The sequence below is a fragment of the Cytobacillus sp. BC1816 genome (genome assembly GCF_051353635.1).
Lineage (GTDB): Bacteria > Bacillota > Bacilli > Bacillales > Cytobacillaceae > Cytobacillus > Cytobacillus oceanisediminis_C.
The window spans coordinates 4166594-4224264 of the sequence record NZ_CP195611.1 but is presented as its reverse complement, the minus strand read 5'-3'; the positions used below and the strand labels follow the sequence as shown (position 1 = coordinate 4224264).

The window sequence follows — 57671 nt, the reverse complement described above, 5'->3', positions numbered from 1 at the left end:
GATATCACGAATACGAAGCCGATTACCGTTTATTATCTGGGCGGGGATGAAGAAAACTATTATTACGTGCCTGTCACCAAGCGTGTCAGCAATGATATCGACAATAAAGTTGAAGCGGTTGTATCCGAACTGATAAAAGGGCCGAACTATGCTTCCAATCTGGTGACAGACTTCCTTCCGGATGTAGAGCTGCTTGACGCTCCAAAAGTTGAAGAAGGAAAAGTCACATTAAACTTCAATGAAAATGTTTTCAGCAGCTTCGAAGAGAAAATGATTTCCAAGCACTTGCTGAATGCACTTGTCCTTTCACTGACAGAACAAAAGGGCATCGAAAGCGTGGCTGTCACAGTCGATGGCAAAGCAGAGATTGTCAATGAGGATGGCCAAAAACTATCTGAGCCTGTAACCCGCCCTGAAAATGTGAATACAGGAAGTTTTTAATAGTGCAGATTTTGTTATACTATATAGTAACAGGAAAAAGAGGTTGGCATTTAATGCCGCCTCTTCTTTGTTGGTAAAATGAAGGCATGCCAATGTACCTGGACAAAAACATACTTAGGGCGATGCCCTGGCTAAATAATTTTTTTAACATAAGCAAAAGAAGGGGGAATCAGCTTATGCGTGCAGATGGACGTGAACCGAAGCAGCTTAGGCCTATACATATTGAAACAGATTACTTAAAGCATCCTGAGGGCTCTGTCCTTATAACTGTGGGAGACACGAAGGTGATTTGCACAGCAAGTATCGATGAGAGGGTCCCTCCTTTTATGAGGGGACAGGGGAAAGGCTGGATAACAGCTGAATATTCCATGCTTCCAAGAGCAACCGAACAGAGAAATATCAGGGAATCTGCAAAAGGGAAAATCTCAGGGAGAACAATGGAAATCCAGCGTCTGATCGGCCGTGCTCTCCGTGCAGTGGTGGATCTTGAAGCACTTGGCGAAAGAACGGTTTGGCTTGATTGCGACGTAATCCAGGCGGATGGAGGGACCCGGACAGCATCCATTACAGGAGCCTTTGTCGCTATGTCACAGGCGATGGATAAACTTTACAGCAGCAAGAAGCTTACTCACTACCCAATCAATGATTTTCTTGCTGCCACAAGTGTGGGAATTCTTAAAAACAAGCAGACTGCAGTGGATTTGAATTATATTGAAGACTCCTCAGCGGAAGTAGATATGAATATCGTTATGACTGGCAGCGGTGAGTTTGTGGAGCTTCAGGGAACGGGTGAAGAAGCGACTTTTTCTTATACCCAGCTGCAGGAAATGCTGGGTGCTGCACAGGAAGGCATATCAGAGCTGTTTGAGTTTCAAAAGGCTGCGCTTGGAGTGAATATCACAGAAAGCATTCAAAGCAAAAGAGAAAAGCTGGAGGGGAGGTCATAGCATGCAGGAAGTGATTATCGCTACCAAAAATGCAGGCAAAGCCAGAGAGTTTGAACGGATGTTCAAACCTCTTGGGTATGAAGTTAAAACGCTGCTGGATTATCCTGATTTTCACGATGTAGAGGAAACAGGAAGCACGTTTGAAGAGAATGCCATTCTGAAAGCGGAAGCCGTTTCTGAAGCTTTTGGGAGAATGGTAATTGCCGATGATTCTGGATTGATCATTGATGCTCTAGGTGGAAAGCCAGGCATCTATTCCGCCCGCTATGCAGGAGAAGAAAAAAACGACCAGAAAAACATGGAAAAGGTTCTCGATGAGCTCGAAAGCACTCCGGATCATCAGCGGCAGGCGCGGTTCTATTGCGCTCTTGCAATCGCTGCACCCGGAAAAACTACTGTAACAGTTGCAGGGACTTGTGAAGGCCATATCTTAAGAGAAAAGAGAGGGACTAATGGATTCGGCTATGATCCTATTTTCTTTGCGGAAGAAAAAGATAAAGCAATGGCTGAATTAATGGCGGAGGAAAAAAGCCAGATCAGTCATAGGGCGAATGCTCTAAAACAGCTGGAGGCGCTGCTTCCCTCTTTCGTGGCCGGAGCTGAGTACTCATGAAGGTTCTGATAGTCAGTGATAGCCATGGGTTAACCTCTGAACTCAGCCAAATCCGCGAAATGCATCCTGATATGGATCTGATGATTCATTGCGGAGATTCTGAGCTTCAGGCAGATCATGAATCATTAAGAGGCTACGCTGCTGTAAGAGGAAATTGTGACTTTGAGGCAGCATTCCCGGAGGATAGAATAGAAGAAGCTGGAGAACTCCGCTTTTTTGTCACACACGGCCACAGATATTCAGTTAAGTCTACCTTAATGAATCTGTCATACAAAGCACGTGAAATGGAAGCAGATATCGTATGTTTTGGCCATTCACATGGTCTGGGAGCTGAAATGTCTAATGGGATATTATTTATTAACCCTGGGAGCATACGGCTGCCGAGAGGAAGAAAGGAAAAAACCTATGTCATACTGGAAGCCAGGGGAAAGGCTGTTACACTGGATGTGTATGACTTATCTAATGGGAAAATTCCTGAACTGACACAAAATTTTTCTCTGGTAAAAAGCGATTAATTTGAATATAATAACTGAGGGAAGCCAGTCTTCCCTCAATAATAAAAAAATATCTTACAAAGTGTTGACTTCTTAACATTTGTCTAATATAATAAATCTTGTCGTTGAGTTAATTAATCTCAATCAAGAAAAAATATTCAATACGTCCCAGTAGCTCAGCAGGATAGAGCAACGGCCTTCTAAGCCGTCGGTCGGGAGTTCGAATCTCTCCTGGGACGCCATTTACACATCTGGCAGCACTACATATCTTACCGAATTCTTACTCACCTTTTTGGTGAGTTTTTTTATTTTTAATTTAGTTTTAATGGCAGAAGTCTGCCAGCAGAGCCTTCAGTACTTAAATATTTTAGAATTTCTTAAATTTTCAAACCGCATTTCAGGTGTTATTTCCCTTAATAAAAAAATTATCTAAAATTTTTTTGTCCCAGAGAATGTGAATATATCAACAATGTAAGCGGATACACGAAAACAGACTAATCGAAATTATCAAATAATTCATAAAAAGGGTGTTGACGGCTGATAAAAATGGGCGTAAGATAGTCCTCAATATAAGAAATTCACACCTTTAAGTTAAATAGAATTATAACCTTCATCTCAGTGAAATCATTCTTGTAATAAGTATTTTGGGTTTTTTTTATTTAATAATTCAATGATTTAAAGCGTTAGTGTAATGAGATCAAAATCTCAGAATAGGAAAAGCGTAGAAGAGGATAAGTAGTTTTATGACAGGCATTCACAGAGAGCCGGACCTGCTGAAAACCGGTAATGCCCTCTTAAAATGAACTCACCTCTGAGCGCAGTCCTGAAAGATGTTCGATTAGGGGCTGCCGGGTGTTCTTCACCCGTTATCAAAACGGACAGCATGTGGCTGTTCATGAGTGCACGCACTATAAGCGTGAATCAGGGTGGTACCGTGGAACAGGTTATCAAAGCCTTTTCATCCCTTATACCTACAATCGATAGGTGTCTTTAGGGGTGGAAGGGCTTTTTATATTGGAGTAAAAAACATGAGGAGGTTATCAACAAATGCTGCAGGAAGCTGCCTTAACAGAAACAAAAACGGAGACACATCCTGTCACCGGTGCTGATCTGTTATTAAGAGCCTTGGAGAAAGAAAATGTTGAAGTGATTTTTGGTTATCCTGGAGGAGCTGTTCTTCCACTCTACGACAAACTGTATCATTCAAAGATTCTTCATGTGCTGCCGCGTCATGAACAGGGAGGAATTCATGCTGCTGAAGGGTATGCCCGTATATCTGGAAAGCCGGGTGTTGTAATTGCCACTTCAGGACCAGGAGCCACTAATATTGTTACCGGGCTTGCAGACGCAATGATGGATTCACTTCCGCTGATTGTTTTTACAGGCCAGGTGGCAACGGGAGTCATTGGATCAGACGCCTTTCAGGAGGCAGATATCCTGGGGATAACCACTCCAATTACAAAATACAATTATCAGGTCCGCAGCATTGAAGATATCCCGAGAATTATTAAAGAAGCTTTTTATATAGCTTCAACCGGCAGGCCAGGACCGGTACTGATCGATATCCCTAAAGACATTGCTGCGGGAGTTTCAGATCAGCCTGAGGAAGAAAAGGAAGTGAATCTGCCGGGATATCAGCCGACATTAAAACCAAATTACCTGCAAATAAGGAAATTAACTGAAGCGGTCAGCAGATCGAAAAAGCCTGTCATCCTGGCTGGTGCTGGCGTGCTTCATGGAAGAGCATCCAAAGAATTAAAAGAGTACGCAGAGCAGCAGCAGGTTCCTGTTATTCACACACTCCTGGGCCTCGGCGGGTTCCCCGCAGATCATCCATTATTTATCGGAATGGCAGGGATGCATGGCTGTTATACAGCCAATATGGGACTCACAGAATGTGACTTGCTGATAAATATTGGAGCCCGATTTGATGACAGACTAACAGGAAACTTACAGCATTTTGCACCACATGCAACAGTCGCCCATATTGATATTGATCCTGCTGAAATCGGCAAGAACGTTCCAACGTCCATTCCGATTGTGGCAGATGCAAAAGAAGCTCTTGAGCAGCTGATTCTGCAGGATGGAAAACCCCCGGCCCATAAAGAATGGATGGAAACCATCCTGAGGTGGCAGGAGGAATATCCATATTTCTATGATAAAGAATCTGGACGATTAAAGCCTCAGAAAGTCATGGAAATGCTCCATTCAAAAACGGAAGGGAATGCCATCGTCGTAACAGACGTAGGACAGCATCAAATGTGGGCAGCCCAATACTACCGCTTTAATAAGGCAGACAGATGGGTGACATCAGGAGGGCTTGGTACAATGGGGTTTGGTTTCCCCGCCAGCATCGGAGCTCAGCTGGCCGACCCGGAAGCATGCGTACTCGCTATTTGCGGAGACGGAGGGTTCCAGATGTCAACACAGGAGCTTGCCATTATACAGGAAATGAACCTGCCGGTGAAAATTATAATTTTTAATAATATGGCCCTTGGCATGGTTCGGCAATGGCAGGAGATATTTTATGAATCCCGTTTCTCTCACAGCAAAATTCCAGTACAGCCATCTTTCGTAAAATTGGCAGAAGCTTACGGAATAAAAGGATATGTCATTCAATCTGAAGAAGAAGCTGAAGAATTATTGGATGAAGTGCTTCATAACCGCGAACCAGTACTTATCGACTTCCGGGTGGATCCGGATGAAAACGTGTATCCGATGATTGCACCTGGAAAAGGACTTCATGAAATGGCAGGTGTAAAACCATGAAAAGAGTCATATGCCTGACTGTGATGAATCGGCCGGGTGTTCTAAACAGAATCACAAATTTATTTTCCAAAAGAAACTTTAATATTGAGAGCATTTCAGTTGGCCTGTCTGAACATGAAGGGATGTCGCGCATCACTTGTGTGGTCCATGTTGAGGACTCCAGTGCCAGTGAACAAATTACTAAACAGCTAAACAAGCAAATCGATGTGATAAAAGTGACTGATATCACGGATCAATCGATAGTGGCAAGGGAGCTCGCCCTCATTAAAGTTCAGGCGGTCCCTTATACAAGGAATGAAATATACTCCTTGATTGAACCCTTCAGAGCCTCTGTTATTGATGTCAGCAAGGATAGCATGACCGTTCAGATTACAGGTGAATCTGATAAAGTAGAAGCTTTCATTGAACTCATTAAACCTTATGGAATCAAAGAGCTTGCCCGGACGGGAACAACGGCATTCCCTAGAGGAACACAGCGTACTTCACAGCAGTCCAAATCATATTCCATTGTTTAATAAATCTAATACTAAAATATTATTTTAATCGGAGAGGGAGATAAAACATGGCAAAAATGTATTATAACGGAGATGCAAATGCAGCTTATTTAAACGGAAAGAAAGTAGCGGTCATCGGATACGGTTCTCAGGGACATGCGCATGCGTTAAACATGAGGGACAGCGGAGTTGAAGTTGTAATCGGTCTTAGAAAAGGAAAATCTTGGGAAAAAGCAGAAGAAGACGGCTTCCAGGTATATTCGGTCGCTGAGGCTGCTGCACAGTCTGATGTAGTGATGATCTTATTGCCGGATGAACTCCAGCCAAAAGTATACAAGGAAGAAATCGAACCAAATCTATCAACCCAGGCATTAATGTTTGCACATGGATTTAATATCCATTTTAATCAGATTGTGCCTCCAAAAGAGTGTGATGTACTGCTTGTAGCACCTAAAGGACCAGGCCATTTGGTCAGAAGAACATATGAACAGGATGCAGGTGTCCCAGCACTGTTTGCAGTCCATCAGGACGTAACGGGGGAAGCGAAGGAACTGGCCCTTGCTTACGCTAAAGCCATTGGATCTCTTCGCGCAGGTGCATTGGAAACAACGTTTAAAGAAGAAACCGAGACAGATCTGTTTGGCGAACAGGCAGTGCTATGCGGCGGGTTGACCTCTTTGGTGAAAGCAGGATTTGAAACTCTTACTGAAGCTGGCTATCAGCCGGAACTGGCATACTTCGAATGTCTTCATGAGCTAAAACTCATCGTTGACCTTATGTATGAAGGCGGTCTGGAAGGAATGCGCTATTCCATCTCAGATACTGCTCAATGGGGAGATTTTGTCAGCGGCCCGCGGGTGGTAGATGCAAGAGTGAAAGAAGAAATGAAGGCAGTTTTGAAAGATATCCAGGAAGGCAATTTTGCTAAAGGCTGGATTCTGGAAAACCAGGCAAATAGACCGGTATTCAATGCCGTAAATCAAAGAGAAAATGAGCATCCGATCGAACAGGTTGGAAGAGAGCTTCGCAAAATGATGCCGTTTGTCAATAGCAGCAAGAAGAAAGAAGTGGTCGTAAGTGCGAACAATTAAGATATTTGACACAACCTTAAGAGATGGGGAACAATCGGCCGGTGTAAACCTTAACTTCTCCGAAAAGTTAGAAATCGCAAGGCAGCTGGAGCGCTTGAATGTTGATATTATTGAAGCTGGTTTTCCTGCAGCGTCAAAAGGTGATTTTGCTTCTGTACAGAAAATTGCCCAGACGATTAAAAATTGCTCGGTCACAGGCCTGGCAAGAGCAGTTATCTCTGATATAGATGCCGCATGGGGAGCATTGAAGGACGGGGCTGAGCCAAGGATACATACATTCCTGGCAACCTCTCCGATTCACAGACAATATAAGTTAAAGAAAACGAAAGAAGAAGTGGTTGAAACAGCAGTGGAAACAGTTAAGTATGCTGCTTCAAAGTTCCCGATCGTCCAATGGTCTGCGGAGGATGCTACCAGGACGGAATTGCCTTTTCTTGCTGAAATAATCGAAAAGGTAATCCAGGCTGGGGCGAGGATCATTAATATACCGGATACTGTTGGATACACAACACCGCAGGAATATGGAGAGATTTTTCAATATTTAAGAAATCATGTTCCTTCTATTGATAAAGTATCCTTATCTGCTCATTGCCATGATGACTTGGGAATGGCCATAGCTAATTCCCTTTCAGCTATAGAAAATGGAGCAACGCAGATTGAGGGCACTATTAACGGGATTGGTGAAAGAGCAGGAAATGCGGCATTGGAGGAGCTGGCGGTAGCCCTTTATATCCGAAATAATCATTATCAGGCTTCCACCCGTCTGAATCTTCAGGAAATCAGCAGAACGAGCAGCCTGATCAGCAAGCTGACAGGCATGGTGGTACCAGCCAATAAAGCGATTGTCGGAAGAAATGCTTTTGCACATGAATCAGGAATACACCAGGATGGGGTACTGAAGGAAAAAACAACTTATGAAATTATATCCCCTGATCTAGTCGGATTCCAATCCAATTCCATGGTGCTTGGAAAACATTCAGGACGCCATGCCTTTAAAAACCGCCTGAGTGAACTGGGACTTGAAGTAGCAGATGAAGAAGCAAACCGGCTATTCACAGTTTTCAAAGATTTGGCCGACCGCAAAAAAGAGATGACAGACGACGACCTTGCGGCCATCGTACTTGAAGAGAAGCTCTCCAAGGAACAGCGATTCTATGATTTGATCGGAATCCAAATTCAGTATGGCACGAACTCTGTTCCAACAGCAACTGTTACCCTGTCAGGATCAAACAACGAAGTGATCCAGGAAGCCGGTACTGGAGCAGGAAGCATAGAGGCGCTTTATAACACATTGGAAAAATGCCTGAATGGATCAGCTAACCTTCTTGATTACCGCATTCAATCCGTAGGGGCAGGAAGAGACGCTTTAGCCCAGGTTTATGTGAAGCTGAACTACGAAGGAATGGAAACCAGCGGCCGCGGATTGGCCCAGGATGTGCTCGAAGCATCCTCAAAGGCTTACTTGAACGCTGTTAATAGAGTGATATATATGAAAGAAAAAGCACAGGCGCAAGCGGTAGAGGCGAATTAATAGAAGCTCCCTTTCCTCCCCGCGGGTTCGCTTTAGTGCCCCGTGCTGACATCACTATAACCAAAACAATAATCTATAAAAATAAACAAAAAAACAGACGGAGGGATTAAAAATGAAAAAACGTATCGCAGTACTTCCAGGAGATGGGATCGGCAAAGAAGTGGTGAAGGGAGCAATTGAAGTCCTGCAGGCTGTTGGAGAACGGTTCGGACATCAATTCCAATTTTCATATGGCAAAATTGGCGGTTCTGCTATTGATACAGCCGGAACCCCGCTGCCTGATGAAACACTGGAGCTTTGCAAAGATAGCGATGCGGTCATGCTTGGAGCGGTTGGAGGGCCTAAATGGGACCAGCAGCCTCCCCACCTTCGTCCTGAAAAGGGTCTCTTGAAGATCCGCAAGGAATTGAATCTCTATGCAAATCTGCGGCCAACTCAATATTATTCCAGCCTTTCTGATACTTCCCCATTAAAAAATGAAGTAATTGAGGGTGTGGATATGCTGATGGTCAGGGAATTAACTGGCGGCCTGTATTTCGGCAAGCCAAGCGAGAGGACCCAGCAAAACGGAAAAGATGCTGTGGTAGATACATTGTTTTATCAAAAAGAAGAAATGCGGCGTGTCATTAAACTGGCCTTTGAACTTGCCGGAAGCCGCCGTGGCAAGGTGACTTCTGTTGACAAGGCCAATGTTTTGGAATCAAGCCGAATGTGGAGAGAGGTAGCGGACGAAATTGCAAAGCAATATCCGGAAGTGGCATTGGAGCATATGCTTGTTGACAATGCAGCGATGCAAATGATTAAAAATCCGAAGCAATTCGATGTTGTAGTAACGGAAAATATGTTTGGTGATATTTTGAGCGATGAAGCGTCTGTATTGACTGGCTCTTTAGGGATGCTTCCTTCCGCCAGTATTTCGGAAAACGGGCCTTATTTATATGAACCAATCCATGGTTCAGCACCGGATATTCAAGGTAAGAATGCAGCCAATCCTATTGCCATGATTTTATCAGCAGCCATGATGCTTCGATTATCTTTCGGAATGGAAGAGGAAGCTGAAGCGGTTGAAAATGCTGTTAATCAAGTACTTGAAGCTGGCTATCGTACAAGAGATATTGTTTCATTTGGAAAAAAGGTGGTTACTACTTCTGAAATGATTGAAGAGGTAAAGGCTACCCTTTTGGATAACGAAGCTATTCTTAATATCATGGGGGCTTATGCATAAAGCTGAAATGATGGCTGGACACAGTTTCAGCTGATTTTTAAAAACTGAGACACGGCCTTCATCGGCCGTGTTTCTTTTAAAAAGGGAGTGGAACGGAATGGGAAAATCAATAATAGATAAGATTTGGGAAAAGCATGTAGTCCACAGGGAAGAGGGGAAGCCGGATTTGGTGTACATAGACCTCCACTTAGTGCACGAAGTTACATCCCCTCAGGCTTTTTCAGGTTTAAGAATGAAAAACAGAAAAGTCAGAAGGCCTGATAAAACGTTTGCTACAGTTGACCACAATATTCCTACTGATAACCGAAAAGTCATCAATGATCCTGTTGCACTAAACCAAATGACTACATTGGAAAAAAACTGTCTGGAATTCGGCATCCCTCTTGCCGGGCTGGATAGTCCTGAACAGGGGATAGTCCATGTTATCGGGCCGGAGCTGGGTCTTACCCAGCCAGGCATGACAATTGTTTGCGGTGATAGCCATACATCGACTCATGGAGCTTTTGGATCAATAGCATTTGGCATTGGAACAAGTGAAGTGGAGCATGTCATGGCTACCCAGACTTTATGGCAAAGCAAGCCTAAAACATTAAAGCTGGAGATAAATGGCGATCTGAAAAAAGGTGTTACCGCTAAAGATGTAATACTTTATATAATTGCCAAAAACGGAATTGGCTTTGGTACGGGCCATATTATTGAGTATTGCGGTGATGCCATTGCGAAAATGTCAATGGAAGAAAGAATGACGATTTGCAATATGTCCATTGAAGGAGGAGCAAGGGCGGGGCTTGTCAGTCCTGATGAAACGACGTTTGCGTATCTGCAAGGACGGAAGTATGCACCAGAAGGAGCTGAATTTGCACAGGCGGTCGAGAATTGGAAAGAGCTTGTATCCGATCCTGATGCGGCATACGATAAAACCATTCAAATTGATGCAGCAGATATTGCGCCTATGGTCAGCTGGGGGACGAATCCTTCTATGACTTCCAAGGTGAATGAAAAACTTCCAAAACTTGAGGAATGCAAAAACGAGCTTGAACAAAAATCACTTTCTAGAGCTTTAGATTATATGGGGCTGCAGGAAGGGCAGAAAATTGAAGACATCCAGATTCAGCATGTTTTCATCGGGTCCTGTACAAATTCCCGGCTGGAAGACTTAAAACAGGCCGCAGAAATAATTAGAGGGAAGAAAGTTCATCCTCAAGTCCGTGCACTGGTTGTTCCAGGGTCACAGCAGGTCAAAAAGCAGGCGGAGGCTGAAGGGCTGGATCTTATCTTTAAGCAGGCTGGTTTTGAATGGAGGGAATCAGGCTGCAGCATGTGTTTGAGCATGAATAATGATATTGTGCCAAGCGGAGAGCATTGTGCATCAACATCCAACCGAAATTTTGAAGGACGCCAGGGGTCAGGAGCCAGAACACATCTTGTCAGTCCATTAATGGCGGCTGCAGCAGCTTTGTACGGACATTTTGTGGACGTAGGTGCTTTGCTTAGCGCAGAAACAGTTCAATAAAAAGGAGGAGAACAAGATGAGCGGATTTAAAACACTGCAAGGGAAAGCTGCTGCTTTAGATAGAGCAAATGTGGATACTGATCAGATTATCCCAAAGCAATTTCTTAAAAGAATTGAGAAAACGGGGTTTGGACAGTATCTGTTCTATGACTGGAGATTTACAAAAGATGGTCTGCCTAACCCTGAGTTTGAGTTGAATAAGGAAGAAAACCTGGGTGCCCCTATACTTATTGCAAATGAAAACTTCGGCTGCGGTTCTTCAAGGGAGCATGCCCCATGGGCTTTGGGGGATTATGGATTTAAAGTCATCATTGCCCCTTCATTTGCTGATATTTTTCATCAAAATTGCTTAAAAAATGGACTTTTGCCAATTACTCTTCCGGCTGAAACAGTCGAATATCTGCTCAAGTGTGCTAAAAGCCAGCCATACGAATTGAAGGTTGATTTGCAGAATCAAGTAATTGAAGATGAACATAGTTTTTCAGTATCATTCTCTATTAATGATTACTGGAAGAAAATGCTGATTAATGGCTGGGATGAAATAGAGATTACCCTTCAATTAGAAAGTAGCATTTCAAATTTTGAAGAAAAACTGTTAGCGGTACAGTAAGAATGTATGAAAGATTCATGGCGGGAAACCATGAATCTTTTTGTTTTTCTGCTGATTCATGCTACACTAACTTCAAAAATATAAATTGAGGCGGTATTAGCATGGGAAAGCGGGAACGGAAAAAACAATACAATAAAATCATTCTATTTCCCGGCCTTGAGAAAAGACTGCTGGAAAAGGGGCTTGAGTCCTTTCAGCAGAAAAGGTATCAGGAATCGATCCAGTTCTTTGAAGAAGCAATGGAGATGGAGCCTGAGAATACCGATGTCCATATCGGGCTTGTTCTGGCATATTATGAAGCGGGAGCGTTGGAAAAAGCGAAAGAACTGGCTAATAAAATGCTCCAAACAGGCATTGGGGATTACATACAAGTAATGGACCTTTATTTAATGATCCTTGTGCAGCTGCACCAATACAGCGAGATTGCAGCAATGATTGAAGTTCTCCTTGAAGAGAGGGAGATCCCGAAGGAGAAGTTTGAGCATTTCAGCAGAATGCTTGAGTTCAGCAGAAAGATGGCTGCTTCACCTTCTGAAGCCGAGACTGGTGCACCTGATATGGAGGAATTCAAAAATAGGAAGCTCAATTTGTTCTCCTACCAGGATCAGCATGACCAAATGCAGATCGCTGCACAGCTGGCAGAACATAATATCAGGCCATATATAGAAGATATTAAAGCATATCTTGAAGCGCATGACGGTAATCCTTTCTTTAAAACAATGCTGTTAAATGTGCTTACCGAGCATGGTTATGATAAATATGTACCGATTCGAAAATTTGATAAGAGTGTTCGCGTTATTCCTGCTGAACTCCCCCCGGTACATCAGCAGCCGATGCTGTTAAAAATAGTCAACAAACTGGAGATTCAGCTCGAGCAGGAAGATCCAGTATTATATGAAAATACAAAGAGCCTTGCAGAAAGGCACTTTTTCCTATTATATCCGCTTGAGGCCTCACCGGATAACGCTGCGTCCTGGGCGGCGGCATACCATATGCTTTCATATGAGTACCATGGCTTAACCAGTTCTTTCAGCAAACTGGGAGATATTTATGAAGCTCCAGAAGAAGAGATTGAACAGGCTCTTGCCTTTATAAGAAAGATAGAAGAAATTTCTTATCCCAATATTTAGCCTTCAATGTTGAAAGACAGAGAGTGTATGTTATAATATAATGGTTGTATTATGTGTATATATACATTTTTATTTAATGGATATGGCTTGAAAAACAAGAGATATTCATAACATTCTGTGTTGAATGAAATGATAATAGATTTTTGGAGGGAAATGATTGTATGTCTGCTAAATTTGAAAAGTTAGAAGGGAACCGCGGGGTTCTTACAATTGAAGTAGATGCAGAGAAAGTGAATGAAGGCTTAGACGCTGCATTTAAAAAAGTAGTTAAGCAAGTAAACGTTCCAGGATTCCGTAAAGGAAAAATGCCTCGCGGAATGTTTGAAAAGCGTTTCGGAGTTGAATCTTTATACCAGGATGCAGTAGATTATCTTCTTCCAGAAGCTTATGCTAATGCAATTGATGAAACAGGCATTGAGCCGGTAGATCGTCCTGAAATCGATGTTGAGCAAATCGAAAAAGGAAAAAACCTAATCTTCAAAGCTACAGTTACTGTTAAGCCTGAAGTAAAGCTTGGCGAATACAAAGGCCTTGAAGTCAAGCCGCTTGAAACAAACGTTACGGATGAAGATGTTAACAGCGAGCTAACTTCACTTCAGGAAAGACAAGCTGAACTTGCCGTTAAAGAAGAAGGAAAAGCTGAAACTGGCGATACAGTTGTTATGGACTTTGAAGGATTCGTTGATGGCGAAGCTTTCGAAGGCGGAAAAGCTGAGAACTACTCACTTGAACTTGGTTCAGGACAGTTCATCCCTGGCTTTGAAGATCAATTGGCTGGAACAGCGGCTGGAGAATCTAAGGAAGTTGAAGTTACTTTCCCAGAGGAATACCATGCAGCCGAGCTAGCTGGAAAGCCTGCAACATTCAAAGTAACTGTACATGAAATCAAAACAAAACAGCTTCCTGAGCTTGATGATGAGTTTGCTAAAGATGCAGACGAAGAAGTTGAAACTTTGGATGCATTAAAAGAAAAAATCAAATCTCGCTTAGAAGAAAGCAAGAAGCATGAAGCTGAGCACCATGTCCGCGATACAGTTGTTGAAGCAGCAGCAGCAAATGCAGAAATGGAAATTCCAGCTGCAATGGTTGACACAGAAGTTAACCGCATGATGCAGGAGTTCGAACAGCGTCTGCAAACGCAGGGCATGAACCTTGAACTATACTTCCAGTTCTCCGGACAGGATGAAGCTGCACTGCGCGAGCAAATGAAAGAGGAAGCTGAAAAGCGCGTACGCGTTAACCTTACTCTTGAAGCGATCGCAAAGGCAGAAAACATCGAAGTAAGCGATGAAGAAGTTACAGAAGAACTTAACAAAATGGCAGAAATGTACAATATGTCTGCTGACCAGATCACACAAGCTCTTGGAAGCCTTGAAGGCCTAAAAGCAGATCTTCAAATTAAAAAAGCAGTAGATTTCCTTGTGGAAAATAGTAAGACTGTTGCATAATAAAAGAAAAGTGGAGCCGACTGCATTGCCCCGACAAGCATAAGACGAATTACGGAGGAGGTGTTGAACCTCAGTTGTAATTTGGCTTATGACCACGAGGAGCAAGGAGGCGGAATTAGACAGCAGTCTAACTTCGACAGCAGAAATTTTCTCCCTTTTAATAAGAAACAAGGCGCGAGTATATCGTGCCTTGTTTTATACCATCAAGACAATCATAATTAAAATCTCCCTTGTATCTTTTGCCTGGTGAAAAGTTTTACGGCATATTGAACATGGACAGGAATACAAATACATATATAGATATTTTAATTATCGGTCCAAGGGGCCGACTTAATTTAGCCATTTTTGGTTAAGCTTATGAAAGTACATATAAAATTCAGCCTGTTTTTTCTTTGCGAAATCCCATCACATGCATGCATACATAATTGAAATGTTTTAAGAGTTATCATTTCCTGTCCACTGTAAAAATGTGTTACAATGCAATACATAACTGCTGAAGGTTTTGATTTTTAAGAAAGTGTGAATTATTAAAGAGGGCATGTTTGCACGTATATTACACAGAGTCCATTATAATTCCCAACCTTTCTAGGCTGAATAAAGAACTATTTGCATGTGATCTCGCAATCTTAATATATCGTTTTGAAGTTTTTTCAAGGGGTGAAGGATTTGTTTAAATTTAATGATGAAAAAGGGCAATTGAAATGTTCTTTCTGTGGCAAGACACAGGATCAGGTCCGCAAACTTGTTGCCGGGCCAGGAGTATATATATGTGATGAATGCATCGAACTTTGCACTGAAATTGTGGAAGAAGAGCTGGGTACAGAAGAAGAAGTGGAATTCAAAGATGTGCCAAAGCCAGCTGAAATCCGCGATATTCTGGATGAGTACGTAATTGGCCAGGATCAGGCGAAAAAATCGTTATCTGTTGCGGTATACAATCACTATAAGCGCATCAATTCCAACAGCAAGATAGATGAAGTTGAACTATCAAAAAGTAACATTGCCATGATCGGTCCGACTGGAAGCGGTAAAACCTTGCTTGCTCAGACATTGGCCCGTATTCTTAATGTTCCGTTTGCAATTGCAGACGCAACATCATTGACTGAAGCCGGATATGTAGGGGAAGATGTTGAAAATATCCTCCTAAAGCTTATTCAGGCAGCAGATTATGATGTAGAAAAGGCAGAAAAAGGAATCATTTATATTGATGAGATTGATAAAGTTGCACGTAAGTCGGAAAATCCGTCAATTACTCGTGATGTATCGGGTGAAGGTGTGCAGCAGGCTCTATTGAAAATTCTGGAAGGGACAGTTGCGAGCGTACCGCCACAAGGCGGCCGCAAACATCCTCATCAGGAATTTATCCAGATTGACACGACCAATATCCTGTTTATTTGCGGCGGTGCATTTGATGGCATTGAGCAAATTATTAAACGCCGTTTAGGCCAAAAGGTTATTGGCTTTGGATCTGACCAGAATCAAAAAGAAATCGAGCCAAAGGATCTTCTTGCAAAAGTGCTTCCTGAAGACCTGCTGAAATTCGGTTTAATTCCTGAATTTATTGGACGTCTTCCAGTTATTGCAAGCCTTTCCCAGCTTGATGAAGCTGCATTGATTGAGATTTTAACTAAACCTAAAAATGCACTTGTCAAACAATATCAGAAAATGCTTGAACTTGATGATGTTGAGCTTGATTTTGAAGAAGGCGCACTTGAAGAAATTGCTAAAAAAGCAATTGAAAGAAAAACAGGTGCCCGCGGACTGCGCTCCATTATTGAAGGAATCATGCTGGATGTAATGTTTGATCTTCCATCACGCGAAGATATTAAAAAATGCATTATTACCAAAGAAACGGTTATTGAAAATGGTTCGCCAAAACTTGTTTTGGAGGACGGAACAGTCGTAGAAGAAGAGCGCAAGACGTCAGCATAATAAAAAGTGGCCAGCCTTGGGGCATGGCCATTTTTTATGCTTTTCTGAATTTATGCTTGATGCCCTCAAGGAAGGGGGTTCATTCAAACATTGCCACAGGACAGGAAAAGCTACGGTAGCGATACATCGCACGACCGAAAGCGGCAGCTTTTGGGAGGACGTGGGGCTTTAATCTGAGTTCCTTCGTGGTCAAGGCGCTTCCGCTTTCCGTGCTTACTTTTAAATGAATTCCTTGTTTATTCCAACTCAGTCAGGGAGATACTAGCATTATCAACGAGACAAATAATGCAGGAGGGAACACAATGAGTTGGACGGGGATCGCTTTATTTATCCAATTGTTTTTTGGAATTGTCATTGGGCTTTACTTTTGGAATTTGCTTAGGAGCCAGCGGACACAAAAGGTTTCTATCGACCGTGAATCAAGGAAGGAAATGGATGTATTGAAAAAGATGCGTTCCATTTCATTAACAGAACCTTTATCAGAAAAAGTTCGTCCAGCCAGTTTTGCAGACATTGTGGGGCAGGAGGATGGAATTAAATCTCTGAAAGCGGCATTATGCGGACCCAATCCTCAACATGTAATTATTTATGGTCCACCCGGCGTGGGAAAAACGGCTGCGGCCAGATTGGTACTGGAAGAAGCCAAGAAAAATGCAAAGTCCCCCTTTGAGGCAGCTTCTGTTTTTATAGAACTGGATGCTACTACCGCGAGATTCGATGAGAGGGGCATTGCAGATCCTCTGATAGGTTCTGTTCATGATCCAATTTATCAGGGAGCCGGGGCAATGGGCCAGGCAGGAATTCCGCAGCCTAAACAGGGTGCTGTTACAAATGCACATGGAGGCGTGCTTTTTATTGACGAAATCGGTGAGCTTCACCCCATTCAGATGAACAAGCTTCTGAAAGTGCTTGAAGATCGGAAAGTATTTCTGGAGAGTGCTTATTATAATGAAGAAAATACTCAAATACCAACCCATATTCATGATATCTTTAAAAATGGCCTGCCGGCAGACTTCCGCTTGATTGGAGCAACCACCAGGACTCCGAATGAAATACCGCCTGCCATTCGTTCCAGATGCATGGAGGTTTTTTTCAGAGAGTTAGCAGAAGAAGAAATTTCCGCTGTAGCCAAAAAGGCTTCGGAAAAGGTCAATCTCACCATTAGTGAAAAGGCGCTAGGAATTCTCGCCAATTATGCAAGAAATGGACGAGAGGCGGTTAATATGATTCAAATTTCTGCAGGGTTAGCGATTACAGAAGATCGTGATTACATAAAAGATGAAGATATTGAATGGGTTGTGCAATCGAGTCAGCTTTCACCTAGAATGGAAAGGAAAATCAATTCCCATTCCGCTGTTGGTCTTGTAAATGGGCTAGCTGTATATGGACCGAACACAGGTGCTTTGCTTGACATTGAAGTTACTGTGATTCCTGCAAAAGAAAAGGGCAGTATTAATATAACAGGCATAGTAGAAGAAGAAAGCATTGGCGGCCAAGGAAAATCAATCCGCAGAAAAAGTATGGCCAAGGGTTCAATTGAAAATGTTATTACTGTTTTGAGATCAATGGGCGTACCGGCTGACGAATATGATATTCATGTCAACTTCCCCGGCGGGGTTCCAATTGACGGCCCTTCTGCAGGCATTGCCATGGCGACAGGGATTTATTCTGCTATTTATAAACGGCCAGTGGACAATACTGTAGCTATGACCGGGGAAATCAGCATTCACGGGTATGTCAAGCCAATTGGAGGCGTATATCCAAAGGTGAAAGCTGCTAAAAAAGCAGGAGCACAGACAGTAATTATCCCAAAAGAAAATATGCAATCCATCTTAAATGAGATAACAGGCATTAAGATTATTCCTGTATCCCATTTGAACGAAGTATTTGATGCGGCGCTGCAAAAAGAGTATCTCAAAGAGCAGGCCATAACCGCTTCAATCGAATTAAAGAAAAAAGAGAGCATATGATGTGTGGCCCAGTAATCCATTCAGGGTTTGTCAGTTATTGAAAACTCGCTGTACAAACGCCTCCCGCTAATCGCGGTCAGAAGCTTCGGTTTGCAGTTTAGGCTACAAACCGAAGTTTTATTTGCGTAAAGAAGGATAAAGTGTAATTATAAATGAATATCTTTTTAATACAGGCTTTCAGCAATTTCTCTTTAATAGACACTGCTATTTAAATACGATAGAATTGTACAAAGAAATTATTAGCAATAATAGGGTTTAAAAAGATGCATTTTGGAGGTGCAAAGGAATGGCGAAAAAGAAAGAAATCATCGTCCCCCTCCTGCCGCTTCGGGGCTTGCTTGTTTATCCGACCATGGTTCTGCATTTGGATGTAGGCCGTGAGAAATCGGTTCAGGCCCTTGAAAAAGCAATGGTAGATGACCATTTAATTTTCTTAACAACACAAAAGGATATATCTATAGATGAACCATCAGAAGATGATCTATATGGAATGGGCACGCTAACTCGTGTAAAGCAGATGCTCAAGCTTCCAAACGGTACAATCCGAGTTCTTGTTGAAGGGCTTAAGAGAGCGGAAATCATTGATTTTCAGGAAGAAGCCGAACATTATTCCGTTAGTGTAAAGGTTTTTGAGGATCCTGAGACCAAGGACGTAGAAGATCAGGCATTGATGAGGACCATGCTTGAATATTTTGAGCAATACATAAAGGTATCGAAGAAGATTTCAGCCGAAACGTACTCCTCTGTAGCAGATATAGAGGAGCCTGGGCGCATGGCAGATATCATTTCTTCCCATTTGCCTTTAAAGCTTAAAGAAAAACAGGAAATTCTTGAAACCATAGATGTAAAAGAGCGCATGAACCAGGTTATTGAAATCATCCATAATGAAAAAGAAGTTCTGAACCTTGAAAAAAAGATTGGCCAGCGTGTGAAAAAATCAATGGAGCGAACGCAAAAGGAGTATTATTTGCGTGAACAGATGAAGGCAATCCAAAAAGAGCTGGGTGATAAGGAAGGCAAGACGGGAGAAATAGCTGAGCTGACGGAAAAGATTGAAAATGCCGGCATGCCTGAGCATGTCGAGCTGACAGCTTTAAAAGAACTGGACCGATATGAAAAAGTTCCATCCAGTTCAGCTGAAAGTGCAGTTATCCGCAACTATATCGAATGGCTTGTCACATTGCCATGGTCAAAGGCAACAGATGATGACCTGGATATCCTGAAGGCGGAAAGAATTCTAAATGAAGACCATCATGGCCTGGAAAAAGTGAAGGAGCGGGTTCTGGAGTATCTTGCGGTGCAAAAGCTGACGAATTCTCTTAAGGGGCCGATTCTTTGTCTTGCAGGGCCTCCTGGTGTCGGTAAAACAAGCCTTGCACGTTCCATCGCGACATCCCTTAACCGCAATTTCGTCCGTGTATCCCTCGGCGGAGTCCGGGATGAGTCTGAGATTCGCGGACATAGAAGAACCTATGTAGGTGCCATGCCTGGCCGTATCATTCAGGGCATGAAAAAAGCAGGGACGATTAACCCTGTGTTCCTGCTTGATGAAATCGACAAAATGTCTTCTGATTTCCGCGGGGATCCTTCATCTGCGATGCTTGAGGTTTTAGACCCTGAGCAGAACCATAATTTTAGTGATCATTACATTGAAGAAACATATGATCTTTCAAAGGTCATGTTTATAGCCACAGCCAACAATCTCGGAACGATCCCTGGTCCGCTGCTGGACAGAATGGAAGTTATCACGATTGCAGGCTATACAGAGCAGGAGAAGATTCATATAGCGAAAGACCACCTGCTGCCTAAGCAAATTAAAGAACATGGACTTTCCAAATCACAGCTTCAGATTCGTGAAGATGGCCTGCAGAAGGTAGTCCGCTATTATACTCGTGAGGCAGGAGTCCGGGGCTTGGAACGTCAGCTGGCTACTATTTGCAGGAAAACGGCTAAAATTATCGTATCCGGCGAAAAGAAGAAAGTGATTGTGAATGGTAAAAATACTGAAGAGTTTCTTGGAAAGCCAAAATACCGCTACGGTCAGGCTGAGCTCGAAGACCAGGTTGGCGTTGCTACAGGGCTGGCCTATACAACAGTTGGCGGCGACACCCTTCAGATAGAAGTATCCCTTTCTCCTGGAAAAGGGAAGCTTGTTCTGACAGGCAAACTTGGGGATGTCATGAAAGAGTCTGCTCAAGCGGCATTCAGTTATGTTCGTTCTAAAGCAAAGGAACTGGGCATTGATGAGAATTTCCATGAAAAGCATGACATTCACATCCATGTTCCAGAAGGTGCTGTTCCAAAAGATGGTCCATCTGCAGGGATTACCATTACAACCGCCCTGGTTTCTGCCCTGTCTGGAAAGCCAATCCGTAAAGAAGTGGGAATGACAGGGGAAATCACTTTAAGAGGCCGAGTGCTTCCTATTGGCGGTTTGAAAGAAAAGTCTTTGAGCGCCCATCGTGCAGGATTGACTAAAATCATCCTCCCTAAAGATAATGAAAAGGACATTGAAGATATCCCTGAAAGCATTAGGGAAGAGCTTGATTTTGTATTGGTATCACATGTGGACGAAGTCTTAAAACATGCCCTGAATGGCGGTGCTCAAGCATGAAGGTAACCAGCTCAGAAATCGTCATCAGTGCTGTTAAGCCTGATCAATACCCTGAAAGTGATTTGCCGGAATTCGCCCTTGCCGGCCGTTCCAACGTCGGCAAATCTTCATTCATTAATAAAATGCTTAATCGAAGGGGACTTGCCAGAATATCCTCTAAACCGGGGAAGACACAAACCCTGAATTTTTACCTTATTAACGAAATTCTTCACTTTGTTGATGTTCCAGGCTATGGATATGCTAAGGTATCCAAAAAGGAACGTGAAGCTTGGGGGAAGATGATAGAAACATACTTAACCAGCAGAGAGCAGTTAAAAGCAGTTGTGCTGATAGTTGATTTGCGCCATCCCCCTTCAAGTGACGATGTCATGATGTACGACTTTTTAAAGCATTATGATATTCCTTGTGTAGTTATTGCTACAAAAGCGGATAAAATACCTAAGTCCAAGTGGCAAAAACATATGAAAATCACGAAAGAAACACTGGATATCGATCCAAATGACCAGATCATTATGTTTTCCTCCGAAACGGGTTATGGAAAAGACAAGGCCTGGTCTGCATTGAAAAGCTTTATGTAATTCAAAATATCCCGCTGCATTGTGCAGCGGGATATTTTGTTATTTCTGCCTTTAGGTCATTAGTCCTGGAGATCTTTCATTTCGATATTCCGCAGGAGAGTAAAAACAATGGAATAAAAAGGAAAATATATTTGTCGAAGGGTGAGGAATTTGCAGAATACTGGAGGATATGGAGTCATATTGGAGTTCAAAGAGGGTCAGTTAATGAGAACAGCTTAAATTCTTTAATATCATTAATTATCATAAAATATGAATTTTGAGAATATTTTAAAATCATGATAGAGTTAAGAGGCATTTATAAAAGAGAGATACTGAAGGGGGAATTTAGACTAGTGAGACATTGGTTAAAAGGAATTATAGCAGCTGCTTTTTTATTGGTCCTCGCGGCATGCGGATCAGAGGAAGCGTCTAAAAGCGGAATGGATTTAGTAGAAAATGACAAATTTACGTACGCGGCTTCGGGAGAGTTCAAACCTTTTAGTTATACAAATGATGATGGAAGCATGAGCGGCTTTGATATTGATGTGGCTGAAGCTGTAGCAAAAGAACTCGGTCTCGAGCCGGTACAGAATAAATTTAAGTTTGGCGGTATTGTCGAAGGTGTGAAATCCGGCCGCTTTGATGCAGCGGTAGCCAGCCACACCATTACGGAAGAACGTTTGAAGGCCGTCAATTTTTCGACGCCATATTACTATTCTGGCCCGCAAATTTATGTGCGTCCAGATAGCAGTGTTGAAACGCTTGCCGACCTCGAAGGCATGGAAATAGCAGTATCGAAGGGGTCTACATACACTTCAAATGCAGAGGAGGCTACAGATAACATCCAGTTCTACGATAGTGATGTTGTCGCCCTGGAGGCCTTGAGCAAGGGGAAACATGATGCAGTCATCACTGACTTCGTAACAGGTAAAGAAGCGATTGGCGCCGGAATGAAGATCGAAGGCAAAGAGCTGCTGGGCCGCAGTGAGCAGGCAATTGCTGTTGCAAAGGACAATAAAGAACTGCTCGAAAAAGTGAATGAAGCTCTTGAAACTCTTCGAGAGAATGGAACACTCACAGAAATCAGCAAAAAATATATCGGTGAAGATATAACAGTTGATCCTGAGAAGGAATAACATTGCGGGCGGATGTGTGACAAACATTCGCCTGTTTTGTTTTTACACAAACTGAAATAGCCATCTGAAGGGGGATTTTTGTGGATTTGCTTACAAAGTTTATTGATACATATCCCGTATTTTTAAAGGGAATGCTCTTAACCTTTCAATTAACCATTGTAGCCGTGTTTATTGCTATTTTTATAGGATTGTTTTTTGCCTTTTTAAAGATTTCGAGAATTAAAATTCTGGAATGGATTGCGGACATCTATATTTTCCTTGTAAGGGGAACGCCGCTTGTTGTCCAGATTTTCATCTTCTATTTCGGATTGACAGCATTGGATATTTCACAGTTTTGGTCGGTTATCCTTGGTCTTGCTTTTCACAATGGTGCCTATATAGCCGAAATTTTCAGGGGCTCCATTCAATCCATCGACAAAGGACAAATGGAAGCAGGGCGTTCGCTTGGTATGACTGCTGGCCTTGCAATGAGAAGGATCATTCTGCCTCAGGCTTTCCGCCGGGCTATGCCGCCTCTTGGCAATCAATTTATCATTGCTTTGAAGGATTCATCACTTGCTTCCTTTATCGGCATGTACGAGCTCTTTAATGTGGCAACGACATACGGTTCCAATGAATATGACTACATGAGCTATCTGCTGATCGTAGCTGTTTACTATTTAGTACTTGTACTTATTTTCTCCATCCTTGTAAATATGATTGAGAAAAGAATGGCAAGCAGTGATTAAAGGGGGAATGAAGGCATGAGTGAATCGTATATGATTAAGGTAGAAAAATTGAACAAATCATTCGGGGATCTGCATGTACTAAAGGACATTGATATAACAGTGAAAGAAAGTGATGTTGTTTGTCTGATTGGTGCAAGCGGGTCTGGAAAAAGCACACTTCTCCGCTGCTTAAACTTTCTTGAATTAAAGGACAGCGGCAATATCATTTTTGAGGGCGAAAAGGTTGAAAAAGAAACACATGATCTAAATAAAGTGAGAGAAAAAGTAGGAATGGTTTTTCAGCATTTTTATTTATTTCCTCATATGACTGTTCTCGAAAATGTGATGGAAGCACCTTTACATGTGAAAAAGCGTCCAAAGGATCAAGTGAAGAAAGATGCCCAGGAATTATTAAATAAAGTAGGGCTTTCTGACAAGGAGAATGTATATCCATCAAAACTTTCGGGCGGACAAAAACAGCGTGTAGCCATTGCAAGGGCGCTGGCGATGAAGCCCGATATCATGCTTTTTGATGAGCCGACATCTGCACTTGATCCGGAGCTTGTGGGGGAAGTGCTTTCCACAATGAAAGAGCTCGCCCTTGAAGGGATGACTATGGTCGTCGTCACTCATGAAATGGGCTTTGCAAGAGAAGTGGCAGACTGGGCTGTCTATATGCATGACGGAAGAATTGTAGAAGTGGGGCATCCGGAGGATCTGTTTAACAATCCAAAAGAACAAAGAACCAAAAATTTTCTCGATTCAGTACTCTAAACAGTTTGAATATAAAAAGACAGGGAAAAGTTTAATATCCCTGTCTTTTTTTGTATAGCTCCATCGCCTGCCCCCTCGAGGTGCCGGGGGTGAGCACAAAGTATATGCATCATTGAATACTTCTTCGCAGGAACGAGCGCTTGCGCTTTATTTTTTCTTCACTAATAAAAAATATAATCCAATTAACATTAAAAGAATCGGCCATAACTGCCAAACATCAGCAACACCATTTTCCAGCAGTCCCATCCACTCTGCAACCCTGTCATAAAAAAGAAGCAATGCGGCAAGAATTAAAAATAAGATGCCCTGGAACAATCCTGCCCCAGTTTTCTGATGCCGAAGGAGGAAGCCGAGAGCAATTATCAGAATGAATGTTCCGATATGATCCGGCCAAATTTCCAGGCGGTTCACCACATGAAAGTGCAGGCCAAATCCTGTCAAAATGACACCTGGCAATATGGAATCATAATCCCTTGCTCCATATCCCTGAATTAAAAAGGCTGCTCCGACGATAATGAGAAGAGTAGGCCAGGAATAGAAAGGCTGTAAGGCAGTAAATCCGCTCTGCTGAAGGAAAAAGTAGGCTCCAAATCCGAGTAAAATAATTCCTGGGAAAATACGCTGATTTTTCATAAAAAACACCACTTCCAATAAGGTATACTTGAATCCGGCAAGTTTTTTTGTTACTGTACATAAGGGAGTATTTGTCTATTTAAGATCAGGCTCCTGTTTAAAATATAGTACCATATGAGTTCAATATCTGTTCACATTTAAGCGTTAATTGAAAAATTAGAAATGATATAATTAATATTAATGAACTAGGCAATAATTCTGGGGGTGTCAATTTCAATGCATATCTTGGTCGTCGGTCTAAACTATAAAACTGCCCCTGTTGAAATCCGTGAACGTCTAACCTTTAATCCTTCACAATTGGGCGAGGCAATGAAGACATTAAATGACAAAAAAAGCATTTTAGAGAATGTCATTCTGTCTACATGCAATCGGACCGAAATTTATGCAGTTGTGGACCAGCTTCATACTGGCCGCTATTATATAAAGGAATTTTTGGCAGAACATTTCAAAATGGATCAGAGTGAATTTTCTCCATTCCTATTTATTTATGAAGAGGATGGGGCCATTGAGCATCTATTCAAGGTAGCATGCGGTCTTAACTCCATGATCCTTGGCGAAACACAGATTTTAGGACAGGTAAGGACAAGTTTTCTGGAGGCTCAATCAGAAAATACAACCGGAACAGTTTTTAACCACTTGTTTAAGCAGGCAGTAACGCTCGCTAAGCGGGCACACTCTGAAACGGAGATAGGAGCAAATGCAGTTTCTGTCAGCTATGCAGCAGTGGAACTGGCTAAGAAGATTTTCGGCTCCCTGGAAAATAAACATGTTCTTATTTTAGGAGCCGGTAAAATGGGTGAGCTGGCAATCCAAAACCTTCATGCCAACGGAGCCAGTAAAGTAACGGTTATTAACCGTACATTCGAAAAAGCTCAGGATCTCGCAAGCCGCTATGCGGGCCAGGCAAAAACATTGCATGAGCTTCAATGTGCCCTTGTTGAAGCTGATATTTTAATTAGTTCTACTGGGGCAAAAGAGTTTGTTGTCACGAAGGATATGATGGCTTACGCAGAAAAAATGCGCAAAGGCAAGCCTTTATTTATGGTGGATATTGCTGTCCCAAGAGATCTGGATCCGAAACTGGCTGACCTGGACAGCGTTTTCCTATATGATATTGATGATCTTGAAGGCATTGTTGAAGCAAATCTTCAGGAGCGTAAAAAGGCAGCCGAGAAGATTCAGCTTATGATTGAAGGGGACATTGTTGAATTCAAGCAATGGCTGAACTTGCTTGGTGTTGTTCCGGTAATTTCCGCCTTGCGTGAGAAAGCACTGGCTATACAGAGTGAAACCATGACAAGCATTGAAAGAAAGCTGCCTCATTTGAGTGATCGTGATAAAAAAGTGCTGAACAAGCATACAAAGAGCATCATCAATCAGCTATTAAAAGATCCTATTTTACAAGCTAAAGAAATGGCTGGACAGAAAGATTCCGAACAGGCATTGGACTTATTTGTAAAAATCTTTAATATAGAAGAACTTGTTTCAGATCAGCAGAACGTGAACACAGCAGCCAAACCAAAGCACGCATTCGCTCATTCAACGCAGACTTCCTTTCAATCATAAAAGGGGTCCTGTCCATGTCTGATATCTTTATGACACGGCTGCACGAATTAACGGTGGTTCTGTATGCCCTATGTGTCTTATTATATTTTATTGATTTTCTTCATCATAACCGGAAGGCGAATAGAATTGCCTTCTGGTTACTTGCATTTGTATGGGTGCTTCAAACGGTGTTTCTGATACTTTATATGATTAATACAGGAAGGTTTCCTGTATTGACCATTTTTGAGGGCCTATACTTTTATGCCTGGGTGCTTATCACTCTTTCTTTGGGAATTAACAGGCTGCTCAGAGTCGATTTCATAGTCTTTTTTACAAATGTTCTCGGCTTTATCATAATGGCGATCCATACATTCGCACCTGTGCAGATTGATTCGGCTGTCAAAGCACAGCAGCTCATCTCAGAACTTCTGCTAATTCATATAACGGTTGCAATCCTTTCATATGGAGCTTTCTCGCTATCTTTTGTTTTTTCATTGCTTTATCTGATTCAATACGATTTGCTGAAAAGGAAAAAGTGGGGAACCAGGCTGCTCCGGATAACGGATTTGTCAAAGCTTGAACATATGTCGTATGTATTAAATGTAATAGGTGTACCTATGCTGATGATAAGTTTAATTTTAGGCATTCAGTGGGCCTACATTAAATTGCCCCATATGGTCTGGTATGACTCCAAGGTGATCGGTTCTTTCATTGTCCTTGCATTATATAGTATTTATCTCTATATGAAAGTTGGAAAGGGCCTATATGGAAAATCATTAGCCCTCTGGAATTTGGCATCATTTTTAATTGTATTAATTAACTTCTTTTTGTTTGGCAAACTTTCATCATTCCATTTTTGGTATTCATAGAAAAGCGGAGGCGACTGTTTAGCCCCGACAAGCATAAGATGGGCTGGGGCGCGGCGCAGTTTGCCGCAGAGCAGAACAGCTTATGACCTTCTAGGTGCTGGGAGCCGCAGCTAGATTTAATTGCAGGAGGCAGTCATGAGAAAAATTATCGTAGGTTCAAGACGAAGCAAGCTGGCATTAACTCAGACAAATTGGGTGATCAGCCAATTGAAAAGCATTGATCCATCCTTTGAGTTTGAGGTGAAGGAAATTGTCACTAAGGGTGATAAAATTCTAGATGTTACCCTTTCAAAGGTCGGAGGAAAAGGGTTGTTCGTAAAGGAAATAGAGCAGGCCATGCTTGATGAAGAAATAGATATGGCTGTACATAGCATGAAGGATATGCCCGCTGTTCTTCCGGCAGGCCTGACAATCGGCAGCATTCCTGAAAGGGAAGACCATCGGGATGCCCTTATTTCCAAAGGGCATATAAAACTGAATGACTTAAAGGCAGGATCTATTGTAGGAACAAGCAGTCTGCGCAGAGCGGCACAATTGCTGGCACAGCGTCCGGATCTGGAAATTAAGTGGATTAGAGGAAACATTGATACCAGACTATCTAAACTGGAAACGGAAGAATATGATGCGATTATTCTTGCAGCAGCAGGTCTTTCCAGAATGGGCTGGGCGGCTGATGTTGTTACAGAATTCCTGGAACCGGAAGTTTGTGTACCGGCTGTTGGACAGGGCGCACTATCTATTGAATGCCGTGAAAGTGATAAGGAACTTCGGGCATTGCTGGATAAATTCACATGCTCTGAGACGAACCAGACTGTACGTGCAGAGCGTGCGTTCCTTCATAAAATGGAAGGCGGATGCCAGGTTCCGATAGCAGGGTTTGCCACAATTAATGATACAGGTGAAATGGAGTTAACCGGACTTGTAGGTTCCCCTGATGGAAAAATGATTTATAAGGAGACCTTAACAGGTTCTGATCCGGAAGAGCTTGGTGTTAAGATGGCTGCCAAGCTAACCGAACAAGGGGCCAAAGAGCTGATTGACAGGGTGAAAGAGGAGCTTGACGGGCAATGAAACAGACTTCCCCTTTAGAAGGCATGACAGTTTTAGTGCCAAGAGGGAAAAAGCAGGCTCACTCCTTTTCGGCTCTCATCCAAAACTATGGGGGGATACCAGTTGAGATCCCCTTGATTGCTTTCGAGCCTTTGCAGGATAAGGAAGCTTTATTTAAAGCACATAAGCGGATTCAAACGTATGATTGGGTGATTTTCACAAGCACAACAGCTGTGGACACTTTTTTTGAAAATCTGAGTCTGGGCGGGCCTTTCCCTAACATAGCGGTTATCGGAGAGAAGACTAAGAAATTGCTTATGGATAAGGGATTAAAGGTGCAGTTTATGCCACGGGAATATGTTGCTGAAGGGTTTGTTGAGGATTTTTTGCCATTTGTAGAAGATGGAATGAAAGTATTAATCCCCAAAGGGAATCTGGCGCGTGACTATATCGCAGCCTCCCTTTCGGAAAATGGTGCAGAAGTTGATGAAATCATTGTTTATGAGACAACTTTTCCACGTGAAAGCATAGGTCTGATAAAAAAACAGCTTTCAGGAAAAGGGTTAGATATTCTTGCTTTTACCAGCCCTTCCACAGTAGATCATTTTATAGGGGCTTTAAAGGAGCTTGGATATCAGAATGCTGTTAAAGACAGTGTGGTAGGCTGCATCGGGCCTGTGACTAGAGAACGCGCAAAGGCCTGTGGGCTGCAGGTTCATGCAGTTCCTGAAGAATATACAGTACATAGCATGCTTAAGAGCATTATTAGCTACTTGGCAGAAATCAGGAGGGGAAATTAATGGATCTTCAATTTAATAGACATAGACGCCTTCGCAAAAGTCCGAATATGAGAGCGCTTATCCGTGAGAACTTCTTGCGTACAGAGGATTTAATTTATCCGATTTTCGTGGCAGAAGGAGACAGCATTAAAAGAGAAATCCCTTCAATGCCGGGAATATACAATTTGTCGCTTGACTACCTCGAAGAGGAAATGAATGAGGTCGTTTCTCTTGGAATAAAATCGGTGCTCCTATTTGGAATACCTAAAGAGAAAGATGCATGCGGGCAGCAGGCTTATCATGATCATGGAATCGTGCAGGAAGCTGCAAGATTAATAAAAGCTAAATATCCGGAAATTATCGTAATTGCTGATACATGCCTCTGCGAGTATACCGATCATGGCCACTGCGGATTGATCGAAAATGGAGAAGTGCTGAACGATGCATCACTTAAACTGCTTGTGCAGACAGCTGTCAGCCAGGCTAAAGCAGGAGCAGACATAATTGCCCCATCAAATATGATGGATGGATTTACAGCAGCCATCCGAGCAGGTCTTGATGAAGCGGGATTTGAAGATATCCCGATTATGTCTTATGCGGTTAAATACGCATCTGCATTCTACGGTCCTTTCCGTGATGCAGCTGACAGCACACCTCAATTTGGCGACCGAAAAGCATATCAGATGGATCCTTCAAACCGCATGGAAGCCATGCGCGAAGCGGAATCTGACTTAATGGAAGGGGCTGACTTCCTGATTGTTAAACCGGGAATGCCTTATCTGGATATAGTTCGGGATGTTAAAAACAACATCAACCTGCCGATAGTGATTTATAATGTGAGCGGTGAATATTCAATGGTTAAAGCTGCTGCACAGAACGGCTGGATCGATGAACAGAAAATCGTAATGGAAATGCTCACAGGCATGAAACGTGCAGGAAGTGATTTAATTATTACTTACCATGCGAAAGATGCGGCAAGGTGGATTAAGGAACAGGACTAATAATAGATGTCTTGCTAATTGAAAACTTCTTATTAAACGAAAAGAGGGATGACATGCGCTCTTACGAAAAATCTATCAAGGCTTTTAAAGAGGCAAGCGAATTGATGCCTGGAGGAGTAAACTCTCCTGTACGTGCCTTTAAATCAGTTAATATGGATCCCATTTTTATGGAACGCGGACGAGGCTCTAAAATCTACGATATCGATGGAAATGAATATATCGATTATGTTTTGTCCTGGGGCCCATTAATCCTGGGCCATACTAATGAACGTGTGGTCGAGGGTATAAAGAAAGTAGCTGAAATGGGGACAAGCTTTGGAGCTCCTACCGAAATCGAGAACGAGCTTGCCAAGCTGGTCATTGAACGCGTGCCTTCCATTGAAGTGGTACGAATGGTTTCTTCCGGAACAGAAGCTACTATGAGTGCCTTGAGGCTTGCTCGAGGATATACCGGCCGAAATAAAATCATGAAATTTGAAGGCTGCTATCATGGCCACGGCGATTCCCTTTTAATCAAGGCTGGCTCTGGTGTAGCAACTTTGGGGCTGCCAGACAGTCCGGGGGTTCCCGAAGGGGTTGCCAAAAATACAATTACGGTTCCTTACAATGACCTTGAAAGCGTAAGATATGCCTTTGAGCAATTCGGAGACGATATCGCAGGTGTGATTGTGGAACCGGTAGCGGGAAATATGGGTGTCGTTCCTCCTCAGCCAGGCTTTCTTGAAGGCTTAAGAGAAATTACAGAGCAAAACGGCTCCCTGCTTATTTTTGATGAAGTAATGACTGGTTTCCGCGTCGGCTATAATTGTGCGCAGGGCTACTTTGGCGTGACGCCGGATATTACATGTCTTGGAAAAGTTATTGGCGGTGGGCTACCAGTCGGTGCATATGGCGGAAAAGCGGAAATTATGAAGCAGATTGCACCAAGCGGTCCAATTTACCAGGCAGGAACACTATCAGGAAACCCTCTTGCCATGACAGCCGGTTTCGAGACCTTAAGCCAGCTGACTCCACATTCCTATAAGGAATTCGAAAGAAAAGCAGACAGACTGGAAGAAGGGCTTAAAGCAGCTGCTGAAAAATATGATATTCCACACACCATTAACCGTGCTGGATCTATGATTGGCATCTTCTTTACAAATGAAGCTGTGATTAACTATGAAAAAGCCAAAACATCCAACCTGGATTTCTTTGCAGAGTACTACAGGGAAATGGCAAACCAGGGAGTCTTCCTGCCGCCATCCCAATTTGAAGGACTCTTCCTCTCAACTGCACACACGGATGAAGATATCGAAAAGACTATCCAGGCAGCTGAAAAGGCATTTTCAAAATTAAAATAAGCAAGACTTGACACTCATCGATTGATGGGTGTTTTTTTATGCCCTTGTAATTATTATTTGAGTCTTTATGCATCCTTTGGATGCGCAGCCGAGAGAAAATCTTATCAATGGTTACTTTTTTCTAAATTTATCTAAGATTCCCTCAGAGCGCTATTTTTCTAATCATAAAGTATCCTAATCCCTCATAGGATTGTTAATGACATAGTGATTAAACGTAAAGATTCGAAGGGAGGAGTCGCTTTGTCTCAGGGGAATCCATCGTGCTTACGATTTTCTTTAGAAGAATCAGTATGGTTTCAAAAAGGACAGGAAGTATCGGACCTGATTACCATCTCGTTAGACCCCAATATAACAATTCAGGAAAGCGATCAATATGTAACAATCCAGGGAGCACTTGAACTGGCAGGTGAGTATAGACGCAACGATGAAGAAGTATCCGAGGAAGATCAAGAGGATTTGGCAGTCACCAAATTCGTTCAGACAATTGAAGAAAGAGGAGAAGGAATTTGTGAATTCAAACACTATTTTCCTGTCGATATCACCATACCGAATAATAGAATCCAAAGCATCTACGATATTGATGTTGCGGTAGAGTCGTTCGATTATGTTCTGCCGGAAAGAAGCTGTATGAAATTGACAGCTAATTTAACCATAACCGGATTATATGGTGATCAGCAGCATGTTCCTGTTCAAGAATGGGAGGAAGAAGCGGAAGCTGAAACTGAAAATGAAACGGAAGAATTAGAGATTTTAAACAGATCTTCTGAAGTTGCAGAGGAGACAGAGGAAGAAGAAATAATACAGCACGAATGGGCGTCATATCAGCAAGAAGAACAGGAGCAAGAGGAAGAAAGAGAGGAAGAAATAGAGGAAGAAACAGAGGAAGAAACAGAGGAAGAAACAGAGGAACAAACAGAGGAACAGGTATACGCTGCTGCCGAGGAAGATATACGGGAAGAGGACCCGCAGGAAGAGCAGTCAGAAACCGATGAGGTTTATATTCCATTTGAGGCAGAAGCAAGGAAGCAGCCTGAAGTGGAAGAGCAGACCGTCATTAAACCATCAGCGCCGGCAGCGCTCGAAGTAAAACAAGAGCAGCCGGAAGAAGAACAGACTCCGAAAAGTGCACCGGAAATATCTTTTTCTTCTCAGCGCAATGAGGAGGAAGCACCACCAACCGCACAGGAAATCTATCAAATGACGGAAGCGTCCGAATCAGATAGTCCTTCCTTTGAAAAGAAACCTGTTCAGGCGGCTGCACAGGAAACTCATGAGGAAACTGAGGAATCCTCATCCTCTTCAGAACAGGAAGCTAAGAAGAAGAAACTCTCCAAGAAGAAAAGCATGTCTTTAACAGAGTTCTTTGCCCGTAAGGAAGAGACAGAGGAACATGTTAAGCTCAAGGTTTGCATTGTGCAGAACGGCGACACAATTGATGCCATTGCTGAAAGGTATGATATACCAGCCCAGCAGCTATTACGGGTGAATCACCTTGAAATCAATCAGGATATTTATGAAGGGCAAGTGCTGTACATTCCTGTTGCGGTAGCCCATTAAATGGTTAAAAGCTGAGCAGGTATTGATAACCCGCTCAGCTATTTTCGTTTAACCAATATATTTCAAAATTACATCATTTTTTCTCATTCTGGAAAGTGAGTGGTTAAGGTGGAAGAAAAAAATCGGCTGCGGAAAGTCTCCCCTATTTTAAATCATTATTCATTAGAGCCGCATTTTGTAGAGGAGTTTGGGAGAGTTCAGAAGGTTTACAGCAGCAAAGGTGTGTTTGCTTTAAAGAAAATAAAGCCTCAGCATGGAGCTGATTTTATAAGGCATGTACAAACCCTCTTTCAAAAAGGCTATAACAGAATCGTCCCTATTTACCCGACGGTGGATGGAAGATATGGGGTGCTCCATCAGAATGAATTATTTTATTTAATGCCATGGATGCCTAATGAAGAAAAAGAGGATAGATTTGAGAGGCATCAGCAGATGCTGAGGGAATTGGCTAGACTGCATACATTGTCCTCGCGGGAAGTTCCTATAAACAAGGAAGACCGAACCGAACATTATGAAAAAACTTTGCAGGAATGGGAGAAAGAAAAGGAGTTTTTAGAGGGATTCATTGAAGCCTGCGAAAGAAAAGAGTATATGTCTCCTTTTGAGCTAATGTTTTCCCTATATTTTCACGACGTCAGCCAGGCACTAAAATATTCCACAAACAAATTCAAAGATTGGTATGAAAAAACAAAAGAAAACGACAAAGCACGAACGGTAATCATTCATGGGAAAGTTTCAACCGAGCATTTTCTATACGATGAAAGGGGATATGGGTACTTCACAAATTTTGAAAATGCAAGACAGGGATCGCCGCTCCATGATGTATTGCCGTTTTTATCAAGGACACTGAAAACTTATCCAAAAAGATCAGAAGAATGTGTAGAGTGGATTTACACTTATATGAAATACTTTCCATTTAGAGACGATGAGATGCTGCTGTTTCAAAGCTACTTTGCTCATCCGGGTCCTATTATCAGGGCTGCTGAACAATATTATAAAGGGGAGGGGAAAAGGGGAGAGAGAAAGGCTGTCCAGCATTTGCAAAGGCAGTATTGGCTTTTGAAAAATATTGAATATGCTGCAATGAGAATCGATGAGATTGAGAGGCAAAAACAAGAAGCTAAAGCAGCTGCCGAAGCTCAAGCGCAGGAAGGAGCCCAAAGTTAAAAGATGCGGGCTCCTAAACCAATTGAAGATGGAAAGCGATAGCAATCAGAATGAACAGCGATAGCAGCAGTACATCAAAGGTGGTAGGCAGCAATATTGTTCTTATGCCTTGAAAAACACAGAACGGGATTATGAACTGTGCACACACATTCCTGAAAGTTCTTAACCAGGGAGGCAGTGTGTAAGGATTATATTTTCTTCTCATTGTCGCATGCCCCTTTCCCAAATGTTCATATGTATATTCTATGATTCATTTTTCTGTAAAGTGCCTATTTTCGTTTCTTTACTGTACAACAGTATTTTAAAATTCCCCTGAAGAAATCTTTTTCAGGCAAAATCATCATCACTTCGATGGAAATAATGAATAATATATAAAAAACTCGGGTATCCTTATTGACTATAACAGTCTTTATTGGGTAGTATATTTTATATATAAAATTGTATATCGATGCTAAGACAGGGAAGAGTACAATAGCCATTTGCCTTTTAGAGAGGAAAACCAGCAGCTGAAAGGTTATCCAGGCAAAACTGTTGGAAGGTCGCCCTAGAGCATCTTTTGCGAAAGGCAGCAGCCAAGTAGTAAAAGACGGGAAATCCGTTATCTGTTTAAGTGTCAATCTCTATAAGAATGTCTTTCCCTGATTTTCTTTAGTGATTGAAAAAAAGGTGGTACCGCGAAGCAAACTCCATTCGTCCTTTTATGGCGAATGGAGTTTTTTATTTTTTAGGGATTGCTTTTCAGAAAGGAAGAATGACACATGGATAATAATGAATTATCAATGCCGACGAAATATGATCCGCAGGCGATTGAAAAAGGACGATATGACTGGTGGCTGGAAGGTAAGTTCTTTGAAGCAAAAGACGATGAAACAAAGCAGCCATATACAATTGTGATTCCGCCTCCGAACGTAACAGGAAAGCTTCATCTCGGCCATGCATGGGATACGACTCTTCAGGATATCCTTACACGAATGAAGCGTATGCAGGGATATGATGTTCTATGGCTTCCAGGAATGGACCATGCGGGCATCGCTACTCAGGCAAAGGTTGAAGAAAAGCTTCGCAATGATGGCAAAAGCCGCTATGATTTAGGCCGTGAAAAATTTGTAGAAGAAACATGGAAATGGAAAGAGGAGTATGCCAGCCATATCCGCCAGCAATGGTCAAAGCTTGGATTGGGCCTTGATTACAGCCGCGAACGTTTTACACTGGATGAAGGCCTTTCAAAAGCTGTAAGAGAAGTTTTCGTTTCACTTTATAATAAAGGATTGATTTATCGCGGCGAGTACATTATCAACTGGGATCCGTCCACAAAAACGGCTCTTTCTGATATCGAAGTTATTTATAAGGATGTTCAGGGTGCCTTCTACCATATGAGATATCCTTTATCGGATGGTTCAGGACATATCGAAATTGCAACTACACGCCCTGAAACGATGCTTGGCGATACAGCTGTAGCAGTACACCCGGAAGATGACCGCTATAAGCATTTAATCGGCAAAACAGTTAAACTGCCGATCACAGGACGCGAAATTCCGATTGTTGCAGATGATTATGTAGAAATGGATTTCGGGTCAGGCGCAGTAAAAATTACGCCGGCTCATGACCCAAATGATTTTGAAATAGGAAACCGCCACAATCTTGAAAGAATTCTTGTAATGAATGAAGACGGCACAATGAACAGCAGAGCCGGTAAATACCAAGGTATGGACCGATTTGAATGCCGCAAGCAAATCGTGAAGGATCTTCAGGAAGAAGGAGTACTTTTCAAAATTGAAGAACATATGCATTCTGTGGGCCATTCAGAGCGCAGCGGCGCAGTTGTTGAACCTTATCTTTCAACACAATGGTTTGTAAAAATGCAGCCTCTTGCTGATGAAGCCATCGCTCTTCAAACTAAAGAAGAAAAAGTAAACTTTGTTCCAGAGCGATTTGAAAAAACGTATCTGCGCTGGATGGAAAATATCCGTGACTGGTGTATTTCGCGCCAGCTTTGGTGGGGACATCGGATCCCGGCCTGGTACCACAAAGAGACAGGTGAGGTTTTCGTAGGGCACGAAGCACCTGAAGATGTTGAAAACTGGGAGCAGGACAAAGATGTTTTGGATACCTGGTTCAGTTCAGCCTTATGGCCATTTTCAACAATGGGCTGGCCGGATACTGACTCAAGCGATTTCAAGAGATACTATCCGACTGCTGCTTTGGTAACTGGCTATGACATCATTTTCTTCTGGGTATCGCGAATGATCTTCCAGGGACTAGAATTTACAGGAGAGCGCCCATTTCAGGATGTATTAATTCATGGTCTTGTTCGTGACTCACAGGGTCGCAAGATGAGTAAGTCCCTTGGAAATGGCGTTGATCCAATGGATGTAATTGATCAGTATGGTGCTGACTCACTCCGCTATTTCCTTTCTACAGGAAGCTCGCCGGGACAGGATCTGCGCTTCAGTATGGAAAAGGTTGAGGCTACATGGAACTTTGCCAATAAAATTTGGAACGCATCCAGATTTGCATTAATGAACATGGATGGATTAACATACGAAGAAATTGATTTAAGCGGTGAAAAGTCTGTTGCCGATAAATGGATATTAACCCGTTTGAATGAAACAATTGAGACGGTTACAAGATTGTCTGACCGCTACGAGTTTGGCGAGGTTGGCCGAGTGCTATATAACTTCATTTGGGATGACTTCTGTGATTGGTATATAGAAATGGCAAAGCTTCCACTGTATGGAGAAGATGAAGCTGCCAAGAAAACCACTCGTTCCATCCTGGCATATGTTCTGGACAATACAATGCGACTGCTGCATCCATTTATGCCATTTATCACGGAAGAAATTTGGCAGAACCTTCCTCATTCAGGTGAATCCATTACGGCTGCCACATGGCCGGCAGTTAACGGTGATTACACTGATGATCAGGCTGCAAATGAAATGAAGCTGCTTGTAGAAATTATTCGCTCTGTCCGCAACAGCCGTGCTGAAGTGAACACGCCGATGAGCAAGAAGATTAAAATGATGGTAAAAGCTAAGGATGAGGAAATTCTGGGCATACTGGAAAATAACCGTGCCTATATTGTACGATTCTGTAACCCTGAAGAACTGGTGCTGGCTCTTAATGTTGAGACGCCTGATAAGGCAATGACAGCAGTTGTGACTGGTGCAGAAATCATCCTTCCGCTTGAAGGCCTGATTAACATTGAAGAGGAAGTTGCCCGCCTTCAGAAAGAATGGGATAAATTAAATAATGAAGTTGAAAGAGTCCAGAAGAAACTTTCAAACGAAGGCTTTATTAAAAAAGCGCCTGAAAAGGTAATTGAAGAAGAGAAAGCAAAAGAACAAGACTACAGCGAGAAGAGAGCTGCTGTAGAAACGCGCATTAAAGAGCTAAAAGGAGAATAACTAATAGTTGCGGAAGGCGGGTCCATATGAAGGATTCGTCTTCCTTCCTGTATAACGGAGGTGCATTTTATGTTTTCTACTTATGAGGAAGCACTGGGATGGATTCATTCTAGGCTAAGACTGGGAATGAAGCCGGGACTGCAAAGGATGGAATGGATGATGGAAAAACTCGGGCATCCCGAGAGAAGAATTAAGTCCGTCCATATTGGCGGAACGAATGGAAAAGGCTCAACAGTTACGTTTTTAAGATCCATTCTTCAAGAGGCGGGTTATTCTGTCGGAACTTTTACATCGCCATATTTTGAGAAATTTAATGAGCGGATTTCTCTGAACGGTATTCCGATTAAGGATGAAGATCTTGTTCGGCTTGCTAGTGATATATATCCGCTGGCGATTGAATTGGAACAGACGGAACTTGGCGGTCCAACCGAGTTTGAAATCATTACCGCCATGGCTTTCCAATATTTTGGCCATGTACAGCCGGTGGATCTCGTTTTGTTTGAAGTGGGGCTTGGCGGAAGGTATGATTCTACTAATATCATCTATCCTGTATTATCAATCATTACAAGCATCGGACTCGATCATACAGCTATCCTTGGGAATACATATGAGGAAATTGCTTTTGAAAAAGCGGGAATAATTAAACCCGGAATCAGTGTTATTACAGCTGTTAAACAAGAAGAAGCGCGCGCTGTTATTCAAGATAATGCTTTAAGCTTGAAGTCCCCTGTTTATCAGCTTGGGAATGAGTTTGCTATATCTGATCATAATTCCCTGAACCTGGGTGAATTCTTCTCCCTAAAGACAGTCTTTCAGAACTTCCCTGATCTTGAGATAGGAATGAGCGGAAAACACCAGACTGAAAATGCTTCCCTTGCCGTAATGGCAGCAGAGCTATTAAATAAACTTTATGCTTTCCTTATAGAGGTAAATCATATAAGAGCCGGATTGAAAAGTGCTTTCTGGCCCGGACGATTTGAAATTCTATCTGAAGACCCGCTGTTGGTAATAGATGGAGCGCATAATGAAGAAGGGGTAGCTGCCTTAACTGCTGAGCTGAACAACCGTTTTGGAGATAAAAGCAAAAATATTGTATTCGCTGCGCTTGCTGATAAAAAGCTTGATAAAATGATCAGTAAGCTTGATTCTGCTGCAGATCGCATCACCTTTACCGAATTTGAGTTTCCGAGAGCAGCAGCAGCTGAAGATTTATATAATCTCAGTAAAAACAGCAGGAGACAGTTTCATACGGACTGGAAAGAGCTATTGGATGCTGAACTGCGTGAAGCAGGAAAGAACACCGTGCTGGTTATTACTGGATCACTTTACTTCCTCTCAGAAGTGAAACCTATTCTTTTGAATCTTTTGGAAAATAATAAATGAAATATGACAAAAGTTAGAAAATTTGATAAAATGTTCGTATTATCCAACTATTTTCCTGAATAAATTGGAGGAGGGGGAAAAGATAGTTAGTTCACAAGCCAAAAAAATAATATGGTTATTATGGATACTAATATTTCCTGCAGGTTCCATGCTAACCTATCATTTTTACCCTCCAGATTTTTCAGGACAGGGAATCAGTTTGGTTGCCTTTTTCATATTGATGTTTTTCGTTTCTTCCATGCCGATGGTAATCAATAATACACCAATTTTTTTAATTCAATGGGTTACGATGGCAGTGTTTTTAACCTTTGGGCTCCTTGCTGAAATGATATTGGTGCAATTGGGGATCCTGGTACTTCTTTTAAGGCTGAAAATACAAAAGGATCAGCTGTTTCGTCTGCCGCTTAACTCACTTTTGTTCTTTACTTTATCTTTATTGAGCGGGCTGGCTTACTTTGCAATGGGTGGCAAAATAGGCGTAGATCTAATAGATAATCCCCAATATTTCTGGGTTGCTGCAGCATACCCTGTAATCCATTTTACTCTAAATCAGGTATTGATCAGCGTAATTCAGGCTGCATTGTATGGCAGGAAAATATCCTTTCTGGAAAAAGACCTTATATGGGAAACTATTACCTCTCTCATAACATTCCCGATAGGCCTTATCCTTTACATTTTATATTCTGAAGTGGGAATTCTTGCACTGCTGTTTGTAGGGGTGCCATTTGTAAGTCTTTCAATCATTCTTCATCTTTATTACTCAAGTGAAAAGGTTATTGATTACCTTCAAAAAGCCGCAGATATAGGGCATCAAATGGCAGAGCGCCTTGATGTGAATGAGGTTATGGAGCTTTTCATTTTGAAATTGAGCGAAATGTTGCCTGTTGACTATGCCTATATTCTTGATATTAAGGATAACGATGAACTTCATACCATTTACCGAATTGAACATGGCAAAATGAAGAAGAATGACCTTAAGCCCACCAAAAAAAGTGAGGGAATCAGCGGATTGGTTTTGGGCACCGGAAAATCTGCCCTTTTCCATTCGAGGAAGAAATGGAAAAGCATTGCTAAGGAATTCTTGCCTGGAGATGCCGAAAGCCTTATTTGTGTTCCAATAATCCGAAGCAATGAAGTATTGGGGATGCTGCTGCTTTCTTCGGCAAAAAAGAGGTCCTATGAAAAGTCACAGCTCATGATTGTCGATATTTTATGTTCACATTTTGCAATAGCAATAGAGAATGCAAAGCACTATGAGGAAACAAAAGCCAAAAGCGAACGCTGCGCGTTAACGAAACTATTCAATTATAGATATATAGAAGCTAAATTAAATGAAGAATTCAGCAGATTGCAAAATGGTGAAAGAGAACTCCTTTCACTCATCATACTTGACATCGATCATTTTAAAAAAGTGAACGATACTTATGGGCACCAAAGCGGAAATGAAATCCTCTGCGAACTGGCTGATCGGCTGACAAATTTAATAAATACGGCAGGAATTGCTGCCCGATATGGCGGCGAGGAATTTGTTGTCTTAATGCCTGAAACCAGCAAAGACGATGCGATAGGCTGGGCAGAGCTTATCAGGCAGAACATTGCCAACCGTCCATTCATACTCAAACAGAATATCGATGGAAGAAGCAGCAGCACAAAAGTTTATATAACCGCCTCCATTGGGGTAGCTGCTGCACCTGAAGATGCTGATGATTCACTGGCCCTTATACGCCATGCTGACAGAGCATTATATGTTGGAGCTAAGCGGGCAGGGAGAAATAGGGTAGCGGAATATGTGAAGTGAAAATCCTTTTGTTTGTCAAAAGGATTTTTTTGTGCAAATCAACCGTTTTACCTATTAAATATATTGTTCTTAAGTGTATTGGTATAATGTTAGTGATTTACATCATTGAAGTTCATAAGAATTCAACATATACTGTTCAAGTATATTCATATACAATTGATCATTTTTTAGTTTTGCAAATTTAGGAGGAGGAAACAAGCTGCGTGCATATAACAATATTTGAGGGCCTCTATATAAAATAGGACACTCAGGAAATCAGCTTTCTTGTACCTGCACCGGCGTGTTAATATTTATGCTAAATCTCTTAATAATATTATTTTTATTCGGTACCATACTAGGTTCCTTCTACAATGTAGTTGGCCTAAGAGTTCCTGAAAATCAATCAATAGTAAAGCCGAGATCACATTGTAAACACTGTAAGCAAACTTTATCATATTTGGAGCTTGTACCAATTCTTTCTTATGTATTTCTAGGTGGAAAATGCAGACGCTGTAAGGTGTCAGTTTCAGCCTTATATCCGGCTATAGAGTTTTCGACAGGTACTTTGTTTGCTGCTGCTCCATTAATTTTAGGGTGGACTTCCGAGTTGATTGTGGCATGGACGTTAGTTTCTCTTATGGTTATTATATTTGTATCTGACTATAAATATATGATCATTCCAAATAAAGTTCTCTTAGTTTTTGGTGTGATCCTATTAGCAGAACGTATTTTTATTCCTCTTTCTCCTTGGTGGGACAGTATAGCAGGTGGGGTGCTTGGTTTTTTACTCCTTTTATTTATAGCTGTAATCAGTAAAGGCGGCATGGGTGGGGGTGATATAAAGCTATACTCAGTTATTGGTATTGCTTTAGGTGTGAAGCTTGTTATGCTTTCGTTTTTTCTAGCCACTTTGTTTGGAGCATTTCTAGGTGGTATAGGCATGCTTATAGGAGTTGTGAAAAAGGGAAAACCAATTCCATTCGGTCCTTTTATTGGTTTGGGAACAATAATTGCTTACTTTTATGGCAATGAATTGATAAAGTGGTACTTTCACGCAGTCCTATAGAGATAATCAGAATTGTCAAGAAGTTAATGAGTATAAAATCTGTAATTTTTCTATTTTAATGCCAATGAAGGAATCCTTATAAATAAATTAGATCCTGATTTTAATTACATAAATTAACCGAAAATCCAAATGAAAAATTTGACGAAATCCTTCCGTAACAAGACGACAAAAGTCTTGTTATTTTTTTTTTTCCTTATGTTAGGATGAAAACAATTCAGGAAACGGCACGGAAGGAGGATGAGATATGGACAAGCCTAAAAGCGAAAAAACGATTACGATTAAGATAAATGGCAAGGACCGTCCGTTTCAGGAGAAAAAGGAAGAAATGCAGGAAAAAGCATGGGATCCGAGACAGCTGGATAGACAGAAAAAGCAGGAACAAACTGAATTTTTCGCGTCCATACAAACAGCGGCCGGCAAAGAGGCGGATGACAGCTTCGACTGGATCCTGCCAGAGGAAACGGAAGATGCGGATATAAAGGAATATAAAATAGCAGCTCCTCCTAAATCACCGGCTAAAAATGGGTTGAGTACACTGGCTAAGAAATTCCAGGGAAGAAATAAGCAAGGATTCTTAACATCCATTTTTCTGGCTGTCTTTTTTGCTGTTCTGCTTGGGACTAGCTTCGGGTTCATCATGCTGAAGCTGGTATTTACCGATCAGGCAGCCGAAACTGTGGCCCCTCCAATTAAAGAAACTCCGGCAGCATCAGTTCAGCAGGCTCCCGCTGCAGTCGCAGAATTAGAAACATTAACAGCTTACGTAGTTCAAGGCGGCGTATGGTCAAACAGCGAAGCAGCAGAGCAAGTCCAGGAAGCTAACTCACAAAAAGGAGTTTATAGCCAATCATTAAAAATGGGAGAGCAGACTTTTCTTTTTTTAGGGGTATCCGGAAGTCTTGATCAGGCGAAGGAAATAGGTGCCGATCTAAAAAGCAAAGGGATTGATGTATTTGCAAAGGAAGTAGCCTTTGAAGGTAAAGCAATTGAAGGGCTGAATGCTGAAGAGAAAAAACTGTCTGAAATTGCTCCGGTGTTATATCAAAGCCTTTCAAAAGGTGCTGCCAGTGCCTCTCTCGGCAGCTCAATAGCCCCTGAGACGGCTCAGGAAATAAAAAATCATAGCAAGGCAGTGAATGAACTGCAGGCAGATCAAATTCAAAATAAAGGCCTGACATCTATAAGAGAGGAACTTTTGAATGCCTCGAAGCAAATAGAAACATACCAGCAGGCAGGGGATTCTGCATCAGCTGGTAAAATTCAGGAGCACCTGCTGGCATTTCTTGCGGCTTATCAGTCTTTGCTCCAGTCAGACGGGCAGTAAGCACCTGGCATATTGTGCCATAATTTTATCCGATTCGAATATTTTCTGGGAAATATCACATATTAAATGGAGTCTGTTCGGGAAATTTAGACAGACTCTTTCTTTTTGTCACTTTTCGATAATTTATGATAAAAATATCTATAAATGACCTCTTAAAAATTGTTTGTCTGGCAATTTTTTGATACGATTAATCTGTATCTCCCAATATGATACATAAAGGTAAGGTGATTACATGCAAAACCTCATTTTAGCCTCTTCTTCCCCGCGGCGAAAAGAACTTCTTGAAAATCTTCATTTGCAATTTGAAGTCTCCAGCAGTGATGTCGATGAAAGTTTTGATCCAGTGCTGACACCAGGAGAGATCGTGAAGGAGCTTGCCCATAGAAAGGCAAAGGCTGTATTTAATAAGCACCCTGATTCATATGTAATTGGCTCAGATACAGTTGTAGTTAAAGACGGCAATGTTTTAGGAAAGCCAGGCAGCAGCAAGGAAGCATTTACTATGCTCAAAAGTCTGGCTGGAACCACCCATTCTGTTTACACAGGTGTATCCATCGTGACGCCTGAAAATGTGAATACATTCTATGAAAAAACCGATGTGGTGTTCTGGGAGTTAACAGATGAAGAAATTAACTCTTATATCGGCACCGGTGAACCATTTGACAAGGCAGGAGCATATGGGATACAAGGTATGGGCAGCATGCTTGTAAAAAGCATAAATGGAGATTATTTCTCTGTTGTCGGCCTTCCTGTCTCCAGAACGGTTCGTGAACTAAGGAAAGCAGGATATTCGCTTCCTTAATATACTTTTTTTCATCCTCGGCTCCCTCGCCCCAGAGTTTAGGGAGGAAAATATGCAAACGGATACTCTATTGATTAAAGATTTCCCTCAAGATGAACGCCCTCGTGAGCGATTTGTCCTAAATGGTCCGCAAAGCTTATCCAATCACGAGCTGATAGCGATATTACTCAGAACAGGCACGAAAGATGAATCTGTCCTCCAATTAGCGAACAGGCTTCTAACCCATTTTGAAGGACTCCGGCTATTAAAAGATGCATCCTTGGATGAAATAACGGCCATTAAAGGAATAGGATCGGCAAAGGCAATTCAGCTGCTGGCAGCAGTTGAAATCGGCCGGAGGATTTCCAATCTCACATATGACGACAGATATACTATCCGTTCTCCTGAGGATGGAGCAAATTATGTCATGCATGATATGCGATTCCTGTCTCAGGAACATTTTGTATGCCTTTATTTAAATACAAAAAATCAGGTGCTTCATAAGCAGACCATCTTTATTGGAAGCCTGAATGCTTCAATTGTCCATCCGAGAGAGGTCTTTAAAGAGGCCTTTCGCAGGTCAGCTGCGTCGGTTATCTGCATTCATAATCATCCGAGCGGTGATCCGACTCCAAGCCGGGAAGATATTGAAGTAACCAAAAGACTTGCAGAGTCCGGAAAAATAATCGGCATTGATGTGCTGGACCATCTTATCATCGGTGAAAATAAATTTGTCAGTTTAAAGGAAAAAGGGTATTTATAACACTATGTTTTTATTTGACGTTGCGCTATAATATTGGTTATGATTTTTGAGATGCCTTGCATTTTGGAGGCTCATTGTACTAGAAAAATTAAAGAAAATTCCATTAAAATACCTTACTTAGGAAAATGAGCAATTTGTATCAGAAAGGGAGATACCATTTATGTTTGGAATCGGTACTAGAGACCTTGGAATAGATTTAGGAACAGCTAATACACTTGTCTATGTTAAAGGAAAAGGAATTGTTGTCAGAGAGCCGTCAGTAGTAGCACTGCAGACAGATACTAAAAATATTGTAGCTGTCGGTAATGATGCGAAAAATATGATCGGCCGTACACCTGGCAATATTGTCGCGCTCCGTCCAATGAAGGATGGCGTAATTGCGGATTATGAAACAACCGCGGTCATGATGAAATATTATATTAAACAAGCCAATAAAAATAAGGGCTTCTTTTCAGGCAAGCCATATGTAATGGTTTGTGTGCCATCCGGCATTACAGCTGTTGAGGAACGTGCTGTTGTCGATGCAACCCGCCAGGCAGGGGCACGCGATGCTTATACCATCGAAGAGCCGTTTGCCGCTGCAATCGGGGCGAATCTCCCTGTTTGGGAACCGACAGGAAGCATGGTGGTTGATATCGGGGGAGGAACTACCGAAGTAGCCATCATTTCCTTGGGCGGAATTGTTACGAGCCAATCCATCCGCATTGCCGGTGATGAAATGGATGACGCGATCATCAATTATATCCGCAAAACCTACAACTTAATGATTGGTGACCGTACAGCAGAAACCATTAAAGTAGAGGTTGGCTCTGCTGGAGATCCTGAAGGCGTTGAAAATATGGAAATCCGCGGACGCGATCTGCTGACTGGCCTGCCAAAAACTATTGAAATTACTGCTGAAGAAATTTCAAAAGCATTGAATGATACTGTATATGCGATTGTGGATGCAGTAAAAAATACTCTTGAAAAAACTCCTCCTGAACTGGCAGCCGATATTATGGACCGAGGCATTGTCCTGACTGGAGGGGGGGCGCTTCTTCGCAACCTCGACAAGGTGATCAGCGAAGAAACAAAAATGCCTGTTCTTATAGCGGAAAACCCATTGGACTGTGTCGCAATTGGTACTGGAAAAGCTCTTGACCACATCGATTTATTCAAAACGAAGGCGAAAGAATCCAGATAAATAGAAGCCTGAATAAGAAAATGATAAAGCCCATTCACTTCTTAAAAAGTGCATGGGCTCAAATTTGGTTATAAAATAAGAAAGCATAAAATTTTGAACTTCGAGAACTGTCTAGCTGCAGCGCCTCCCCCCTCGAGGTCACAAGCTAATCCTCCCAAAAAGGCAAAGATCGCCTTTCTGTGTGGCTGGCTCGTCTTATGCCTGTCAGGGGTGGGCAAGGCGATTCCGCTTTTTCTTAGTGAAATGATAATTTTACAGATATATGTTATATTTTGTTGAGCAGTGCCTGAATGGCGCAATCTTTTCTGAAAAAATACTAATCGAGGTGTAACGGATGCCACAGTTCTTTTTGAACAAACGCCTGATTATTTTGCTTGTCAGCATTATTATTCTCGTGGCATTGATTGGATTTTCTTTAAAAGATAGAGAAAATTTGACCTGGCCTGAACAATTTTTAAAAGATACTACCGGGTTTATACAAAATGCTGTTTCCAGCCCTGTAAATTATGTGGCAGGATTCTTTGAAAATGTCGAAGACTTGCAAAATACATACAAAGAAAATAAAGAGCTAAAGACAAGGCTGGATGAGCTTGCACGCCTTGAGTCTGAGGTTCAGCGGCTGAAAAAGGATAATACAGAACTTCGTGAGATTCTGGATAAGAAAGACTCTTTAAGTGAATTTGAGCCAAAGCAGGCAACTGTTATAGGAAGAAATCCTGACAGATGGCATGAATTGCTTATCATTAATAAGGGGAAAAATGCTGGCATTGAACCGAACATGGCTGTTATTACATCTAAAGGCCTGATCGGCAAAGTGAAAAGCAGCAATACCTTTACTTCAACAGTTCAGCTTCTTAGTTCAATGGATCCGACAAATCGCATCTCTGCAGAGATACAGGCTGAGAAAAGTGAATATGGCCTAATCGAAGGCTATGATAAGGAAAAAGGTCTCCTTCTGCTTAAGAGGATTCCATATGATGCTAAGATTAAAAAAGATCAAAATGTAATTACATCAGGATTAGGTGGTGTATTCCCTAAAAGTTTACTAATTGGGAAGGTTGTAGATGTTGTTCCTGATGAATTTGGTCTCACTCAAACCGCCTATGTTAAGCCGGGGGCAGATTTCTACGATATTGGACATGTAATGGTTGTCAAAAGAGGTGCTTTACAGCCTGAGCTAATGGAAATGGTTGATGAGAAGGAGGAGGAACTGTGAGAAGATTCCTTCTTCCTCTCATACTCCTGGTCTTATTTATCGGTGAAAGCATATTTGTTCAAATAACTCCGCATGATTTGTTAGGCAGCGGAAAAATAGCAGTTCCCCGTTTCCTGCTGGCCGGCTTGCTTTTTTTGACCATTTTTGGCTCAAAGAAGTACGGAATTCTTTACGGTTTATTATTCGGCTTGCTTTTTGATATTGTGTATGTGGAAATTATCGGCATATACCTGTTTCTATTTCCAGTCATTGTTTTTATTACAACTAAACTAATGAAAATTCTTCAGACGAATATGGCTATGGCTTCCATTATTGTGCTTTTAGGCATCACCCTCCTTGAGGCAGGTGTCTACCAGATGAACTTATTAATTCATCATACTGATATGGTTTTTGCAGCTTTTCTATCTTCACGCCTCGTGCCAACTCTTATATTAAATGCCATTTTCATTATTTTAGCTGTTTATCCATTTAAAAGACTTTCTGAAAAATTTGCAGATAGCTTAAATGACTAATCGTTTAAAGTGATATAATTTCATAGTTCATTTAAAAAGAAACCGGATTAATCCGGTTTCTTTTAAATGAATAATTTTTAGTAAAAAAGGAATTTAGAAGGTTTCTGTCGAATTCTACCTTTATGGTCTAATTGGATAGGGATAATTGGCATAATTTGTTTTTAAAAGAATGGCCCTGCGGTTGAAAAATAGCAGTGAATGGACTGCTTTATAATAGAGTGCCGCCAGCACTTATGTGTTTCTTATCATTGAGGTGAACATCTTGAAATGAAAAAAAACCAAAACGTTACAATAAAAGGGACGAAAGATGGTCTGACATTGCATCTCGATGATTCCTGTTCATATGGAGAACTGAAGAAAGAACTTGATAGAAAGCTTTCAGAAAACTCCAGATCTGTTGAAGACCGGCTTCTTTCAGTGAGGGTACAAGTCGGCAACCGTTATCTCACAGAAGAGCAGCAGGAAGAATTGAAGGAGTTAATAAGGCAAAAGAAGAACCTGATCGTTGAGTCCATAAGCTCCAATGTCATTACCAAAGAAGAAGCTGAAAAACAGAAGGAAGAAAATGAAATTGTATCTGTTGCGAAGGTGATTCGATCCGGTCAGGTTCTCGAAGTAACGGGAGATCTGCTTCTTATCGGAGATGTAAATCCCGGGGGCACTGTCATGGCAGGAGGAAACATCTTTATAATGGGGGCGCTAAAAGGCATAGCCCATGCCGGATGCCATGGGAATAAGGAAGCCGTGATTGCTGCTTCGCTTATGAAACCATCCCAATTAAGGATCAGCAATTGTATTAATCGGGCTCCAGACAAAGATCAAGATGACGAAAAAAGAGAAATGGAATGTGCTTACATAGATGAAAATGATCAAATAACTGTAGATAGATTACAAGTATTAATGCATCTAAGACCTAATATAACTAGATTGCAAGGGGGAAGCTAGGATGGGAGAAGCGATTGTCATTACGTCCGGAAAAGGCGGAGTCGGAAAAACGACTACTTCCGCAAATGTAGGTACTGCTCTGGCCCTTCAGGGAAAAAGAGTGTGCCTGGTGGATACAGACATTGGCCTTCGAAATCTTGATGTGGTGATGGGACTGGAAAACCGCATTATTTATGATCTGGTCGATGTAGTCGAAGGCCGGTGCAAAATGCATCAGGCTGTGGTTAAAGACAAGCGGTTTGATGATTTGCTGTATTTGCTTCCTGCTGCTCAAACAAGTGATAAGACGGCTGTTACACCAGAGCAGATGAAAAAGCTGGTCGATGAATTAAAGCAGGATTATGACTACATTGTCATAGACTGCCCTGCCGGAATTGAGCAGGGGTACAAAAATGCTGTCGCTGGTGCAGATAAAGCAATTGTTGTTACCACTCCGGAAGTTTCAGCCGTACGTGATGCTGACCGGATTATCGGCTTGCTTGAAAAAGAGGAAAATGTAGAAGCTCCAAAACTGATAATAAATAGAATTAGAAGCCATATGATGAAAAATGGCGACATGCTCGATGTCGATGAAATTACCGCACATTTGTCGATTGATTTAATTGGAATTGTCGCAGATGATGATGAAGTGATCAAGGCATCCAATCATGGTGAGCCTATTGCATTAAACCCTAACAGCAAAGCTTCTGTTGCTTACCGTAATATCGCCCGCCGCATACTTGGTGAAGCTGTTCCGCTTCAGCCACTTGAAGAAGAGAATAAAGGTGTATTCTCAAAGCTGAAAAAATTTTTTGGTGTTAAATAATTTAAATTTATTGAACTAGCCGGGGAGCCTTCTCCGGTTTATTTTTTTATCTCAGACACCCACTTCAAGTCATACTCTATTTGGACAACTCATAAACTTGTACAAATAGAGCTATATAGAAATGGTGGGGATATTATGAATTCAAGAGCGGATGAAATACGCAAGAGAATCGAGCGGAGAAAAAAGGAGAAAGAAAGATTCTCAAAAAAGAGAGATTCAACTGTTCTTTGGACAGAAGATGAAGAGCGGTATGGGTTTAGTAAGCTGCCTTCATACGAGAGCAAACTCGAAGAGGGCAATCACCCCTTATTTCGAAAGGAACTATTTCTATTCAAATTGCTTGCTTCTGCCTGTATTTTTTTATTCGCAGCTATTCTTTTTAAAAACCAGGCTGCAACATTTGATCCTGCAAGAGATTTTGTAAAGGCAGCCATGGAGAAGGATTTTCAATTTGCCGCAGTTTCCGGCTGGTATGAAGAACAATTCGGAAAACCACTGGCTCTGCTCCCATTTTCAGATGGCAAAAAGGATGAGAAGAATCTTGATGAAAACAGTGAGTATGCATTGCCTGCTTCTGCAAAAATCCTGGAAGACTTTAATGATAATGGCCAGAGAATAACAATCGAAACAGGTAAAGAAGCATCCATTGAAGCAATGAGTGAAGGGCTTGTGCGGTTTGCTGGAAAGAAAGATGGTTTCGGAAATACGGTTATTATACAGCATGGTGATAAAAGTGAGTCCTGGTATGGCAATTTGGCTGAAATTAATGTGAATTTATATCAATACGTTGAAAAAGGAACCGGTATAGGCATTGCAGGTGACACTGGTGATGGAGAAAAAGGGTCTTTTTATTTTGCGATTAAAAAAGATGATGATTTTATAGATCCGATCCAGGTGATTCCATTTGAATAAAATAACAGGATTAATTAAATATATTCATATTCATCCTTTGTTATGGGCCATTATCGGACTATCTGTCGCGACTGCTCATTTTATGGAATTATGTATGCTGCTCCTGATTATCTTCGTTCATGAAATGGGCCATGCAGCTGCAGCATCCCTTTTTTCCTGGAGAATAAAAAAGATTGCCCTCTTGCCATTTGGCGGTGTAGCGGAAATGGATGAACACGGAAACCGGCCTCTGAAGGAGGAGATCGTAGTCATTATAGCAGGGCCGCTTCAGCATATTTGGATGATGGGGGCGGCGCTGTTATTTTATGAGCTCTCTTTTGTATCTGCAGATATTTTTCACTTATTTATTCAGTTCAATTTAATGATACTGATTTTTAATCTGCTCCCTGTCTGGCCATTGGATGGAGGAAAGCTTGTTTTTTTGTGGCTTTCTCTTAATCAGGCATTTCCGGAAGCGCACAGAAAAACACTTTTCATTTCGGCTGCGGGTCTAATCAGTTTCATAATATTAACTTTGCTGACCTCTCCAGTAAACCTGAATATATGGGTAGTCCTCGCTTTTTTGGTGTTTTCGCTATATCATGAATGGAAGCAGAGCCGATTCATATTTATCCGTTTTCTCCTCGAAAGATACTATGGGAAGCACAGTGACTTCCGAACATTAAAACCAATCGTTGTAAGAGAGGAAGAACTGGTTATTGACGTTCTGGAAAGATTTCAGCGAGGATGCAAACACCCAATCATAGTTGAAAAAGACGGGAAAGAGAAGGGTGCTTTAGATGAAAATGAATTGCTGCATGCGTGCTTTGCAGAAAAAGTGCTGACTGCTAAAATTGGAGATTTGCTTTATGTTTACTGAAGAGCGTATTTTTATTAACATGAATATATAATGTTTTAAAGTGAGGAAATAGTTTTGGACATGTTAGTTGTAAATTATGCATCAAGAGAGCGCCGATTTGCGCATTTAAAAGATAAGAGGGTCGAGAAGCTATTTATCGATCAGCCGAAGCAGCGTTCATCAGTAGGGGACATTTACTTGGGCACCGTTGCAAAAGTAATGCCTGGATTGAATGCAGCTTTTGTAGAGATTGGGGAAGATCAAAGCGGATTTATTCACCGGGACAAACTGGCAGCCTATGTTTGTTCTGCCGAAGAATCGCAAGTAAAGGAAAAACGGAGCATCTCTTCTTTTGTCCATCAGGGAGAAAGAATACTTGTTCAAGTTGAAAAGGACGCTGCCGGAACTAAAGGACCGAGATTGTCAGGTGTGATTGAGTTTTCAGGAGATTCGCTGATATATATGCCAAATGGCCGTTATGTTGCTGTATCCAAGAAAATTGAGGATAGCGAAGCAAGAGAAAGCTGGCGCCAATTTGGCTATCGTGCTAAAGAAGAAAATGAAGGGCTGATTTTTAGAACATCCTGTGATAACAAGAAAGAAATTGAACTCATAGATGAACTTGAAAGGCTAAGGCTGGAGTACAGGGACCTTTTACTGGCAGCAGAAGCAAAGAAAAAACCGGGAAAAGTTTACGAAGCGGATTCTTTTATTGATGAAATTAAGGAAGAAGCGAAGAAAATGTCTGACGGAGAAATTGCAGTGGACGACTTAGCACTGAAGAGTGTGCTCCAGAAACACACCAGCCTGCCAATTCGGATGCACACTGGCAAGGAAAATATCTTCTCCGCTTTTAATGTTGAAGCAGAAATTGATAAAGCGCTGAAACGGATTGTATGGCTTGAAACTGGCGCATATCTTATTTTTGATGAGACCGAAGCTTTAACAGTCATCGATGTAAATACCGGAAAGTTCGCTGGTAAGCAGGACCGCAGGGATACAGTGTTAAAAACGAACGAGCAGGCGGCCGAAGAAGCTGCAAGACAGATCAGGCTCCGCGATATAGGCGGCATGATCCTAATCGATTTTATCGACATGAAAGAAGCATCTGACCGGAAGCATATTCTCTCCACCATGGAAAATGCGCTGAAAAAAGATGAAAGACGCACTAATCTCGTTGGATTCACCCCGCTTGGAATCCTCCAGATGACCCGAAAAAAAACAAAACCGGCCATTTCAGAATCACTTACCGAAAGGTGTCAAGTATGTGAAGGCACCGGAAGAGTGCTGAGTGCTGAAACCATTGCCTTCAGACTGGAAAGGGAATTGTGGGAACATCGCGGCAATGACCATGAAGCTGTCATAATCGAAACCACCCCAGACACAGCAGCGGTATTCTCAGGGGAAAATGATGCCCATAAAAAGAGAATCGAAGATAGCATTGGCTTAAAAATCGTGTTTTCCTATAAGGAAAATCGCAAGCCGTTTTATGAAATTAGAAAGTTTGGCAGTGCAAATGAGCTAGGTTAGATCAAAGCAGGCAGGGTTAACCACTCCGCCTGCTTTTTTAGTGCAGTATTTCCCACTTCCCTAATAACCCCATTAGCATTATAATTGTGTAGGCACGCAATAAAGTCACTTAGGTGCAAACAAAGAGAATCATATAATTCTTATTGACATGATTAATCATTATATGATAGGATTTTTATGTTATGTTTGTAGCGCACCCGTGCTACAACCGCACAGAACAGGTACATAAGCCCGCTTTTCGTGTCGGCGCCTGGGATGGCGAGTCTTAGTCTAAGAGGAGGTGCAGTTCATGTACGCGATTATCGAAACTGGCGGTAAGCAATTACGTGTAGAAGAGGGTCAAGCTATCTACATCGAAAAGCTTAACGCTGAAGCAGGCGAAACAGTTACTTTTGAAAAAGTTCTTTTCGTTGGCGGAGACAGCGTAAAAGTAGGAAGCCCTGTAGTTGAAGGTGCTACTGTTACAGCTAAAGTTGAAAAACAAGGCCGTCAAAAGAAAATCACTGTATTCAAGTACAAAGCAAAGAAAAACTATCGTAAGAAGCAAGGTCATCGTCAGCCTTACACTAAAGTTGTGATTGAAAAAATCAACGCTTAATCAGGCGATTCAGATGATTGAAGTTACGATTATTCGTAAAGATTCCGGAAATATTCATTCGTTTGAAATAAGCGGTCATGCATTCTTTGCAAACAGAGGCAAGGATATCGTCTGTGCAGGCGTATCTGCCGTTTCCATTGGTGCCATTAATGCTGTCCATGCCCTAACCGGCGTGACACCAGAAATCAGCCACGGAGATGGCTTTCTCCGATGTGTCCTTCCTGATCTACAGGATGACATGAATGAGAAAGTGCAGCTTCTTCTTGAAGGCATGGTTGTTTCATTGAAGACGATTGAAGAAGACTACGGAAAGTATATAAAGATTACCTTCAAAAAGCAGGAGGTGGAATAAATGCTATTAAAATTAGATCTTCAGTTGTTCGCTTCTAAAAAGGGAGTAGGTTCTACAAAGAACGGCCGTGACTCAATCTCTAAGCGTCTTGGCGCTAAGCGTGCAGACGGACAATTCGTAACTGGCGGCTCAATCCTATACCGTCAGCGCGGTACTAAGATCTACCCAGGTGTAAACGTGGGTAAAGGCGGCGATGACACACTATTCGCGAAAGTTGACGGTGTTGTTAAGTTCGAGCGTCTTGGACGTGACCGCAAGCAAGTGAGCGTATATCCTGCAGCTCAAGAGGCGTAAGCCTTTTCGAGAAAACCCTAGCCCACAAGGTTAGGGTTTTCTTTTTTTGGCAAAAATCCGTCAGTGCACTTCACATTTTATCTAATGAATTTATAGCTACAGAAGACAGCAGCTCTTCTTCGCATAAGCGATATTTTCTTATTTAACATAAATTTGCTTACTGTACTTATGTTTTTTGATATACTTACAGCAAGCACAGTCTTCTGACAGCCTAATAACCATACAGGAGTGCATATATGGAAAAAGACTGGAATATGATTGAAGTGCTGCGTCATGCCCGGCATGACTGGCTGAACAAAATACAATTAATTAAAGGCAACCTTTCCCTTAACAAGGTAGACAGGGCTAAGGAAATCATAGATGAAATCGTGGTGGAAGCACAGCAGGAAGCAAGACTTTCTAATTTAAACCTGCCTGGGTTTGCTTCGCTTTTATTGACTTATAATTGGGAGAACCACTACTTTCAGCTTGAATATGAGGTGCTCGATGATACCATTTCCGGCAGATTGGATGACTTTGTCCTTTCTGAGTGGACAGGCTCTTTTTTTGCCATTTTGGACTCATCAGTAAGGCCTTACCATGATAATCATTTATCTGTATCCATCAGGCATGAAAAAGAAGGGGCTCGTTTCTTTTTTGATTTTAGCGGAATACTAACAGATATCGATAAATTGGATCAGTTCTTCAAAAAGAAGAACGATGACATAACGGCTGCTGTTCAGGAGTTAGCTGAAGAGGAGCTTGCACTGGAGTTATTTATGCCATTCATTGCGAATGACAAAGAGTGATTTCCGCCGCAGAAAGCAATACTAAGTGTGAAACTCTGCAGGCTGGGGCATTTCTTAAATGTAAGAGTGGATCCAGTCAGTGCCGGTATTTGGCTGAATGCCAGACAATTGGGACATACTGCAGACGGGAGGAATAATATATGTTTGTCGATCAGGTCAAAGTTTATGTTAAAGGCGGGGACGGGGGCAACGGAATGGTTGCTTTCCGCCGTGAAAAATATGTGCCGAATGGAGGCCCAGCCGGCGGAGATGGCGGTAAGGGCGCCAATGTTGTTTTTGAAGTGAATGAGGGATTGCGCACGTTAATGGATTTCCGTTATCAGCGCCATTTTAAAGCTCCCCGCGGTGAGCATGGCATGTCTAAAAATCAGCATGGAAGAAATGCAAAAGACATGATTGTTAAAGTCCCGCCGGGAACAGTTGTATCAGATGCCGAGTCAGGGGAAGTAATCGCAGACTTGACGGAGCACGGACAAAGAGCTGTCATAGCCCGCGGGGGCCGCGGAGGCAGAGGGAATACCCGTTTTGCGACACCGGCAAATCCTGCTCCGGAATTGTCCGAACATGGCGAACCGGGCCAGGAAAGAGATGTTGTGCTGGAGCTTAAGCTTTTAGCTGATGTTGGTTTAGTCGGTTTTCCGAGCGTCGGTAAATCCACGCTCCTGTCGGTTGTATCATCAGCAAGACCGAAGATTGCGGAATACCACTTTACGACGATTGTTCCCAATCTGGGAATGGTTGAGACTGAAGACGCCCGCAGCTTTGTAATGGCAGACTTGCCTGGATTAATTGAAGGTGCCCATTCGGGAGTAGGCCTAGGTCATCAATTTTTACGGCATATCGAGAGAACAAGAGTTATTGTGCATGTTATCGATATGGCTGCTGTTGAGGGCAGGGATCCATTTGAAGACTATCTAACCATCAATAAAGAATTAAAAGAGTATAACCTTCGTTTAACTGAAAGGCCTCAAGTCATTGTGGCTAATAAAATGGACATGCCTGATGCAGATGAAAATCTTAAAAAATTCAAAGAACAGCTTGAAGAAGAGTATCCGATATTTCCAATATCCGCTTTAACAAGACAAGGGTTAAGGGATTTATTATTTGCTGTTGCAGATAAGCTTGAAGAAACACCTGAATTCCCGCTGGCACATGAAGAAGAAGAAGACACAGGTGTGCACCGAGTTCTTTATAAGCATGAGGCTGACCAGACGGAATTTGTCATTACGAGAGATCCTGCAGGAGTGTTCATCGTATCTGGCGATGCTATTGAGAAACTCTTTAAGATGACTGATTTCTCAAGAGATGAATCTGTCCGCAGGTTTGCAAGACAGCTGCGCGGAATGGGTGTAGATGATGCTCTTCGTGAAAAAGGAGCAAAAGACGGTGATACCGTTAAGCTGCTTGATTATGAATTCGAGTTTATTGACTAACCTTCTCGATTGACGGGGTGGAGAAATGAGAAAAGATAGATTCGATAAGAAATTTTATTTGGTTCGCGAAGATGTTTTGCCTGAAGCAATGAAGAAAACATTGGATGCGAAGGAAATGATCGAAAGGGGAAAAGCCGAATCGGTTTGGGATGCTGTCCAAAAAGTCGATTTGAGCAGAAGTGCTTTTTATAAATATAGAGACACTGTGTTTCCTTTCCATACTGTTGTCAAAGAACGGCTGATCACTTTATTCTTTCATTTGGAAGACAGATCGGGGACTTTATCACATTTATTGGGCGTTGTGGCTACATCGGGGTGCAATGTCCTAACAATACACCAGACCATTCCACTCCAGGGAAGGGCAAATGTCACGCTTTCCCTGAATGTAACTGAAATGGGCATCGAGATTGAGGAGCTCTTGGCAAGGCTTCGAAAATTGGAGTTTGTAGAAAAGGTAGAGGTGCTGGGGACGGGTGCGTGAGAAAATGCGCTCTGTGCCCTGCCCTTTTTTAATTTTTTATTTTGTAATTTACATACATATGTTAAAGTGGTAAAGTATAAAGAGAATTTTCAGTGATTTAAGATAAGTCTGACGAATAAGGAGGTAATTACCGTGAAGATAGGATTTTTGGGCCCGAAGGCCACCTTTACAGATATTGCTGCAAGGAGTTTATTTCCGAATGAGACAGCGGTTGCCTACCCAACGATACCTGCCTGTTTTGATGCATTAAATGAAAATGAAATAGAACTGGCGGTAGTTCCTCTTGAAAACGCATTGGAAGGATCAGTAAATATTACATTGGATTATTTAATCCATGAAGTGGATTTTCCAATAATCGGCGAACTGACAGCCCCGATTCGCCAGCATTTTATGGTCCATCCTGATCATGTTAAGGAATGGGATAAAACTGAAGCAGTCTATAGCCATTCCCATGCCATTGCACAATGCCATAAATTTCTGCATAAAGAGCTGAAAGGAATCCCTTGCGAAAGCACTACTTCAACTGCTGCAGCAGCTCAATATGTTAAAGAAAATCCAGACTTGCGTGCAGGCGCCATCGCTAATGAATTAGCGGCAGAAGTGTATGGACTGGCGATCGTTAAAGAGGATATCCATGATTTTGATTTTAACCATACAAAGTTCATAGTATTATCCAGTAAAGAGCTGTCAATTAATGAAGACCGCAAAGAGTTTTCCGGGAACAAGACGACTGTTATGGTGACGCTGCCGGCTGATAGGTCAGGGGCACTTCATCAAGTGCTTTCGGCATTTGCCTGGAGGAATCTCAATTTGACTAAGATTGAATCAAGGCCGATGAAAACAGGATTGGGAAATTATTTCTTTATCATTGACGTGGATATGAAGCAGGATGATGTCCTTATCCCTGGGGCAGTTGCCGAATTGGAGGCACTGGGCTGCAGCGTTAAGATTTTGGGAAGCTATCCATACTTTCAGCTTCGCAATAAAAATACAAAAGTTCTTCAGGATTAAGCAAAAGAAAAGGATCCGGCATAATATCCGGATCCTTTTCTTATTTGAAAATAATAAGGATTATCTCTATTCCTGGTCAATAAGAAATCCTGCTCCCTTTAATAATTTCTCAGCTTCATCGAGTTTCCGTTCTGAGGCTGCAGAAAGAGTATGAAGATGAATGCCATCTGTCAGTTCTGATAAGAAGGAAGCTTTTGTGGCTTTAATTTTATCCATGAATTGCTTGACTTCCTGACGGGTTGATACCATAACCGAGGCAGTTAAGTCACCATAAACAGGATGTTCAATTCTTACATCTTTTACTGTAACCCCATGATCGACAAGCAGATTCAATTCTT

Annotated in this window: 53 protein-coding genes, 1 tRNA gene and 3 other annotated features (2 of these 57 running past the window's edge); of the genes, 51 read left to right on the top strand and 3 right to left on the bottom strand. The window is 42.0% G+C overall.

All coding sequences use genetic code 11. The features are described 5' to 3' along the window. From ACR42H_RS21505 to ACR42H_RS21405, 21 genes are all read left to right on the top strand, one after another. Nucleotides 1-441: the end of a GerMN domain-containing protein gene (locus ACR42H_RS21505; protein WP_113882668.1), read on the top strand. Its footprint begins 627 nt before the window's first position; only the last 441 of its 1068 coding nucleotides appear in the window; the start codon falls outside the window, past its left edge; its stop codon occupies nt 439-441. Nucleotides 442-617: 176 nt separating this feature from the next. Next, nucleotides 618-1388 carry a ribonuclease PH gene (gene rph / locus ACR42H_RS21500; protein WP_113882669.1) on the top strand — a complete coding sequence of 257 codons (771 nt, stop codon included), beginning with the start codon at nt 618-620 and terminating at the stop codon, nt 1386-1388. Nucleotide 1389: 1 nt separating this feature from the next. After that, entirely contained in the window at nt 1390-2001 is a 612-nt protein-coding gene (locus ACR42H_RS21495; protein ID WP_436373154.1) for an XTP/dITP diphosphatase, read from the top strand. Next, a complete protein-coding gene (locus ACR42H_RS21490; protein WP_436373152.1) occupies nt 1998-2516 on the top strand; it encodes a metallophosphoesterase in 519 nt (172 codons plus the stop codon). The genes ACR42H_RS21495 and ACR42H_RS21490 overlap by 4 nt, the downstream gene beginning before the upstream one ends. Nucleotides 2517-2660: 144 nt before the next feature. Continuing rightward, nucleotides 2661-2737, top strand: a tRNA-Arg gene (locus ACR42H_RS21485). A gap of 471 nt (nt 2738-3208) precedes the next feature. Continuing rightward, nucleotides 3209-3464: a binding site (T-box leader), on the top strand. A 78-nt stretch (nt 3465-3542) separates the two neighbouring features. Further along, complete coding sequence (gene ilvB / locus ACR42H_RS21480) at nt 3543-5264, top strand: acetolactate synthase large subunit (protein ID WP_113882672.1); 1722 nt, start codon at nt 3543-3545, stop codon at nt 5262-5264. Continuing rightward, nucleotides 5261-5779, top strand: a complete 519-nt coding sequence (ilvN, locus tag ACR42H_RS21475; protein WP_009333175.1) for an acetolactate synthase small subunit — start codon at nt 5261-5263, stop codon at nt 5777-5779. Before ilvB ends, ilvN begins: the two co-directional genes overlap by 4 nt. A 47-nt stretch (nt 5780-5826) precedes the next feature. Further along, nucleotides 5827-6849 (top strand): ketol-acid reductoisomerase, encoded by a 1023-nt coding sequence (ilvC, locus tag ACR42H_RS21470; protein WP_113882673.1) that lies wholly within the window; start codon nt 5827-5829, stop codon nt 6847-6849. Beyond that, nucleotides 6836-8380, top strand: coding sequence for a 2-isopropylmalate synthase (locus ACR42H_RS21465; protein WP_113882674.1), 1545 nt, complete (start codon nt 6836-6838; stop codon nt 8378-8380). Before ilvC ends, ACR42H_RS21465 begins: the two co-directional genes overlap by 14 nt. 112 nt (nt 8381-8492) lie before the next feature. Beyond that, entirely contained in the window at nt 8493-9605 is a 1113-nt protein-coding gene (leuB, locus tag ACR42H_RS21460) for a 3-isopropylmalate dehydrogenase (RefSeq protein WP_113882675.1), read from the top strand. A 97-nt stretch (nt 9606-9702) separates the two neighbouring features. Next, complete coding sequence (gene leuC / locus ACR42H_RS21455) at nt 9703-11118, top strand: 3-isopropylmalate dehydratase large subunit (protein ID WP_113882676.1); 1416 nt, start codon at nt 9703-9705, stop codon at nt 11116-11118. Between the two features lie 16 nt (nt 11119-11134). Then, entirely contained in the window at nt 11135-11728 is a 594-nt protein-coding gene (leuD, locus tag ACR42H_RS21450) for a 3-isopropylmalate dehydratase small subunit (RefSeq protein ID WP_113882677.1), read from the top strand. A gap of 101 nt (nt 11729-11829) precedes the next feature. Continuing rightward, nucleotides 11830-12858 carry a tetratricopeptide repeat protein gene (locus tag ACR42H_RS21445; protein WP_113882678.1) on the top strand — a complete coding sequence of 343 codons (1029 nt, stop codon included), beginning with the start codon at nt 11830-11832 and terminating at the stop codon, nt 12856-12858. A gap of 161 nt (nt 12859-13019) precedes the next feature. After that, on the top strand, nt 13020-14306 hold the full coding sequence (gene tig / locus ACR42H_RS21440) for a trigger factor (protein ID WP_113882679.1): 1287 nt from the start codon (nt 13020-13022) through the stop codon (nt 14304-14306). A 666-nt stretch (nt 14307-14972) separates the two neighbouring features. Further along, a complete protein-coding gene (gene clpX / locus ACR42H_RS21435; RefSeq protein WP_113882680.1) occupies nt 14973-16238 on the top strand; it encodes an ATP-dependent protease ATP-binding subunit ClpX in 1266 nt (421 codons plus the stop codon). A gap of 302 nt (nt 16239-16540) precedes the next feature. Next, the gene (lonB, locus tag ACR42H_RS21430; RefSeq protein WP_113882681.1) at nt 16541-18208 is read left to right on the top strand and encodes an ATP-dependent protease LonB; all 1668 of its coding nucleotides are present in this window, start codon (nt 16541-16543) and stop codon (nt 18206-18208) included. 286 nt (nt 18209-18494) lie between these two features. Then, the gene (gene lon, locus ACR42H_RS21425) at nt 18495-20822 is read left to right on the top strand and encodes an endopeptidase La (RefSeq protein ID WP_113882682.1); all 2328 of its coding nucleotides are present in this window, start codon (nt 18495-18497) and stop codon (nt 20820-20822) included. Beyond that, nucleotides 20819-21400 (top strand): ribosome biogenesis GTP-binding protein YihA/YsxC, encoded by a 582-nt coding sequence (yihA, locus tag ACR42H_RS21420; protein WP_113882683.1) that lies wholly within the window; start codon nt 20819-20821, stop codon nt 21398-21400. Before lon ends, yihA begins: the two co-directional genes overlap by 4 nt. A 332-nt stretch (nt 21401-21732) precedes the next feature. Continuing rightward, nucleotides 21733-22515, top strand: a complete 783-nt coding sequence (locus ACR42H_RS21415) for a transporter substrate-binding domain-containing protein (RefSeq protein ID WP_113882684.1) — start codon at nt 21733-21735, stop codon at nt 22513-22515. 80 nt (nt 22516-22595) lie between these two features. Further along, on the top strand, nt 22596-23243 hold the full coding sequence (locus ACR42H_RS21410) for an amino acid ABC transporter permease (protein WP_113882685.1): 648 nt from the start codon (nt 22596-22598) through the stop codon (nt 23241-23243). A 15-nt stretch (nt 23244-23258) separates the two neighbouring features. Continuing rightward, nucleotides 23259-23996 carry an amino acid ABC transporter ATP-binding protein gene (locus tag ACR42H_RS21405; RefSeq protein WP_113882686.1) on the top strand — a complete coding sequence of 246 codons (738 nt, stop codon included), beginning with the start codon at nt 23259-23261 and terminating at the stop codon, nt 23994-23996. A 147-nt stretch (nt 23997-24143) separates the two neighbouring features. On the opposite strand, the gene ACR42H_RS21400 is transcribed toward ACR42H_RS21405, so the two are convergent. Next, nucleotides 24144-24629: a LiaI-LiaF-like domain-containing protein gene (locus ACR42H_RS21400; RefSeq protein ID WP_113882687.1), complete on the bottom strand. Its 486-nt coding sequence runs from the start codon at nt 24627-24629 to the stop codon at nt 24144-24146. A gap of 216 nt (nt 24630-24845) precedes the next feature. Between ACR42H_RS21400 and hemA the strand changes: the two genes are divergently transcribed. The 8 genes from hemA (at nt 24846) to ysxE (ending at nt 33937) form a co-directional block, all read left to right on the top strand. Beyond that, nucleotides 24846-26195, top strand: coding sequence for a glutamyl-tRNA reductase (gene hemA, locus ACR42H_RS21395; protein ID WP_113882688.1), 1350 nt, complete (start codon nt 24846-24848; stop codon nt 26193-26195). A gap of 14 nt (nt 26196-26209) precedes the next feature. Next, a complete protein-coding gene (locus ACR42H_RS21390) occupies nt 26210-27043 on the top strand; it encodes a cytochrome c biogenesis protein (RefSeq protein ID WP_113882689.1) in 834 nt (277 codons plus the stop codon). Between the two features lie 135 nt (nt 27044-27178). Beyond that, nucleotides 27179-28114 carry a hydroxymethylbilane synthase gene (hemC, locus tag ACR42H_RS21385; protein ID WP_113882690.1) on the top strand — a complete coding sequence of 312 codons (936 nt, stop codon included), beginning with the start codon at nt 27179-27181 and terminating at the stop codon, nt 28112-28114. After that, nucleotides 28111-28893, top strand: coding sequence for a uroporphyrinogen-III synthase (locus tag ACR42H_RS21380; RefSeq protein ID WP_436373143.1), 783 nt, complete (start codon nt 28111-28113; stop codon nt 28891-28893). Before hemC ends, ACR42H_RS21380 begins: the two co-directional genes overlap by 4 nt. Beyond that, entirely contained in the window at nt 28893-29873 is a 981-nt protein-coding gene (hemB, locus tag ACR42H_RS21375; RefSeq protein ID WP_113882692.1) for a porphobilinogen synthase, read from the top strand. The genes ACR42H_RS21380 and hemB overlap by 1 nt, the downstream gene beginning before the upstream one ends. 53 nt (nt 29874-29926) lie before the next feature. Beyond that, nucleotides 29927-31213, top strand: coding sequence for a glutamate-1-semialdehyde 2,1-aminomutase (hemL, locus tag ACR42H_RS21370; protein ID WP_436373141.1), 1287 nt, complete (start codon nt 29927-29929; stop codon nt 31211-31213). 240 nt (nt 31214-31453) lie between these two features. Further along, nucleotides 31454-32770 carry a stage VI sporulation protein D gene (spoVID, locus tag ACR42H_RS21365; protein WP_436373139.1) on the top strand — a complete coding sequence of 439 codons (1317 nt, stop codon included), beginning with the start codon at nt 31454-31456 and terminating at the stop codon, nt 32768-32770. 108 nt (nt 32771-32878) lie between these two features. Beyond that, on the top strand, nt 32879-33937 hold the full coding sequence (ysxE, locus tag ACR42H_RS21360; protein WP_113882695.1) for a spore coat protein YsxE: 1059 nt from the start codon (nt 32879-32881) through the stop codon (nt 33935-33937). A 13-nt stretch (nt 33938-33950) separates the two neighbouring features. On the opposite strand, the gene ACR42H_RS21355 is transcribed toward ysxE, so the two are convergent. Further along, a complete protein-coding gene (locus ACR42H_RS21355; protein WP_019380294.1) occupies nt 33951-34142 on the bottom strand; it encodes a hypothetical protein in 192 nt (63 codons plus the stop codon). A 239-nt stretch (nt 34143-34381) separates the two neighbouring features. Then, nucleotides 34382-34638 (top strand) — a binding site (T-box leader). A 57-nt stretch (nt 34639-34695) separates the two neighbouring features. Here ACR42H_RS21355 and ACR42H_RS21350 point away from each other — a divergent pair. From ACR42H_RS21350 to pheA, 22 genes are all read left to right on the top strand, one after another. Continuing rightward, the gene (locus ACR42H_RS21350; protein ID WP_113882696.1) at nt 34696-37341 is read left to right on the top strand and encodes a valine--tRNA ligase; all 2646 of its coding nucleotides are present in this window, start codon (nt 34696-34698) and stop codon (nt 37339-37341) included. A 69-nt stretch (nt 37342-37410) separates the two neighbouring features. Further along, the gene (locus ACR42H_RS21345) at nt 37411-38724 is read left to right on the top strand and encodes a bifunctional folylpolyglutamate synthase/dihydrofolate synthase (RefSeq protein ID WP_436373136.1); all 1314 of its coding nucleotides are present in this window, start codon (nt 37411-37413) and stop codon (nt 38722-38724) included. A 148-nt stretch (nt 38725-38872) separates the two neighbouring features. Continuing rightward, nucleotides 38873-40522 (top strand): sensor domain-containing diguanylate cyclase, encoded by a 1650-nt coding sequence (locus ACR42H_RS21340; protein ID WP_113882698.1) that lies wholly within the window; start codon nt 38873-38875, stop codon nt 40520-40522. 292 nt (nt 40523-40814) lie between these two features. Further along, nucleotides 40815-41567: a prepilin peptidase gene (locus ACR42H_RS21335; RefSeq protein WP_113882699.1), complete on the top strand. Its 753-nt coding sequence runs from the start codon at nt 40815-40817 to the stop codon at nt 41565-41567. 244 nt (nt 41568-41811) lie between these two features. After that, nucleotides 41812-42891, top strand: a complete 1080-nt coding sequence (locus ACR42H_RS21330; protein ID WP_436373133.1) for an SPOR domain-containing protein — start codon at nt 41812-41814, stop codon at nt 42889-42891. A 232-nt stretch (nt 42892-43123) separates the two neighbouring features. Further along, nucleotides 43124-43693 carry a Maf family protein gene (locus ACR42H_RS21325; protein WP_436373131.1) on the top strand — a complete coding sequence of 190 codons (570 nt, stop codon included), beginning with the start codon at nt 43124-43126 and terminating at the stop codon, nt 43691-43693. A 52-nt stretch (nt 43694-43745) separates the two neighbouring features. Continuing rightward, complete coding sequence (radC, locus tag ACR42H_RS21320) at nt 43746-44435, top strand: RadC family protein (protein ID WP_113882702.1); 690 nt, start codon at nt 43746-43748, stop codon at nt 44433-44435. 160 nt (nt 44436-44595) lie between these two features. Further along, on the top strand, nt 44596-45618 hold the full coding sequence (locus tag ACR42H_RS21315; protein WP_113882703.1) for a rod shape-determining protein: 1023 nt from the start codon (nt 44596-44598) through the stop codon (nt 45616-45618). Between the two features lie 334 nt (nt 45619-45952). Continuing rightward, on the top strand, nt 45953-46834 hold the full coding sequence (mreC, locus tag ACR42H_RS21310) for a rod shape-determining protein MreC (RefSeq protein WP_009333128.1): 882 nt from the start codon (nt 45953-45955) through the stop codon (nt 46832-46834). Further along, nucleotides 46831-47346, top strand: coding sequence for a rod shape-determining protein MreD (gene mreD, locus ACR42H_RS21305; RefSeq protein WP_436373129.1), 516 nt, complete (start codon nt 46831-46833; stop codon nt 47344-47346). The genes mreC and mreD overlap by 4 nt, the downstream gene beginning before the upstream one ends. 267 nt (nt 47347-47613) lie before the next feature. Then, on the top strand, nt 47614-48291 hold the full coding sequence (gene minC / locus ACR42H_RS21300) for a septum site-determining protein MinC (RefSeq protein ID WP_113882705.1): 678 nt from the start codon (nt 47614-47616) through the stop codon (nt 48289-48291). Between the two features lies 1 nt (nt 48292). Further along, nucleotides 48293-49096, top strand: a complete 804-nt coding sequence (minD, locus tag ACR42H_RS21295; protein WP_113882706.1) for a septum site-determining protein MinD — start codon at nt 48293-48295, stop codon at nt 49094-49096. 135 nt (nt 49097-49231) lie between these two features. Then, a complete protein-coding gene (locus tag ACR42H_RS21290) occupies nt 49232-50008 on the top strand; it encodes a M23 family metallopeptidase (RefSeq protein WP_113882707.1) in 777 nt (258 codons plus the stop codon). Continuing rightward, entirely contained in the window at nt 50001-50867 is an 867-nt protein-coding gene (locus ACR42H_RS21285) for a M50 family metallopeptidase (RefSeq protein WP_113882708.1), read from the top strand. Before ACR42H_RS21290 ends, ACR42H_RS21285 begins: the two co-directional genes overlap by 8 nt. A 60-nt stretch (nt 50868-50927) precedes the next feature. Then, nucleotides 50928-52376 (top strand): Rne/Rng family ribonuclease, encoded by a 1449-nt coding sequence (locus ACR42H_RS21280; RefSeq protein WP_436373126.1) that lies wholly within the window; start codon nt 50928-50930, stop codon nt 52374-52376. Between the two features lie 196 nt (nt 52377-52572). After that, nucleotides 52573-52652: a sequence feature (ribosomal protein L21 leader region), on the top strand. A 13-nt stretch (nt 52653-52665) separates the two neighbouring features. Next, on the top strand, nt 52666-52974 hold the full coding sequence (gene rplU / locus ACR42H_RS21275; RefSeq protein WP_035331309.1) for a 50S ribosomal protein L21: 309 nt from the start codon (nt 52666-52668) through the stop codon (nt 52972-52974). 13 nt (nt 52975-52987) lie between these two features. Continuing rightward, complete coding sequence (locus tag ACR42H_RS21270) at nt 52988-53326, top strand: ribosomal-processing cysteine protease Prp (RefSeq protein WP_113882710.1); 339 nt, start codon at nt 52988-52990, stop codon at nt 53324-53326. Further along, nucleotides 53327-53620 carry a 50S ribosomal protein L27 gene (gene rpmA, locus ACR42H_RS21265; RefSeq protein ID WP_009333115.1) on the top strand — a complete coding sequence of 98 codons (294 nt, stop codon included), beginning with the start codon at nt 53327-53329 and terminating at the stop codon, nt 53618-53620. Between the two features lie 236 nt (nt 53621-53856). Beyond that, entirely contained in the window at nt 53857-54408 is a 552-nt protein-coding gene (locus ACR42H_RS21260; protein WP_113882711.1) for a sporulation initiation phosphotransferase B, read from the top strand. 140 nt (nt 54409-54548) lie between these two features. Then, the gene (gene obgE, locus ACR42H_RS21255) at nt 54549-55841 is read left to right on the top strand and encodes a GTPase ObgE (RefSeq protein ID WP_113882712.1); all 1293 of its coding nucleotides are present in this window, start codon (nt 54549-54551) and stop codon (nt 55839-55841) included. 25 nt (nt 55842-55866) lie between these two features. Next, on the top strand, nt 55867-56322 hold the full coding sequence (locus tag ACR42H_RS21250; protein WP_113882713.1) for an ACT domain-containing protein: 456 nt from the start codon (nt 55867-55869) through the stop codon (nt 56320-56322). Between the two features lie 132 nt (nt 56323-56454). Beyond that, entirely contained in the window at nt 56455-57333 is an 879-nt protein-coding gene (gene pheA / locus ACR42H_RS21245) for a prephenate dehydratase (RefSeq protein ID WP_113882714.1), read from the top strand. Between the two features lie 66 nt (nt 57334-57399). On the opposite strand, the gene ACR42H_RS21240 is transcribed toward pheA, so the two are convergent. Further along, nucleotides 57400-57671 carry the 3' portion of a transcription repressor NadR gene (locus tag ACR42H_RS21240; RefSeq protein ID WP_113882715.1) on the bottom strand. Its footprint extends 271 nt past the window's final position, so 272 of the gene's 543 nt are visible here — the last part of the coding sequence; its start codon lies off the right edge, out of view — the gene reads right to left on this strand; its stop codon occupies nt 57400-57402.

What these genes read in the sequence shown, in the direction of transcription:
- rph (WP_113882669.1), top strand. Translation starts at nt 618, where the DNA reads ATGCGTGCAGATGGACGTGAACCGAAGCAGCTTAGGCCTATACATATT.
- ACR42H_RS21495 (WP_436373154.1), top strand. Translation starts at nt 1,390, where the DNA reads ATGCAGGAAGTGATTATCGCTACCAAAAATGCAGGCAAAGCCAGAGAG.
- ACR42H_RS21490 (WP_436373152.1), top strand. Translation starts at nt 1,998, where the DNA reads ATGAAGGTTCTGATAGTCAGTGATAGCCATGGGTTAACCTCTGAACTC.
- ilvB (WP_113882672.1), top strand. Translation starts at nt 3,543, where the DNA reads ATGCTGCAGGAAGCTGCCTTAACAGAAACAAAAACGGAGACACATCCT.
- ilvN (WP_009333175.1), top strand. Translation starts at nt 5,261, where the DNA reads ATGAAAAGAGTCATATGCCTGACTGTGATGAATCGGCCGGGTGTTCTA.
- ilvC (WP_113882673.1), top strand. Translation starts at nt 5,827, where the DNA reads ATGGCAAAAATGTATTATAACGGAGATGCAAATGCAGCTTATTTAAAC.
- leuB (WP_113882675.1), top strand. Translation starts at nt 8,493, where the DNA reads ATGAAAAAACGTATCGCAGTACTTCCAGGAGATGGGATCGGCAAAGAA.
- leuC (WP_113882676.1), top strand. Translation starts at nt 9,703, where the DNA reads ATGGGAAAATCAATAATAGATAAGATTTGGGAAAAGCATGTAGTCCAC.
- leuD (WP_113882677.1), top strand. Translation starts at nt 11,135, where the DNA reads ATGAGCGGATTTAAAACACTGCAAGGGAAAGCTGCTGCTTTAGATAGA.
- ACR42H_RS21445 (WP_113882678.1), top strand. Translation starts at nt 11,830, where the DNA reads ATGGGAAAGCGGGAACGGAAAAAACAATACAATAAAATCATTCTATTT.
- tig (WP_113882679.1), top strand. Translation starts at nt 13,020, where the DNA reads ATGTCTGCTAAATTTGAAAAGTTAGAAGGGAACCGCGGGGTTCTTACA.
- lonB (WP_113882681.1), top strand. Translation starts at nt 16,541, where the DNA reads ATGAGTTGGACGGGGATCGCTTTATTTATCCAATTGTTTTTTGGAATT.
- lon (WP_113882682.1), top strand. Translation starts at nt 18,495, where the DNA reads ATGGCGAAAAAGAAAGAAATCATCGTCCCCCTCCTGCCGCTTCGGGGC.
- yihA (WP_113882683.1), top strand. Translation starts at nt 20,819, where the DNA reads ATGAAGGTAACCAGCTCAGAAATCGTCATCAGTGCTGTTAAGCCTGAT.
- ACR42H_RS21405 (WP_113882686.1), top strand. Translation starts at nt 23,259, where the DNA reads ATGAGTGAATCGTATATGATTAAGGTAGAAAAATTGAACAAATCATTC.
- ACR42H_RS21400 (WP_113882687.1), bottom strand. Translation starts at nt 24,629, where the DNA reads ATGAAAAATCAGCGTATTTTCCCAGGAATTATTTTACTCGGATTTGGA.
- hemA (WP_113882688.1), top strand. Translation starts at nt 24,846, where the DNA reads ATGCATATCTTGGTCGTCGGTCTAAACTATAAAACTGCCCCTGTTGAA.
- ACR42H_RS21390 (WP_113882689.1), top strand. Translation starts at nt 26,210, where the DNA reads ATGTCTGATATCTTTATGACACGGCTGCACGAATTAACGGTGGTTCTG.
- hemC (WP_113882690.1), top strand. Translation starts at nt 27,179, where the DNA reads ATGAGAAAAATTATCGTAGGTTCAAGACGAAGCAAGCTGGCATTAACT.
- ACR42H_RS21380 (WP_436373143.1), top strand. Translation starts at nt 28,111, where the DNA reads ATGAAACAGACTTCCCCTTTAGAAGGCATGACAGTTTTAGTGCCAAGA.
- hemB (WP_113882692.1), top strand. Translation starts at nt 28,893, where the DNA reads ATGGATCTTCAATTTAATAGACATAGACGCCTTCGCAAAAGTCCGAAT.
- hemL (WP_436373141.1), top strand. Translation starts at nt 29,927, where the DNA reads ATGCGCTCTTACGAAAAATCTATCAAGGCTTTTAAAGAGGCAAGCGAA.
- ACR42H_RS21355 (WP_019380294.1), bottom strand. Translation starts at nt 34,142, where the DNA reads ATGAGAAGAAAATATAATCCTTACACACTGCCTCCCTGGTTAAGAACT.
- ACR42H_RS21350 (WP_113882696.1), top strand. Translation starts at nt 34,696, where the DNA reads ATGGATAATAATGAATTATCAATGCCGACGAAATATGATCCGCAGGCG.
- ACR42H_RS21345 (WP_436373136.1), top strand. Translation starts at nt 37,411, where the DNA reads ATGTTTTCTACTTATGAGGAAGCACTGGGATGGATTCATTCTAGGCTA.
- ACR42H_RS21340 (WP_113882698.1), top strand. Translation starts at nt 38,873, where the DNA reads ATGCTAACCTATCATTTTTACCCTCCAGATTTTTCAGGACAGGGAATC.
- ACR42H_RS21335 (WP_113882699.1), top strand. Translation starts at nt 40,815, where the DNA reads ATGCTAAATCTCTTAATAATATTATTTTTATTCGGTACCATACTAGGT.
- ACR42H_RS21330 (WP_436373133.1), top strand. Translation starts at nt 41,812, where the DNA reads ATGGACAAGCCTAAAAGCGAAAAAACGATTACGATTAAGATAAATGGC.
- ACR42H_RS21325 (WP_436373131.1), top strand. Translation starts at nt 43,124, where the DNA reads ATGCAAAACCTCATTTTAGCCTCTTCTTCCCCGCGGCGAAAAGAACTT.
- radC (WP_113882702.1), top strand. Translation starts at nt 43,746, where the DNA reads ATGCAAACGGATACTCTATTGATTAAAGATTTCCCTCAAGATGAACGC.
- ACR42H_RS21315 (WP_113882703.1), top strand. Translation starts at nt 44,596, where the DNA reads ATGTTTGGAATCGGTACTAGAGACCTTGGAATAGATTTAGGAACAGCT.
- mreC (WP_009333128.1), top strand. Translation starts at nt 45,953, where the DNA reads ATGCCACAGTTCTTTTTGAACAAACGCCTGATTATTTTGCTTGTCAGC.
- minC (WP_113882705.1), top strand. Translation starts at nt 47,614, where the DNA reads ATGAAAAAAAACCAAAACGTTACAATAAAAGGGACGAAAGATGGTCTG.
- minD (WP_113882706.1), top strand. Translation starts at nt 48,293, where the DNA reads ATGGGAGAAGCGATTGTCATTACGTCCGGAAAAGGCGGAGTCGGAAAA.
- ACR42H_RS21290 (WP_113882707.1), top strand. Translation starts at nt 49,232, where the DNA reads ATGAATTCAAGAGCGGATGAAATACGCAAGAGAATCGAGCGGAGAAAA.
- ACR42H_RS21280 (WP_436373126.1), top strand. Translation starts at nt 50,928, where the DNA reads ATGTTAGTTGTAAATTATGCATCAAGAGAGCGCCGATTTGCGCATTTA.
- rplU (WP_035331309.1), top strand. Translation starts at nt 52,666, where the DNA reads ATGTACGCGATTATCGAAACTGGCGGTAAGCAATTACGTGTAGAAGAG.
- ACR42H_RS21270 (WP_113882710.1), top strand. Translation starts at nt 52,988, where the DNA reads ATGATTGAAGTTACGATTATTCGTAAAGATTCCGGAAATATTCATTCG.
- rpmA (WP_009333115.1), top strand. Translation starts at nt 53,327, where the DNA reads ATGCTATTAAAATTAGATCTTCAGTTGTTCGCTTCTAAAAAGGGAGTA.
- ACR42H_RS21260 (WP_113882711.1), top strand. Translation starts at nt 53,857, where the DNA reads ATGGAAAAAGACTGGAATATGATTGAAGTGCTGCGTCATGCCCGGCAT.
- obgE (WP_113882712.1), top strand. Translation starts at nt 54,549, where the DNA reads ATGTTTGTCGATCAGGTCAAAGTTTATGTTAAAGGCGGGGACGGGGGC.
- ACR42H_RS21250 (WP_113882713.1), top strand. Translation starts at nt 55,867, where the DNA reads ATGAGAAAAGATAGATTCGATAAGAAATTTTATTTGGTTCGCGAAGAT.